Annotated in this window: 52 protein-coding genes and 1 other RNA gene (2 of these 53 cut by a window edge); 15 read left to right on the top strand and 38 right to left on the bottom strand. The window is 67.2% G+C overall.

Features of this window, described 5'->3' with window-relative positions:
- Window positions 1-1429 carry the 3' portion of a Tex family protein gene (locus tag SB771_RS09845; RefSeq protein WP_175660659.1) on the top strand. 896 nt of this gene lie to the left of the window's left edge, so only the last 1429 of its 2325 coding nucleotides appear in the window; its start codon lies off the left edge, out of view; the stop codon is at window positions 1427-1429.
- A 110-nt stretch (window positions 1430-1539) separates the two neighbouring features.
- Here the strand turns inward: SB771_RS09845 and SB771_RS09840 are convergent, their stop codons facing one another.
- From SB771_RS09840 to ndk, 17 genes are all read right to left on the bottom strand, one after another.
- On the bottom strand, window positions 1540-3453 hold the full coding sequence (locus SB771_RS09840) for a potassium transporter Kup (protein ID WP_165751507.1): 1914 nt from the start codon (window positions 3451-3453) through the stop codon (window positions 1540-1542).
- A 275-nt stretch (window positions 3454-3728) separates the two neighbouring features.
- Window positions 3729-4325: a phosphoribosyltransferase gene (locus SB771_RS09835; RefSeq protein WP_006755319.1), complete on the bottom strand. Its 597-nt coding sequence runs from the start codon at window positions 4323-4325 to the stop codon at window positions 3729-3731.
- Window positions 4326-4333: 8 nt separating this feature from the next.
- The gene (locus SB771_RS09830) at window positions 4334-5680 is read right to left on the bottom strand and encodes an adenylosuccinate synthase (protein WP_006760651.1); all 1347 of its coding nucleotides are present in this window, start codon (window positions 5678-5680) and stop codon (window positions 4334-4336) included.
- Window positions 5681-5793: 113 nt separating this feature from the next.
- On the bottom strand, window positions 5794-6942 hold the full coding sequence (locus tag SB771_RS09825; protein WP_175660658.1) for an ATP phosphoribosyltransferase regulatory subunit: 1149 nt from the start codon (window positions 6940-6942) through the stop codon (window positions 5794-5796).
- A gap of 112 nt (window positions 6943-7054) precedes the next feature.
- Window positions 7055-7246, bottom strand: a complete 192-nt coding sequence (locus SB771_RS09820; protein ID WP_006755322.1) for a DUF2065 domain-containing protein — start codon at window positions 7244-7246, stop codon at window positions 7055-7057.
- A gap of 36 nt (window positions 7247-7282) precedes the next feature.
- Window positions 7283-8182, bottom strand: coding sequence for a protease modulator HflC (gene hflC, locus SB771_RS09815; RefSeq protein WP_175660657.1), 900 nt, complete (start codon window positions 8180-8182; stop codon window positions 7283-7285).
- Window positions 8183-8196: 14 nt separating this feature from the next.
- On the bottom strand, window positions 8197-9558 hold the full coding sequence (gene hflK / locus SB771_RS09810; RefSeq protein WP_175660656.1) for an FtsH protease activity modulator HflK: 1362 nt from the start codon (window positions 9556-9558) through the stop codon (window positions 8197-8199).
- Window positions 9559-9605: 47 nt separating this feature from the next.
- Window positions 9606-10781: a GTPase HflX gene (gene hflX / locus SB771_RS09805; RefSeq protein WP_175656188.1), complete on the bottom strand. Its 1176-nt coding sequence runs from the start codon at window positions 10779-10781 to the stop codon at window positions 9606-9608.
- Between the two features lie 72 nt (window positions 10782-10853).
- Complete coding sequence (gene hfq, locus SB771_RS09800; RefSeq protein ID WP_006754897.1) at window positions 10854-11096, bottom strand: RNA chaperone Hfq; 243 nt, start codon at window positions 11094-11096, stop codon at window positions 10854-10856.
- Window positions 11097-11250: 154 nt separating this feature from the next.
- Window positions 11251-12588 carry a ribosome biogenesis GTPase Der gene (gene der / locus SB771_RS09795; RefSeq protein WP_126227979.1) on the bottom strand — a complete coding sequence of 446 codons (1338 nt, stop codon included), beginning with the start codon at window positions 12586-12588 and terminating at the stop codon, window positions 11251-11253.
- A 247-nt stretch (window positions 12589-12835) separates the two neighbouring features.
- Window positions 12836-13981 (bottom strand): outer membrane protein assembly factor BamB, encoded by a 1146-nt coding sequence (bamB, locus tag SB771_RS09790; RefSeq protein WP_011657019.1) that lies wholly within the window; start codon window positions 13979-13981, stop codon window positions 12836-12838.
- A gap of 40 nt (window positions 13982-14021) precedes the next feature.
- Complete coding sequence (locus SB771_RS09785) at window positions 14022-14651, bottom strand: tetratricopeptide repeat protein (RefSeq protein ID WP_012363993.1); 630 nt, start codon at window positions 14649-14651, stop codon at window positions 14022-14024.
- A gap of 56 nt (window positions 14652-14707) precedes the next feature.
- Entirely contained in the window at window positions 14708-16048 is a 1341-nt protein-coding gene (gene hisS / locus SB771_RS09780) for a histidine--tRNA ligase (RefSeq protein ID WP_006754903.1), read from the bottom strand.
- A gap of 16 nt (window positions 16049-16064) precedes the next feature.
- Complete coding sequence (gene ispG / locus SB771_RS09775) at window positions 16065-17369, bottom strand: flavodoxin-dependent (E)-4-hydroxy-3-methylbut-2-enyl-diphosphate synthase (RefSeq protein WP_012363994.1); 1305 nt, start codon at window positions 17367-17369, stop codon at window positions 16065-16067.
- A gap of 106 nt (window positions 17370-17475) precedes the next feature.
- Complete coding sequence (locus tag SB771_RS09770; protein WP_175660655.1) at window positions 17476-18495, bottom strand: helix-turn-helix domain-containing protein; 1020 nt, start codon at window positions 18493-18495, stop codon at window positions 17476-17478.
- A 176-nt stretch (window positions 18496-18671) separates the two neighbouring features.
- Complete coding sequence (rlmN, locus tag SB771_RS09765) at window positions 18672-19811, bottom strand: 23S rRNA (adenine(2503)-C(2))-methyltransferase RlmN (protein ID WP_011657023.1); 1140 nt, start codon at window positions 19809-19811, stop codon at window positions 18672-18674.
- A gap of 55 nt (window positions 19812-19866) precedes the next feature.
- Window positions 19867-20292, bottom strand: a complete 426-nt coding sequence (gene ndk, locus SB771_RS09760) for a nucleoside-diphosphate kinase (protein WP_006755775.1) — start codon at window positions 20290-20292, stop codon at window positions 19867-19869.
- A gap of 249 nt (window positions 20293-20541) precedes the next feature.
- Here ndk and SB771_RS09755 point away from each other — a divergent pair, with 249 nt between their 5' ends.
- Window positions 20542-21240 carry a Bax inhibitor-1/YccA family protein gene (locus SB771_RS09755; protein WP_006755774.1) on the top strand — a complete coding sequence of 233 codons (699 nt, stop codon included), beginning with the start codon at window positions 20542-20544 and terminating at the stop codon, window positions 21238-21240.
- Window positions 21241-21305: 65 nt separating this feature from the next.
- Here the strand turns inward: SB771_RS09755 and rlmD are convergent, their stop codons facing one another.
- Entirely contained in the window at window positions 21306-22760 is a 1455-nt protein-coding gene (rlmD, locus tag SB771_RS09750) for a 23S rRNA (uracil(1939)-C(5))-methyltransferase RlmD (RefSeq protein ID WP_207789416.1), read from the bottom strand.
- 146 nt (window positions 22761-22906) lie between these two features.
- Here rlmD and SB771_RS09745 point away from each other — a divergent pair, with 146 nt between their 5' ends.
- The gene (locus tag SB771_RS09745; RefSeq protein ID WP_175660654.1) at window positions 22907-23761 is read left to right on the top strand and encodes an endonuclease/exonuclease/phosphatase family protein; all 855 of its coding nucleotides are present in this window, start codon (window positions 22907-22909) and stop codon (window positions 23759-23761) included.
- Between the two features lie 27 nt (window positions 23762-23788).
- Here SB771_RS09745 and SB771_RS09740 read toward each other — a convergent pair whose 3' ends face one another.
- The 10 genes from SB771_RS09740 to ffs all read right to left on the bottom strand — a co-directional run bounded on the left by SB771_RS09740 (window position 23789) and on the right by ffs (window position 33455).
- The gene (locus SB771_RS09740) at window positions 23789-24565 is read right to left on the bottom strand and encodes a 3'-5' exonuclease (protein WP_006755578.1); all 777 of its coding nucleotides are present in this window, start codon (window positions 24563-24565) and stop codon (window positions 23789-23791) included.
- A gap of 3 nt (window positions 24566-24568) precedes the next feature.
- Window positions 24569-25654: an RNA polymerase sigma factor RpoS gene (gene rpoS / locus SB771_RS09735; protein WP_006755579.1), complete on the bottom strand. Its 1086-nt coding sequence runs from the start codon at window positions 25652-25654 to the stop codon at window positions 24569-24571.
- Between the two features lie 11 nt (window positions 25655-25665).
- Window positions 25666-26553 (bottom strand): peptidoglycan DD-metalloendopeptidase family protein, encoded by an 888-nt coding sequence (locus tag SB771_RS09730; RefSeq protein WP_175660653.1) that lies wholly within the window; start codon window positions 26551-26553, stop codon window positions 25666-25668.
- Between the two features lie 5 nt (window positions 26554-26558).
- Entirely contained in the window at window positions 26559-27506 is a 948-nt protein-coding gene (locus SB771_RS09725) for a protein-L-isoaspartate(D-aspartate) O-methyltransferase (RefSeq protein ID WP_105834144.1), read from the bottom strand.
- Entirely contained in the window at window positions 27503-28264 is a 762-nt protein-coding gene (gene surE, locus SB771_RS09720) for a 5'/3'-nucleotidase SurE (RefSeq protein ID WP_011657030.1), read from the bottom strand. Before surE ends, SB771_RS09725 begins: the two co-directional genes overlap by 4 nt.
- A gap of 211 nt (window positions 28265-28475) precedes the next feature.
- Window positions 28476-29681 (bottom strand): CaiB/BaiF CoA transferase family protein, encoded by a 1206-nt coding sequence (locus SB771_RS09715; RefSeq protein WP_105785806.1) that lies wholly within the window; start codon window positions 29679-29681, stop codon window positions 28476-28478.
- Window positions 29682-29729: 48 nt separating this feature from the next.
- Window positions 29730-30326, bottom strand: a complete 597-nt coding sequence (gene recR, locus SB771_RS09710; protein ID WP_006755697.1) for a recombination mediator RecR — start codon at window positions 30324-30326, stop codon at window positions 29730-29732.
- 40 nt (window positions 30327-30366) lie between these two features.
- Entirely contained in the window at window positions 30367-30693 is a 327-nt protein-coding gene (locus SB771_RS09705; RefSeq protein WP_006755698.1) for a YbaB/EbfC family nucleoid-associated protein, read from the bottom strand.
- A gap of 94 nt (window positions 30694-30787) precedes the next feature.
- Window positions 30788-33229 carry a DNA polymerase III subunit gamma/tau gene (locus SB771_RS09700; protein WP_175660652.1) on the bottom strand — a complete coding sequence of 814 codons (2442 nt, stop codon included), beginning with the start codon at window positions 33227-33229 and terminating at the stop codon, window positions 30788-30790.
- Between the two features lie 127 nt (window positions 33230-33356).
- An RNA gene (gene ffs / locus SB771_RS09695) (signal recognition particle sRNA small type) lies at window positions 33357-33455 on the bottom strand.
- 403 nt (window positions 33456-33858) lie between these two features.
- On the opposite strand from ffs, the gene trxA reads away from it, so the two are divergent.
- From trxA to SB771_RS09655, 8 genes are all read left to right on the top strand, one after another.
- Complete coding sequence (gene trxA / locus SB771_RS09690; protein WP_006402348.1) at window positions 33859-34185, top strand: thioredoxin TrxA; 327 nt, start codon at window positions 33859-33861, stop codon at window positions 34183-34185.
- Window positions 34186-34380: 195 nt separating this feature from the next.
- Window positions 34381-35643, top strand: coding sequence for a transcription termination factor Rho (gene rho / locus SB771_RS09685; RefSeq protein ID WP_006753675.1), 1263 nt, complete (start codon window positions 34381-34383; stop codon window positions 35641-35643).
- 129 nt (window positions 35644-35772) lie between these two features.
- Window positions 35773-36273, top strand: coding sequence for a MerR family transcriptional regulator (locus SB771_RS09680; RefSeq protein ID WP_175660651.1), 501 nt, complete (start codon window positions 35773-35775; stop codon window positions 36271-36273).
- Window positions 36270-37826 (top strand): MFS transporter, encoded by a 1557-nt coding sequence (locus SB771_RS09675; protein WP_175660650.1) that lies wholly within the window; start codon window positions 36270-36272, stop codon window positions 37824-37826. The genes SB771_RS09680 and SB771_RS09675 overlap by 4 nt, the downstream gene beginning before the upstream one ends.
- A gap of 38 nt (window positions 37827-37864) precedes the next feature.
- The gene (locus SB771_RS09670; RefSeq protein ID WP_175660649.1) at window positions 37865-38695 is read left to right on the top strand and encodes a zinc-dependent peptidase; all 831 of its coding nucleotides are present in this window, start codon (window positions 37865-37867) and stop codon (window positions 38693-38695) included.
- Window positions 38696-38853: 158 nt separating this feature from the next.
- Entirely contained in the window at window positions 38854-39117 is a 264-nt protein-coding gene (locus SB771_RS09665) for a type B 50S ribosomal protein L31 (protein WP_006761151.1), read from the top strand.
- A 216-nt stretch (window positions 39118-39333) separates the two neighbouring features.
- A complete protein-coding gene (locus SB771_RS09660; RefSeq protein WP_175660648.1) occupies window positions 39334-41091 on the top strand; it encodes an ArnT family glycosyltransferase in 1758 nt (585 codons plus the stop codon).
- Window positions 41092-41093: 2 nt separating this feature from the next.
- On the top strand, window positions 41094-42449 hold the full coding sequence (locus tag SB771_RS09655) for an MATE family efflux transporter (RefSeq protein ID WP_175660647.1): 1356 nt from the start codon (window positions 41094-41096) through the stop codon (window positions 42447-42449).
- 24 nt (window positions 42450-42473) lie between these two features.
- Here the strand turns inward: SB771_RS09655 and lipA are convergent, their stop codons facing one another.
- From lipA to SB771_RS09630, 5 genes are all read right to left on the bottom strand, one after another.
- Window positions 42474-43439, bottom strand: a complete 966-nt coding sequence (gene lipA / locus SB771_RS09650) for a lipoyl synthase (protein ID WP_175660646.1) — start codon at window positions 43437-43439, stop codon at window positions 42474-42476.
- A gap of 2 nt (window positions 43440-43441) precedes the next feature.
- Window positions 43442-44557 (bottom strand): acetoin dehydrogenase dihydrolipoyllysine-residue acetyltransferase subunit, encoded by a 1116-nt coding sequence (locus tag SB771_RS09645; protein WP_175660645.1) that lies wholly within the window; start codon window positions 44555-44557, stop codon window positions 43442-43444.
- Window positions 44558-44561: 4 nt separating this feature from the next.
- Entirely contained in the window at window positions 44562-45566 is a 1005-nt protein-coding gene (locus SB771_RS09640; protein ID WP_175660644.1) for an alpha-ketoacid dehydrogenase subunit beta, read from the bottom strand.
- Between the two features lie 68 nt (window positions 45567-45634).
- Window positions 45635-46618 (bottom strand): thiamine pyrophosphate-dependent dehydrogenase E1 component subunit alpha, encoded by a 984-nt coding sequence (locus SB771_RS09635; RefSeq protein WP_011657041.1) that lies wholly within the window; start codon window positions 46616-46618, stop codon window positions 45635-45637.
- A gap of 98 nt (window positions 46619-46716) precedes the next feature.
- The gene (locus SB771_RS09630) at window positions 46717-47775 is read right to left on the bottom strand and encodes an ATP-NAD kinase family protein (protein WP_175660643.1); all 1059 of its coding nucleotides are present in this window, start codon (window positions 47773-47775) and stop codon (window positions 46717-46719) included.
- Window positions 47776-48298: 523 nt separating this feature from the next.
- On the opposite strand from SB771_RS09630, the gene SB771_RS09625 reads away from it, so the two are divergent.
- Complete coding sequence (locus SB771_RS09625; RefSeq protein WP_175660642.1) at window positions 48299-50230, top strand: sigma-54-dependent Fis family transcriptional regulator; 1932 nt, start codon at window positions 48299-48301, stop codon at window positions 50228-50230.
- A 28-nt stretch (window positions 50231-50258) separates the two neighbouring features.
- Here the strand turns inward: SB771_RS09625 and SB771_RS09620 are convergent, their stop codons facing one another.
- Both SB771_RS09620 and SB771_RS09615 read right to left on the bottom strand, forming a co-directional pair.
- Entirely contained in the window at window positions 50259-50693 is a 435-nt protein-coding gene (locus tag SB771_RS09620; protein WP_175660641.1) for a carboxymuconolactone decarboxylase family protein, read from the bottom strand.
- A complete protein-coding gene (locus SB771_RS09615; protein ID WP_011657045.1) occupies window positions 50677-51138 on the bottom strand; it encodes a MerR family transcriptional regulator in 462 nt (153 codons plus the stop codon). Before SB771_RS09615 ends, SB771_RS09620 begins: the two co-directional genes overlap by 17 nt.
- A gap of 300 nt (window positions 51139-51438) precedes the next feature.
- On the opposite strand from SB771_RS09615, the gene SB771_RS09610 reads away from it, so the two are divergent.
- Together SB771_RS09610 and SB771_RS09605 are read left to right on the top strand one after the other, a co-directional pair.
- On the top strand, window positions 51439-52050 hold the full coding sequence (locus tag SB771_RS09610; RefSeq protein WP_175660640.1) for a ComEA family DNA-binding protein: 612 nt from the start codon (window positions 51439-51441) through the stop codon (window positions 52048-52050).
- Between the two features lie 88 nt (window positions 52051-52138).
- On the top strand, window positions 52139-52570 hold the full coding sequence (locus tag SB771_RS09605) for a YidB family protein (RefSeq protein WP_166724682.1): 432 nt from the start codon (window positions 52139-52141) through the stop codon (window positions 52568-52570).
- 128 nt (window positions 52571-52698) lie between these two features.
- On the opposite strand, the gene clpB is transcribed toward SB771_RS09605, so the two are convergent.
- Both clpB and SB771_RS09595 read right to left on the bottom strand, forming a co-directional pair.
- The gene (clpB, locus tag SB771_RS09600; RefSeq protein WP_175660639.1) at window positions 52699-55296 is read right to left on the bottom strand and encodes an ATP-dependent chaperone ClpB; all 2598 of its coding nucleotides are present in this window, start codon (window positions 55294-55296) and stop codon (window positions 52699-52701) included.
- Between the two features lie 145 nt (window positions 55297-55441).
- Window positions 55442-55960, bottom strand: a complete 519-nt coding sequence (locus SB771_RS09595) for an Rrf2 family transcriptional regulator (RefSeq protein ID WP_175660638.1) — start codon at window positions 55958-55960, stop codon at window positions 55442-55444.
- A gap of 257 nt (window positions 55961-56217) precedes the next feature.
- On the opposite strand from SB771_RS09595, the gene SB771_RS09590 reads away from it, so the two are divergent.
- Entirely contained in the window at window positions 56218-56778 is a 561-nt protein-coding gene (locus tag SB771_RS09590; RefSeq protein ID WP_175660637.1) for a group III truncated hemoglobin, read from the top strand.
- 77 nt (window positions 56779-56855) lie between these two features.
- Here the strand turns inward: SB771_RS09590 and SB771_RS09585 are convergent, their stop codons facing one another.
- Window positions 56856-56860, bottom strand: the 3' end of a protein-coding gene (locus SB771_RS09585; RefSeq protein ID WP_011657050.1) for a molybdenum cofactor biosynthesis protein MoaE. It continues 472 nt past the right edge of the window; only the last 5 of its 477 coding nucleotides appear in the window; its start codon lies beyond the right edge, outside the window; it ends in the stop codon at window positions 56856-56858.

The following is a 56860-nucleotide window of genomic DNA, read 5'->3' as shown; positions in this document are numbered from 1 at the left end:
CACGCAGCTGCGTGAAACGGCGGAAGCCGAGGCAATTCGCGTGTTCGCGCGCAACTTGAAGGACCTGCTGCTGGCCGCGCCGGCCGGCCCGAAGGCCGTGATCGGTCTCGACCCCGGCCTGCGCACGGGCGTGAAGGTCGCCGTGGTCGACCGCACCGGCAAGCTGCTCGCGACCGACACGATCTACCCGCACGAGCCGCGCCGCGACTGGGACGGCTCGCTCGCGAAGCTCGCGCGCATCGCCGCGCAGACGCAGGCCGAGCTGATCAGCATCGGCAACGGCACCGCGTCCCGTGAAACCGACAAGCTCGCGAGCGAGCTGATCTCGAAGCACCCCGAGCTGCGGCTGCAGAAGATCGTCGTGTCGGAAGCCGGCGCGTCGGTCTACTCGGCGTCCGAGCTGGCCGCGAAGGAATTCCCGGAACTCGACGTGTCGCTGCGCGGCGCCGTGTCGATCGCGCGCCGCCTGCAGGACCCGCTCGCCGAACTCGTGAAGATCGAGCCGAAGGCGATCGGCGTCGGCCAGTACCAGCACGACGTGAACCAGCGTGAACTCGCCCGCTCGCTCGACGCGGTCGTCGAGGATTGCGTGAACGCGGTCGGCGTCGACGCGAATACCGCGTCGGTCGCGCTGCTGGCACGCGTATCGGGCCTGAATGCGACGCTCGCGCGCAACATCGTCGACTATCGCGACGCGAACGGGCCGTTCCCGTCGCGCGACCATCTGCGCAAGGTGCCGCGCCTCGGCGACAAGACCTTCGAACAGGCGGCCGGCTTCCTGCGCATCAACGGCGGCGAGAATCCGCTCGACCGCTCGTCGGTCCACCCGGAGGCCTACCCGGTCGTCGAACGGATCCTCGCGAAGATCAACAAGCGCATCGACGACGTGCTCGGCAGCCGCGACGCGCTGTCCGGACTGTCGCCGACGGAATTTGTTGACGAACGTTTCGGCCTGCCGACCGTGCGCGACATTCTGTCCGAGCTTGAAAAACCGGGTCGCGACCCGCGGCCCGAATTCAAGACCGCCACGTTCCGCGACGGCGTCGAGAAGGTGTCCGATCTGATGCCCGGCATGCTCCTCGAAGGGGTCGTGACGAACGTCGCGGCCTTCGGTGCGTTTGTGGATATCGGCGTGCACCAGGACGGCCTCGTCCACGTGTCCGCGATGTCGACGAAGTTCATCAAGGATCCGCACGAAGTCGTGAAGGCCGGCCAGGTCGTCAAGGTCAAGGTGCTCGACGTCGACGTGAAGCGCCAGCGCATTGCGCTGACGATGCGCCTCGATGACGAAGCGGCCGCGCCCGGCATGGCGCCGCGCAGCAGTCAGGAGCGCGGCAATGCCGGCCGCGGCGCGGCCCGCTCGCAGCGTTCGCGCGAGCCGGAACCGGCCGGTGCGATGGCCGCCGCGTTCGCGAAGCTGAAGCGCTGAACGCGCGAAGGTTTTCGACGCACGAAAAAAAGCCCGCCGACAGGCGGGCTTTTTCATGGCGTCGGCAAGCGCACTGCCGGAGTGGGCCGCATCCGCGGCCCGCGCGTCGGTCAGATCTCGATCTTGGTGCCGAGCTCGACGACGCGGTTCGCCGGGATCGAGAAGAAGTCGGTCGGCTTCGCCGCGTTCTGATGCATCCACGCGAACACGCGCTCGCGCCAGATCGACATGCCGGGCAGATGCGTCGGCACGACCGTTTCGCGCGCGAGGAAGAATGACGTGTCCATCAGCTCGAACGTCATGTCGTGCGAGCGGCCGAATTCCTCGAGCACGGCCTTCACATCCGGCGTCTCGTTGAAGCCGTACTGGGCCTTGACGATGTACAGGCCGCCGCCCGCATCGCGCGAACTCAGGCGCGTGTCGTCGCGCACGTACGGAATGTCGCGCGTGACGAACGTCAGGAAGATGGTCCGCTCGTGTAGCACCTTGTTGTGCTTCAGGTTGTGCAGCAGGCTCACGGGCACGAGCTTGTCGTTGCCGGTCAGGTAGATCGCGGTGCCCGACACGCGGTGCGGCGGATGCGCGAGCAGCCCGTGCAGGAACGGCTCGAGCGGGATACCGTCCGCGGCCGTGCGCTCCTTGACGATGTGGCGGCCCTTGAACCAGGTCATCAGCAGGAAGAACAGCAGCGCGCCGATGCCGAGCGGCAGCCAGCCGCCCTGCGCGACCTTCAGCAGGTTCGCGCCGAAGAAGCCGAGGTCGATCGCGAGGAACACCGCGATGATCGCGCCGACGAGCAGCCGGTTCCAGTTCCACACCTTCACCATCACGACGCACGCCAGCACGGTGGTGATGACCATCGTCGCGGTCACCGCGATACCGTACGCCGCCGCCAGGTTGTCGGAGCTCTTGAAGCCGATCACGATGCAGAGGATCACGAACAGCAGCAGCCAGTTCACGACCGGCACGTAGATCTGGCCGATCGCCAGCTCGGACGTATGCAGCACCTTCATGCGCGGCACGTAGCCGAGCTGGATCGCCTGCGACGTCAGCGAATACGCGCCCGAAATCACGGCCTGCGACGCGATCACGGTCGCGACCGTCGACAGCACGACGAGCGGCAGCAATGCCCACTCGGGCGCCAGCAGGAAGAACGGGTTTTCGATCGCTTTCGGGTTCTGGATCAGCAGCGCGCCCTGGCCGAAGTAGTTCAGCACGAGCGACGGCATCACGAGCCCGTACGCGGCGAGGCGGATCGGCTTCGCGCCAAAGTGGCCCATGTCCGCGTAGAGCGCTTCCGCACCGGTCAGCACCAGCACGACCGAACCCAGCACGACGTAGGCCTGCAGCAGGTGGTCGGCCATGAACGATGCCGCGTAGTACGGATTGATCGCCGCGATGATGCCCGGCACGCGCGCGATGTGGTACACGCCGAGTGCCGCGATCACGATGAACCACACGACCATGATCGGGCCGAACAGCTTGCCGACCAGCGCGGTGCCGTGGCGCTGGATCCAGAACAGCGCGATCAGGATCACGATCGTGATCGGCAGCACGAGGTGGGACAGGTGCGGTGTCGCGATTTCGAGACCTTCGACCGCCGACATCACGGAGATCGCCGGCGTGATCACCGCGTCCCCGTAGAACATGCACGCGCCGAATATCCCGAGCGCCATCAGCGCGCCCGCGACGCGGGTTTTCGAGTCGAGCGGCCGCAGCGACAGGGCCATCAGCGCGAGCACGCCGCCCTCGCCGTTGTTGTCGGCCCGCATCACGAACAGCAGATATTTGATGCCGACCACGAGGATGATCGCCCAGAACAGCAGCGAGATCACCCCCAGGATCGAGCTTTCGGTCAGCGGGATGCCGTGTGCGGGGCTGAACGCCTCCTTCAGCGCGTACAGCGGGCTCGTGCCGATGTCGCCGAACACGACGCCGATGGCCGCTATCGCAAGCGCCCGCATCGAGTGTTGGTGCGTCGAATGCGCATGGGCTGCGTCGGTCGCCTGGATCGTGTCGTTCATATGAAGCGTAATAATCGGGTCCGGTTCGGACAAAACGAGCGCTATTCTACTCGCGCCCCCCTGAAACACCGCCCTGCCGTGTTGCCCTGACACCACGTGATCCACGCCGCGCATGCAATCCTGCGCAAGCTGTGGCAGGGCTGCCATCATAGCCGGGCCCGCGCCGTCTGCCTACCGCGAACGGCCGATCGCCGCGGCCGCCCGCCTTCCGCCCCAATGAAAAACGGCGCCGCAAGCGGCGCCGTACAAGGCTTTCGTTCGATCGGCCGGGGCGCTTACGCGCCCGAACCGTCGCGCTGCGCGCGACCACGCTTGATCCACGCCTCGAGGTTGTGCGGACGAACGGTGTCCCACTCTTCGAACGGCTGATGAATCCACGGGTTCGTGGGCAGATACTGCGTGTGATAGTCGGGCTTCACCTTCGAGCAACCCTTGTACCAGAGCACGGCCGAACGCACGGCCGTGACGGCCGGATAGCGCTCCTTGAGATGCTCCTGCACGCGCGCGAGCGTGACGCCCGAATCGACGAGATCGTCGACCAGCAGCACGTTGCCCGCGAGCTGGCCGCGCGTCATCGTGATGTACTGCGCGATGTCGAGCTCACCCTGCTCGGTGCCGGCCGCTTCGCGGTACGAACTCGTCGCGAGGATCGCGAGCGGGACGTCATAGATGCGCGAGAGCTGATCGCCGACACGCAGACCGCCGCGCGCGAGGCACAGGATCTGGTCGAACTTCCAGCCCGATGCATGCACCTGGAGCGCGAGCAGCTCGATCAGACGATGGTATTCGTCCCAGCCTACCCACAGGTTCTTGTCATCGTTGCGCGGATCGGTCATCAAGTCTGCCGCCGTCATCGTGATTTGCTGCGTCATGCTGAAAATTACACCTTGAACGGATGGCGGAGCAGGATCGTTTCGTCGCGATCCGGGCCGGTCGAAACCATGTCGACCGGCACGCCGGCCACTTCCTGGACACGGGTCAGGTAGGCCTGCGCATTCGCCGGCAGCGCGTCCCACGTCTTGATGCCGACGGTGCTTTCCTTCCAGCCGGCGAAGGTTTCGTACACGGGCTCGCAACGCGCGACATCGGCCGCACCGCGCGGCAGGATGTCCACGTCCTTGCCGTCGATCTTGTAGCCGACGCACAGCTTGACTTCATCGAGGCCGTCGAGCACGTCGAGCTTCGTCATGCAGAGGCCCGACACGCCGTTGATCTGGATCGAGCGGCGCAGTGCGGCTGCATCGAGCCAGCCGGTGCGGCGCGGACGGCCGGTGACCGAGCCGAATTCCTTGCCGACGTTCGCCAGCGTGACGCCGACCTGATCCTGACGCTGCGGGTTGTCCGCATCGTACAGCTCGCTCGGGAACGGGCCCGCGCCGACGCGCGTGCAATACGCCTTCGTGATGCCGAGGATGTAGTTCAGCTGCTGCGGACCGACGCCGGCGCCGGCCGATGCCGCACCCGCGACGCAGTTGCTCGACGTGACGAACGGATAAGTACCGTGGTCGATGTCGAGCAGCGTGCCTTGCGCGCCTTCGAACAGCAGGTTCTGACCGGCGTTGTTCGCGTCGTACAGGCGGCGCGACACGTCGGCCACCATCGGCTTCAGGCGATCGGCATAGCCGAGCATCGTGTCGAGCGTGGCCTGGAAATCGACGGCTGCGCCGCCCAGGTACTGGGTCAGCACGAAGTTGTGGAAATCGAGGTTTTCGCGCAGGCGGTCGGCGAAGGTCTTTGCGTCGAACAGGTCCTGCACGCGCAGCGCGCGGCGGCCGACCTTGTCTTCGTACGCGGGGCCGATGCCGCGGCCGGTCGTACCGATCTTGCCCGCGCCCTTGCGCGCTTCGCGCGCCTGGTCGATCGCGATGTGGTACGGCAGGATCAGCGTCGTGGCTTCGGAAATGAACAGGCGATCGCGAACGTTCACGCCGGCTTCTTCCAGCTCGCCGATTTCCTTGAACAGTGCCTCGGGGGACAGGACGACGCCGTTGCCGATGTAGCAGGCGACGCCTTCACGCATGATGCCCGACGGAATGAGGCGCAAGATGGTTTTCTTGCCGCCGATGATGAGGGTGTGGCCGGCGTTGTGACCGCCCTGGAAACGCACGACGCCCTGAGCGTGGTCCGTCAGCCAGTCGACGATCTTGCCCTTGCCTTCATCACCCCATTGCGTTCCCACGACGACGACATTGCGCCCGGGAGTCACGTTCACTGCGCTGGCAGACATGTTGATTCGTTAGCTGGTTAAAAACGTATTCTACCTAGGTTCGCGGGCGATTCCGAATTTTTCCGTTTCGCTTCAACGATATGCACGCCGAACGACGGCCCGCGAACACCTCTTTAACGGGGTTCGACCACCCATGCGCCGTCGCGCTCGACAAGCGAACGGTCGCACGCGAATTCGTCGAGTACGTGGTCGTGCCCCGGCAATGCCTGGATCACGACCTCGCCCGCATCGCGCAGCGCCGCGACGGCCGCGCCGAGCGCATCGTCCTGCGCCCACGGCGCGAGAATCGCGGTGCCGCGCGCCTCGATCGGCGAAATCCGCGCGAGCTCGCGCAGGTCGAGCGAGAAGCCCGTCGCCGGGCGGGCGCGACCGTAAGCCTGCCCCACGTGGTCATAACGGCCGCCGCGCGCGATCGCGTTCGGCACGCCGTCGATGTACGCCGTAAACATCGCGCCGCTGTGGTACGCGTAGCCGCGCAGGTCGGCCAGATCGATCGCCACCTCGACGCCCTTCGCCTGGGCCGCGAGCTGCGCGAGATCGTCGAGCGCGCGCGTGATTTCGGGCAGCACCGGCAGCCGTGCGCGCGCCTCGTCGAGCACGCTCGCGTCGCCGTACAGATGCGGCAACGCACGCAGCGCCGCGCGCGTGTCGGCGCCGAGATCGTCGGTGAGTTCGTTCAGCAGCGGCACGTCCTTGCCCGACAGCGCGTCGTACAGCGACTCGCCGCGCTCGGCAGCCTGCGCGTCGCGCGCGAGCAGCGCCGCGAGCACGCCCGCATGGCACAGGTCCAGACGGATTCGCGACAGCCCCGCGAGGTGCAGCGCGTCGAGCATCAGTTGCTGGATCTCGAGATCGGCTTCCAGCCCGGCATGCCCGTAGATTTCGGCGCCGATCTGGATCTGCTCGCGCGTCGCGTGCAGGCCGCGCGGACGCGTATGCATCACATGCCCCGCATAGCAAAGGCGCGTGACGCCCTGACGGTTCAGCAGGTGCGCGTCGATGCGCGCGACCTGCGGCGTGATGTCCGCGCGCAGGCCGAGCGTGCGGCCCGACAGCTGATCGACCAGCTTGAAGGTGCGCAGGCGCAGGTCGGCGCCGCCGCTCGTCAGCAGCGACTCGAGGTATTCGAGCAGCGGCGGCATCACCATTTCGTAGCCGTACGAACGGAAGCGGTCGAGCAGCCTGCGGCGCAGCTCCTCGATCTTGCGCGCTTCCGACGGCAGTACGTCGGCGATATTCTCGGGAAGTAACCAGGTCGACATCGGTACGGTCCTACGACGGGAAACAGGGCGCGACGCGCGCGCCACGAGATGAATCGGAAATCGGAATCGTGTGGAACGGACGGCGGATTGGCCGTCTCGTTCAGGTCTCCGTTCAGGTGGCGAGCAGCAGCAGGATGAGCCCCAGCGCCATCACGATGAGCCCGCCGATCCGGATATGATGCGGCGGCCGCTCCGCTATTCTACGAAACGTGTCGCGCCAGGCGACGGGAAACACGAAGGGAAACGCCCCCTCGATGATCAGCATCAGTGCTACCGCGAGCAACAACGAACCAGCCAGATCCATGCGAACGACGGCGCCGCTCGACGCGGCGCCCCAAGGTCAGTGTTTGCGGGGAGCAGGTGCCGCCGGTGCGGCACCGCCCGTCGGGCTGCGCATGAAACGGAAAAACTCGCTGTCGGGATCGACCACGATGATGTCGTTGCGCTTGAAGGTATTCCGGTAAGCCTGCAGGCTCGCGTAGAACTGGTAGAACTGCGGATCCTGGCCGAACGCGTCGGCGGCGATCGACGCGGCCTTCGCATCGCCCTCGCCCTTGATCGTCTGCGCGGACTTGTACGCATTCGCGAGCACCGCCTGCTGTTCGCGCTCCGCATCGGCCTTGATCTGTTCGACATCCGCAGCGCCATCCGCGCGCACCTGTGCGGCCTGCGCGCGCAGCGCGGCAATCATCCGCTGATAGACGGCGTCGGCCTGCGCGGCCGGCAAGTCGACGCGCGTCAACTGGACATCGACCACGTCCACGCCGAAGCTGGATGCCTGCGCGCGCACCGCATCGCGAGCCGCATTGGCGATGTCGCGCTGTCCGCCGAGCGCGTCGTCGAGCGCGCGCTTGCCGAATGCGTCACCGAGCGCGCCCTTCAGCGCGCCGGCCAGACGCTCGGCGGCGGTGGCCGAGTCGCCGCTCGTCGCCGTGAAATACTTCATCGGATCGCTGATCCGGTACTTGACCGCATACGTGACGAGCAGATCGTGCTTGTCTTCGGTCGCGAGTTGCAGCGGATCCGGCGATTCGAGCGATTGCAGGCGCGTGTCGATCAGCGTCGCCGTCTGCAGCGGCGGCGGCAGCTTGAAATGGATGCCGGGGCCCGCGAGTTCGGGCTGCGTGCCGTCGCGGCCCGACAGCACGGCCGTGTGGCGCGGATCGACGGTCAGCACGGTCGACGATGCCGCGAAGGCAACGATCACGATTGCGACGACGAGCGCAATGATTCGGTTCATGTTCTGCGCTCCCGTTACTTCGTATCGTCTTCGCGCGAGCGGCTGCGGAACGCTTCGCGCGACCGCAGCACGTCGCTGCCCGGTGCGGGCGCCGCCGCGGCCGAAGCCGAAGCCGCGCTCGCGGGCACGCTCGCCGCCGCGCCGGCCGGCGCAGACGCTGCGTCGGGCGCGGATGCGCCGGCGGGCGTCGCGGCATTCGTGGCGCTCGCGGCGTTTTGCCGCCCCTGCTCGACGAGCCTGTCGAGCGGCAGGTACACGACGTTGCTGCCCTTGTTGCCGACGAATACCTTCGTCGCGTTCGAATAGATTTCCTGCATCGTCTCGAGGTACATCCGCTCGCGAATCACCGCGGGCGCCTTCGAATACTGCGCATAAACCTGCTTGAAGCGGTCGGCGTCGCCTTCGGCCTCGGTGACCACGCGATCGGCATACGCCTTCGCTTCGTCGACGAGTTTCGCGGCATTGCCCTGCGCCTTCGGCAGCAGGTCGTTCGCATAGGCCTGCGCGGTACGCTTGGCGGCCTCGCGCTCGTCGCGCGCCTTCGCGACTTCGGCGTACGCGGCTTGCGTCTGCTCCGGCGCCGCGACGCTCTGCATCGTGACGGCCGTGACCTCGAGCCCCGACTGGTAGCGATCGAGATCGCGCTGGATCGCGGCGGACAGCTGCTCGCGCAGCGCGTCGCGGTCCTGGTTCAGCATGTCGGCCGCGCTGCGCGTGCCGACGATCGCGCGCACCGCGGCCTGGGCGGCCTCCGACACGCCGCGCTCGGGGTCGACGCTGCGGAACAGGTAATCGGTTGCCGAACGGATCCGGTACTGGACGACGAAGCGCACGTCGACGATGTCGGCGTCGCGCGTCAGCATCGCCGCTTCCTTCACGTTCGCGAGCCGCACGACGTTGTTGCGGCCGATCTCGATCGAACGGACCTGCGACGTGTCGACGATCTCGTGCGACGCGAACGGATACGGCGCGCGCCAGTGCACGCCCTGGCCGACCGTGCCGGACAATTTGCCGAACTGCAGCACGACGCCCGTCTGGCCGTCCTGCACGACGAACAGCCCGCTGCCCGCGTAGACCGCGAGCAGCACGCCGATCACGATGCCGACGCCGACGCGCGCGGCCCGGCCGTTGTCAGGCCGGAAGCCGTTGCCGCCCTTGCCGCCGAACAGGCCGCTCAGACGCCGGTTGAAGTTGCGCCACATCTCGTCGAGATCGGGCGGACCGTCACCGTCGCCACCGGGCGGACGCTTCGATTCGTTCGCACGCGGACGGGATGCGTCGTTGCCCTTGCCTTCGCCGCGTCCCCAGCGGGGATCGTTGATCGACAGCAAGGCGCGCATCCGCCGCCAGGTACTCCGCTCGTTGTATTCGTTCACCAGAGTTTGTTCACCAGATGGGACGTCAGCGAACCGGCCGGGGCCGGTTAGCGCCCGTGTTCGGAAATCGTGTGGTCTTCGTGTGGTTCTGCGGGAGCGCCGTCGAGCGCGCCGTTGGGTAACGTCGCGCCGGTAAGGTGTTCCGCGGAGGCGATTTCGGCGATGGCGGCACGCAACGTGTCGAGACCCTGACCGGTGCGCGCGCTCAAAAAGACGCGCGAAATATTACCATACTCGTCTCGCTCGACCGCGTCGCCGCGGGCCGCCAGCTCGGGCACGGCGTCGATCTTGTTGAACACCAGCACCTGCCGGATCGTGTCCGCGCCGATTTCGTGCAGCACGCCGTTCACCTGCTCGATCTGTTCGAGCCGCACCGCGCTCGACGCATCGACCACGTGCAGCAGCAAATCCGCATGGATCGTTTCCTCGAGGGTCGCGCGAAACGCGGCAACCAGCTGGTGAGGCAGTTCGCGGATGAACCCGACCGTATCGGACACGACGATCTGCCCGACCTCGTCGCCCAGATACACGCGCCGCGACGTCGTGTCGAGCGTGGCGAACAGCTGGTCGGCCGCATAGGCCTGCGCCTTCGTCAGCGCGTTGAACAGCGTCGACTTGCCCGCGTTCGTATAGCCGACGAGCGACACCGACATCGTGCCGCTGCGCGCGCGCTGGCGACGCTGCGTGCTGTGTTGCCGGCGCAGCCGGTCGAGCCGCGACTTCAGCATCTTGATGCGCTCGCCGATCAGCCGGCGGTCGGTTTCGAGCTGGGTTTCGCCGGGGCCGCGCAGGCCGATACCACCCTTTTGCCGCTCCAGGTGGGTCCATGCGCGAATCAGCCGGGTCGACAGGTATTGCAGCTGCGCAAGCTCGACCTGCAGCTTGCCTTCGTGGCTGCGGGCGCGCTGCGCGAAGATATCGAGGATGAGGCTCGTGCGATCGACCACCCGCCTGTTCAGCGCCTGCTCCAGGTTGCGTTGCTGGGCCGGTGCCAGTGCGTGGTTGAAGATGACGATTTCGACGTTGTGTGCGTCGCAGGCGAGCCGGAGTTCTTCGGCTTTGCCGCTGCCGATGAACATCTTGGCATCGGGACTGGCGCGACGACCGGTGAGGGTGACGGCGGGACGTGCCCCCGCACTGGAGGCGAGAAGACTGAGTTCTTCTAGACTGGCTTCGAAATCGGTCTTGCCGAAGTCGATGCCGACGAGCGCTGCGTTGATCAAATTATCGGGTGTCAAGATAAGGCGGCTGGCATCGGTCGCTCGCGGCGACCGGATGCCGGCCGCTGCGATAGGTTAGGACGTGGTCGCTTCCGCGTCCGGGTGGAAATTCACCGGGCGCGCCGGCACGACCGTCGAGATGGCGTGCTTGTAGACCATCTGGGTCACCGTATTACGGAGCAACACGACGTACTGGTCGAACGATTCGATGTTCCCTTGGAGCTTGATGCCGTTGACGAGATAGATCGAAACGGGAACGTGCTCTTTGCGCAGTGCGTTCAAAAACGGGTCTTGTAACAATTGCCCTTTGTTGCTCATGGCGTACTCCATCTTTTTTTGCAGGTTGATCTGAATTTGGCGCCGAAGAAAAAGAGATCCGGCGCCAATCGCTACACTATAGCTGATTTTGCCTGCCCCGCCCGGCAGCAGGCCATGCGGCCTGGCCCTTGCGGGACGTGCGTGGCAGGCATGTTCAGCCCTTGTCCGCGTACGGATTGTTCGACGAACGGAACTCTATGCGCAATGGAGTCCCGGTCAGGGAGAAAGTTTCGCGGAATCGGTTTTCGAGGTAGCGCTTGTACGTTTCGGTCACCGCGTCGAGCGCGTTGCCGTGGATCACGATCAGCGGCGGATTCTGTCCGCCCTGGTGCGCGTAGCGCAGCTTCGGACGCACCGGGCCGCGACGGCGCGGCTGCTGGAACTCGACGGCCTCGATCAGCGCGCGCGTGAGCTTCGGCGTCGGCAGTTTCGCCATGGCCGCCGCGTACGCGTCGTCGACCGAGCGCATCAGCGCGCCGATGCCCGTCTTCTTCGCAGCCGAAATGTAGTGCGATTTCGCGAAGTCGAGGAATTTCAGCTTGCGGGTCAAATCCGCTTTCGCGCGATCGCGCGCGTGGTCGTCGAGACCGTCCCACTTGTTGACGCCGATCACGAGCGCGCGGCCCTGTTCGACGACGAAGCCGGCGATGTGCGCGTCCTGGTCGGAAATGTCCTGCTGCGCATCCAGCAGAAGAATGACGACGTTCGCGTCGGAGATCGATTGCAGCGTCTTCACGACCGAGAATTTCTCGATCGCCTCGAACACCTTGCCGCGGCGCCGCAGGCCCGCCGTGTCGATCAGCGTGTATTTCTTGCCGTTACGCTCGAAGTCGACGTAGATCGAATCGCGCGTCGTGCCCGGCATGTCGAACGCGATCACGCGGTCCTCGCCGATCAGCGCGTTCACGAGCGTCGACTTGCCGACGTTCGGGCGGCCCACGATCGCGATCTTGATGCCGCGCGACGGATCGTCGTCGTCCGCTTCCTCGGGCTGGCCCGCGTACGCGACTTCCAGCGCCTCGTTGATCATGTCGGTCACGCCGTCGCCGTGCGCGGCCGAGATCGCGCGCGGATCGCCGAGGCCGAGCTCGTAGAAGTCCGTCGCGACCGCCGTGTACTTCATCCCCTCGGCCTTGTTGACGACCAGGAAGATCGGCCGGCCGGTCTTGCGCAGGTAGTCGGCGATCGACTTGTCCTGCGGCGCGAGCCCGTTACGGCCGTCGACGATGAACACGACGACGTCGGCTTCCTCGACGGCCTGCCGCGTCTGGCGCGCCATCTGGTGCAGGATGCCGTCCTTCGCGACGGGTTCGAAGCCGCCGGTATCGACGACCAGGTACGGCCGTTCGCCGACCCGCCCTTCGCCATAATGGCGATCGCGCGTGAGGCCCGGCAAATCGGCGACCAGCGCATCGCGCGAGCGCGTGAGCCGGTTGAACAGCGTGGATTTCCCCACATTGGGGCGCCCAACAAGGGCAATGACCGGTTTCATCTGTGTTTTCTACGGTGATGCGCAGCAGCGGGAGGCCCGCTGCTGCGGGCGGCTGCGCTGAATGAAAATATCACGAATTCGCGCCGCGCCGGATGCGCGCGCCGGGCGCGCGTTGCACGCCGTGGTCTTTCGTTTCGAACTGCCTTTCAAATACCGAGCGGCCGGGAACACCGGCCGCCTTCGTGTCGCGCGACCGCGGCGCGCGGGACGAGCCCGCCGCGCCGCGATCGCGCCTGTTGCGTGCGCCTCAGCGCGGACGGAACCCGTACAGGCCGCCGTCCTTCGTCTGCACGACGAGCGTATTGCCCGCCAGGACCGGCGCCGCGGTAATCGCGCTGCCGTCCGTCTTCATCCGCGCGATGAAGCTGCCGTCCTCGCGCGACAGGAAGTGCACGAAGCCCTTGTAGTCGCCCATCACGACCGCATGGCCAAGCAGGTAAGGCACGCCGACGTCGCGGCTCTTCAGCTTGTCGTTGCGCCAGAGCTGGTTGCCGCTCGCCGAGTCGTAGGCCGTCACGACCGACCAGTCGTCGCCGCCGGCGACGACCGAATCGTCCTGCGCAAGGCCGCTGCGGCTCGAGAACGCCTTTTCCCACAGCGGACGGCCAGAGTTCGCGTCGAAGCAGCCGATCTGCCCCTGGAACGTGACCGCACATGCTTCGGCACCCACGAGCGTCGGCGGACCGCTGACGTCGTTGATGCGCTCCACTTCGGTCACACCCTTCGGAAACGACACCGGCGTCTGCCAGAACGGCTCACCCGTCTGCAGGTTGATCGCAACCAGACCGCCGCCGGGGAAGCCCGCCAGCACGGCAGCGTCGCCCGCGAACGTCATGCCGGCCGACACGCGCAGGTTCAGCGGCACCGCGCGGTTGCGGTAGTTCCACTTCTGCTCGCCCGTCTGCGCGTTGAACGCGATCACCTGGCCGTCGATCGTGCGCACGATCACGAGGCCGTTGCCGACCAGCGGCGGCGAGAAGATCTCGCCCTGCACGCTCGTCTTCCACAGCAGCTTGCCGTCGGGACCGAGGACGAACACGCCGCCCTTGAGCGCGCCGACCGCGGTCAGGTTGCCGTCGCTGCCGACACCGGCCGACAGGTCCGAACCGACCTTCGAGCGCCACAGCGTCTGGCCCGTCTTCGCGTCGATCTTCTCGACCGAACCGTTCTCGCCCGCGGCATAGACGGCGTCGCCCACGGCTACCGGCGTGAACAGGTAGCGCCCGCCCTTGCCGACGCTCGCCTTCCAGACCTGTTGCACGTCCATGACGGGCTTGAACTCGGTGAGCGGCGTCGGCACGCGGCGCGCGTCCTTCGACGACGAGCAGGCCGCCAATGCCAGGACAGCCGCCGCGCAGGCTACGGGCACAGCGTAACGTTTCAGCAAATTCATCGGTTAGCGAAGCAGAGTTAAGAGGTTGAGGGGGCCGGAATCAGCCGCCGAGCGCGTCGAGCTTGAACTGCACGAGCTGGCGCGCGGACTGGTCGTCCTGCGGCAGGCCGTCGAGCGCGAGCTTGTACGCAGCGCGCGCGTCGTCGGTCTTGCCTTGCGCGGCCAGCAGATCGCCGCGGCGATCCGCCACGACGCCCTTGAATGCATCGACCGGCGTGCCGGACAGCAGCGCGAGGCCCGCATCGTACGCCTTCTCGTCGAGCAGCAGCGACGCGAGACGCAGCTTCGCGATCTGCTTGTACTCGTCATCCCTGGCGTGATCGACAGCCCACTGCAACTGGGCCTTCGCGCCGGCGGCGTCGCCTGCCGCATAGAGCGTCTTCGCGGCCGACAGGGCCGTCATCTGCGCATACGGCGTGCGGGCGAACTTGTCTTCCATGTCGGCGGCCGCGCGGGCCATCGTCGCCTTGTCGTTCGCGGCGGCGGCCTTCTGGACCTGCTCGTACAACCCGGAAGCCTCGGCGGCCTGACGGCGCTGCCAGTAATTCCAGCCGTTGAAACCGGCCGCGACGACCAGCGCCGCGAGCACGATCCACGTGGTGAGGTTGCCCCAGCGGGCCCACCACGCCTTGACACTTTCAATCGATTCTTGTTCGTCGTGATAACTCATCGGCGAGCGATTCCTTCCTGTTCAGGCTTTTTCTTGTCGAGCGAATGCGAGCGCGATCAGTCGTCGCCGTCTTCGGCGGATGCAACCATCGCATTGATTAGGAATTCGGTCAAGCTTTCGACCGGTACGGTCTGCTGAACGTTCTTTTCCCCTTCCTCGCCCGCACCGCGCAGCGCTTTCACGCCCACCGTGCCGTTCGCGACCTCTTCTTCGCCGAAGATCACCGCGAACGCGGCACCGCTTGCATCGGCCCGCTTCATCTGCGACTTGAAGCTTGCCGGCGCGCCGTCGGCGCTGCAGTGGAAAATCACGTCGAGGCCCGTGTCGCGCAGACGCTCGGCCGCGATGAACGCCTGTTCGCGCGCCGTCTCGCCCTGGTGCACCACGTACACGTCGACACCTTCCTGCTCGGGCGCGAGATCCTCTTCCTTCAGCAGTTCGAGAATGCGCTCGATGCCCATCGCCCAGCCGCATGCGGCGGTCGGCTTGCCGCCGAGCTGCTCGATCAGCGGATCGTAGCGGCCGCCGGCCGCGACGGTGCCCTGCGCGCCGAGCTTGTCGGTCACCCACTCGAACACGGTCAGGTTGTAGTAGTCGAGGCCGCGCACGAGACGCGGGTTGATCTTGAACGGAATGTTGTTCGCGAGCAGCAGGCGCTGCAGCCCTTCGAAGTGTGCGCGCGATTCGTCGCCGAGGAAGTCGATCAGCTTCGGCGCGTTCTGCGCGATTTCCTGCAGCGCGGGATTCTTCGTGTCGAGCACGCGCAGCGGGTTCGTATACAGGCGGCGCTTCGCGTCCTCGTCCAGCACGTCGGCGAACTGCTCGAGGTACTTGATCAGTTCGACACGGTGCGCGGCCCGCTCTTCCGCGAGGCCGAGCGAGTTGATCTCGAGCTTGATGCCGGTCAGCCCGAGGTCGTCCCACAGGCGCTGGCACATCATGATGATCTCGGCGTCTGCATCCGGGCCCGCGAAGCCGAGCGCCTCGACGCCGACCTGGTGGAACTGGCGGTAGCGGCCGCGCTGCGGACGCTCGTGACGGAACATCGGGCCGATGTACCACAGGCGCTTCGGGCCGTCGTACAGCATGTTGTGCTCGATCGACGCGCGCACGACGGCCGCGGTGTTCTCCGGGCGCATCGTCAGGTTCTCGCCGTTCAGCGCGTCGGTGAAGCTGTACATTTCCTTCTCGACGATGTCCGTGACTTCGCCGATGCCGCGCGTGAAGAGCTGCGTGTGTTCGACGATCGGCGTACGGATGTTCTGGTAGCCGTACGCGCGCAGCAACGATTTCACGGTGGCTTCGAAGAACTCCCACAGGCCGGCATCCTGCGGAAGGATGTCGTTCATGCCTTTGACGCCGGTGAGCTTCTCGATCTTGCGTTTCTGTTCAGTCATCGTGTGTGTGGACGAATTAATTCAGGGCCTCGGTGCGGCCGTAGTTGCGTGCGACGTAGTCGCTGACGATCTGCTGGAATTCCTCGGCGATCCGCTCGCCGCGCAGCGTCTTGACCTTCTCGCCGTCGATGAAGACGGGCGCGGCCGGGTTCTCGCCCGAACCCGGCAGGCTGATGCCGATGTTCGCGTGCTTCGATTCGCCCGGGCCGTTGACGATGCAGCCCATCACCGCGACGTTCATCTTCTCGACGCCCGGATATTCCTTGCGCCATACGGGCATCTGCTCGCGCAGGTAGGTCTGGATCTGCATCGCGAGCTCCTGGAACAGCGTGCTCGTCGTGCGGCCGCAGCCCGGGCACGCGATCACCATCGGCGCGAACGAGCGCAGGCCCATCGTCTGCAGGATTTCCTGGCCGACGATCACCTCGCCCGTGCGCGGCGCGCCCGGCTCCGGCGTCAGCGAGATACGGATCGTGTCGCCGATCCCTTCCTGCAGCAGCACGCCGAGCGCGGCCGTCGACGCGACGATGCCCTTCGAGCCCATGCCGGCCTCGGTCAGACCGAGGTGCAGCGCGAAGCCGCAGCGGCGGCCGAGTTCCCGGTACACGGCGATCAGGTCCTGCACGCCGCTGACCTTGCACGACAGCACGATGCGATCACGGCCGAGACCGAGTTCGACCGCACGCTCGGCCGAGCCGATCGCCGACTGGATCAGCGCCTCGTACATCACGCTTTGCGCGCCCCACGGCTGCGCACGCGCGCCGTTCTCGTCCATCATGCGCGCGAGCAGGTCCTGGTCGAGGCTGCCCCAGTTCACGCCGATCCGCACCGCCTTGTCGTACTTGGCCGCGGCTTCGATCATCAGCGCGAACTGCGTGTCGCGCTTCGCGCCCTGACCGACGTTGCCGGGATTGATCCGGTACTTCGACAGCGCCTCCGCGCAGCCCGGGTAGTCGCGCAGCAGCAGGTGGCCGTTGTAGTGGAAATCGCCGACGAGCGGCACGGTCACGCCCATCCGGTCGAGCTGCTCGCGGATCGCCGGCACGGCGGCCGCGGCCTCCGGCGTGTTCACGGTGATGCGGACCAGTTCGGAGCCCGCGTTCGCGAGTTCCTTGATCTGGATCGCCGTGCCGATCGCATCGGCCGTGTCGGTATTCGTCATCGACTGGACGCGCACCGGCGCATCGCCGCCGATCGTCACGAGCTGCCCGCCCCAACGAACATCCACCGCATGCGACACGCGACGCGGCTGATGCCCGCCGAACACCGGCTCGGTTGAACAAATCTGACTGCTGCGTGGGGATTGAGCTTCGGATTGCATCGATAGATCCATTTACGCGGAATGCGCCGCGAAGCGGCGCATGAATTGAAAAAGCGCCGTGCCCTCGCGGCCTGTGCTGAACAGGCCCGCGCCACGGCGCTTGACATCAGGGCAACGTGAACCGCGCCACGTTACCCCGCGCTGCCGAATATTTTGCCGGATCGACAGGTTTTCCGTCGAACGCAACCGCGTCCATGCCTGCCTTGTTGCCGATCGTGACCTTGAACGGCCCGTCGCCGGCGACCTGCTTCGTCTCGCCGGCCCGCACCAGCGCCGAGAACAGCTCCTTGCCGTTCTTGTCGCGCACGCTGAACCAGCAATCCTGCTTGACCTTCAGTTCGATCATCGACTGCCCTGCCGCCACCACGACGCTCGCGGGCTGGGCCGGCACGGCCGCGCCGCTCGCCGCGGCCGTCACGACCGGTTGCGACGCGGGCGCCGCGACCGCTGGGGCCGGCGCCGGTGCTGCCGGTGCCGCCGATGCAACGACCTGCGGCGCCACGGCGGACGCCGCGACCTGCGCCGGCGCATCACTGCCGGCTGCCGCCGACGCGCCGCCCGCGGCGGCCCCTTCGACCGAAGACGCCGCCGGCGCGCTGGCCGCCGACGCATGGTCGGTGTCGCCGCCCTTGAAACGCGCGAGCCAGCTCGACGAATCGCCGCCAGTGTGCCACATGAGCACCGCGACCACCGCGACGACGACGATCGCCGTCCCCCACAGCCACGGATGGTGGTGCGACGAGCCGCCGAGCGGAATCGACACGCGGCCGCGCGGCAGATCTGTCCCCGACGACGCGGGCATCGACAAATCGACTTCCGGCACGCCGCGCTCGCGGCGCAACGCCTGCGCAAACGGCTCCGGATCGACGCCGAGCATCTTCGCGTAGCTGCGCACGACGCCGAGCGCGAACGTCACGCCGGGCAGATGGCTGATGTCGCCTGCCTCGAGCGCACGCAGCTTCGGCGGGGCGACCTTGAGCCGCGCCGACACGTCGTCGACCGTCCAGCCCTTCGCCTCCCGGAGCTGCGCCAGCCGGCTGCCGACAGCCGCCAGCGTTTCCAACCCCGCCGGTGCCGGCTTCGCGGCATCCGTCTCTGCGCCGTTTGTCGGCTGCGGCTCACTCATCCTTGTCCTCGCGTCGATTCTTCTTCACTGGCGAGTGCCGCCGGCTCGAGCCGGCCGGCACCCGCAACTGTCCATATCATGCGCGGCGCCGAGGCGCCGCGACCGATCGCTATTCGCGTGTTGTACCGCCAAGAGGCTCGGGCATCCGGGCCAGGCCGCCCCGACCTGGCACCCCGTCAAATTGCCCGAACTTCGATGATTTTTGCTGCCGCGCCCGTTCGCTCCGCCAGGCGGGTGCGGTCCTTCACGGCGCCGGCCAGCTGGCCGCATGCGGCGTCGATGTCGTCGCCGCGCGTCTTGCGCACGGTCGTGACGACACCCGCGTCGATGAGGACCTGTGCAAAACGTTTGATCTGCTCCGGCTTCGAGCGGATGAGGCCCGATTCCGGAAACGGATTGAACGGGATCAGATTGAACTTGCACGGAACGTCACGCGTGACGGCCAGCAGTTCGCGCGCATGCGCTTCGGTGTCGTTGACGCCGTCGAGCATGCAGTATTCGAAAGTAATGAAGTCGCGCGGCGCGACTTTCAGATAACGCTGGCACGCGGCCATGAGCTCGCGAAGCGGATGCTTCTTGTTGAGCGGCACCAGCTCGTCGCGCAGCGCATCGTTCGGCGCGTGCAGCGAAACGGCGAGCGCGACCGGCAATTCGGCGCCGAGGCGGTCCATCATCGGCACCACGCCGGACGTCGACAGCGTGACGCGGCGGCGCGACAGGCCGTACGCGTTGTCGTCGAGCATCAGCCGCATCGCGGGCACGACCGCGTTGTAGTTCAGCAGCGGCTCGCCCATGCCCATCATCACCACGTTGGTGACGACCCGTTCGGCCTTGCCGTTCGGACCGGGCGCGCGACCGAGCGACGCACGCAGCGCAAATTCGGCCATCCGGAGCTGACCGATGATTTCGGCTGTCGACAGGTTGCGGGAGAAGCCCTGCTTGCCCGTCGAGCAGAAGCGGCAGTTGACCGCGCACCCGGCCTGCGACGACACGCACAGCGTGCCGCGCGTCTCTTCCGGGATGAACACGGTTTCGACCGCATTGCCGTTTCCGACGTCGATCAGCCACTTGCGCGTGCCGTCGGTGGAAACGTGATCGCTGGCGATCTCGGGCATCACGATCGACGCACGGCCCTTGAGCTTTTCTCTCAGGGACTTCGCGAGATCGGTCATGCCGTCGAAATCGCCGGCGTTGTACTGGTGGATCCAGCGCTGCAACTGCTTGGCGCGGAACGGCTTCTCGCCAAGGCTGCCGCAGTACGCGACAAGACCCTCGGCATCGAAGTCGAGAAGATTGACGGAAGTTTCGCTCGTCATGATGTGCTGCCTTGCCGCTTGCGCTGAATCCTGCCTACTTGTTGCCAGCCAGGGCTTAGCGCGAGTAGACGTTCATTTCCGGGAAGAAGAACGCGATTTCGACCGCGGCCGTTTCGGCAGCGTCCGAGCCGTGCACGGCGTTCGCGTCGATGCTGTCGGCGAAGTCGGCGCGGATCGTGCCCTTTTCCGCCTTCTTCGGATCCGTCGCACCCATCAGGTCGCGGTTCTTCAGGATCGCGCCTTCACCTTCCAGAACCTGGATCATCACCGGGCCCGAGATCATGAAATCGACGAGGTCCTTGAAGAACGGACGTGCTGCGTGAACCGCATAGAACTTCTCTGCGTCGCCACGCGACAGGTGAGCCATGCGCGATGCGACGATCTTCAGGCCGGCGCCTTCGAAACGGCTGTAGATCTGACCGATCACGTTCTTTGCCACCGCATCCGGCTTGATGATCGACAGGGTGCGCTCGATTGCCATAAAAACTCCAAAAAATTAAGAAGTTACAGGTTCAAATGAATCCGCTATTGTAGCACGATCCCGTGTATCATTGCGATTGAACCCTTACACGAATGAAAGGTTTCGAATCCATATGTTTTTTGCACCGCCCGCATTGAAACCTGGCGGCGCGGAACGTATCTTAGCCATAGCTGCCCCGGTTTGCTGCGCCGCACATCGCGCGCGCCGAACCGGCCCCGGACGCCCACGCGTTCAATGTTAGGAGAAACCATGAACGACTATCCGTACAATTTCGGCCGCGGCGGTTCCGTCAGCACCGCCGAAGTTCGTAACCGCGTGCTGCGGAACACGTACTGGCTGCTCGCGCTGTCGATGGTGCCGACCGTGCTGGGCGCCTGGGTCGGCGTCGCGACGGGCTTCTCGCTGTTCGCGGCCACGAGCCCGATGATGAGCCTGCTCGCGTTCTTCGCGATCGCGTTCGGCTTCATGTTCGCGATCGAGCGGACCAAAAACAGCGCGGCCGGCGTGTTCGTGCTGCTCGGCTTCACGTTCTTCATGGGCCTGATGCTGTCGCGGCTGCTCAGCTTCATCCTCGGCTTCTCGAACGGCCCGTCGCTGATCATGCTCGCGTTCGGCGGCACCGGCATCATCTTCGCCTCGATGGCGACGATCGCCACCGTCAGCAAGCGCGACTTCTCGGGGCTCGGCAAGTGGCTGTTCATGGGCGTGATCGTGATCCTGCTGGCGTCGGTCGCGAATATCTTCCTGCAGCTGCCGGCGCTGATGCTCACCGTCTCGGTGCTCGCGATCGCGATCTTCTCGGCCTACATGCTGTTCGACGTCCAGCGCGTCGTGAACGGCGGCGAGACGAACTACATCTCGGCCACGCTCGCGATCTACCTCGACCTGTACAACGTGTTCACGAACCTGCTCGCGCTGCTCGGCATCTTCGGCGGCAACCGCAACTGACGTTCGCACCACCCCATGAAAAACCGGCCCGCGGGCCGGTTTTTTTACGTCCGACGCCCGCCCGCTCAGTCGCGCTCGAACAGCGCGATCGATTCGACGTGCGACGTATTCGGGAACATGTTCACGACCCCGGCGCCCTTCAGGCGGTAACCCGCCTCGTGCACGAGCAGGCCCGCGTCACGCGCGAGCGTCGACGGGTTGCACGACACGTAGACGATCCGCTTCGGCAGCGGGCCTTCGCCGCTCTGCGCGATTTCGGCCAGCGCCTTCGACACCGCGAGCGCGCCTTCGCGCGGCGGGTCGATCAGGAACTTGTCGAACGCGCCGAGCGCACGGAGGTCGTCGCCCGTCACTTCGAACAGGTTCCGGCACGCGAACGTCGTGTGGCCGTCGACGCCGTTTTCGCGCGCATTCGCCAGCGCGCGCGTCGTCAGCGTGTCGCTGCCTTCGATGCCCATCACCTCGCGCGACAGGCGCGCGAGCGGCAGCGTGAAGTTGCCGATCCCGCAGAACAGGTCGAGCACGCGATCGTCGCGCGACGGCGCGAGCAGGCGCAGCGCACGGCCCACCAGCACGCGGTTGATCTGATGGTTGACCTGCGTGAAGTCGGTCGGCTTGAACGGCATGCGGATGCCGAACTCCGGCAGCGTGTAGTCGAGCGGCACGTCGAGCGGATAGAACGGCGTCACCGTGTCCGGGCCCTTCGGCTGCAGCCAGAACTGCACCTTGTGCTCGTCCGCGAACGCGCGCAGCAGCGCTTCGTCGTCCGCATTGATCGGCTCCAGCACGCGCAGCACCAGCGCCGTGACTTGCGAACCGACCGCGAGTTCGATCTGCGGCATCCGGTCGCGAATCGACAGCCCCTCGACCAGCCGGCGCAACGGCACCAGCATTGCCGACACGTGCGGCGGCAGCACTTCGCAGCTCGTCATGTCGGCGACATAGCTGCTCTTCTTTTCGTGGAAGCCGACCAGCACGCCGCCCTTCTTCGCGACGTTGCGCACGGTCAGGCGCGCACGGTAGCGGTAGCCCCACGACGGGCCATGGATCGGCGCGAACACCGTCTCGGCGCGCAGCTTCGCCAGGTGCCACAGGTTGTCCTCGAGCACGCGCTGCTTGATCGCCACTTGCGCGCGCATGTCGAGATGCTGCATCGAGCAGCCGCCGCAGGTGCCGAAGAACGCGCATTTCGGCTGCGTGCGCAGCACGCTCGGGCGCAGGATGTCGACCACGGTCGCCTGCTCGTAGCTCGGCTTGCGACGGTAGCTCGAATAGGTCACGCGCTCGCCGGGCAGCGCGCCTTCGACGAAGATGACCTTGCCCGGCGTGCCGTCCTCGGTCACCGTGCGGCCGACACCGCGCGCTTCCATGTCGAGCGATTCGATCTCGAGAACCGGGGCAGGCCCGGGCGCGACGGGCGCATTTTTCGATTTGCGCGCAGAAGTGGGGACGGCTTCGGACACCAGCTTTTCCTGACAAACGTTGAAGAAGGCGAGATTGTAGACGACGCCAGCCCGCATCGTCCGCTTTCATCGCGCATGTGCCCATACGGATGCATCCACGGGCCACGTAATGCACAAGGGCCCGCAGGCGCAGTGTCTTGCCGACCCACCGGCGGCACAAGTTCTGCTCGCAGGTTGGCTCTCTGCTCGCAGGAGAATCGACCATGCGACTGATCGACTGGAACGTTCAATGGGGTCGGGACGCGGACGGCGTCGTCGACCTCGCGCGCACCATCGCCGCCGCCCGCCGCCTCGGCGACTTCGACGTGCTGTGCATGCAGGAAGTCACGCGCGGCTTCGGCGCGCTGCCCGGCCAGCCGGGCCCTGATCAGTTCACCGAACTGGCGGCGTTGCTGCCCGGCTATACGATCTTCGAGGCGATCGGCGCCGACCTGCCGCCGCTCGAACCCGACGCGGCGCGCCGGCAGTTCGGCAATGCGATCGCGACCCGGCTGCCGGTCGGACGCGTGCTGCGCCAGTTGCTGCCGTGGCCGGCCGACGCCAGCGGGCCGTCGATGCCGCGCGTCGCGCTGGAGGTCGAGTTGACGACGTCGTCCGGCGCGCTGCGTATCATCACGACACACCTCGAATTCTATTCCGCGCGCCAGCGACTCGCACAGGTGGATGCGATGCGCGCCCGGCACCGCGAAGCGTGCGCCCACGCCGATCAGCCTGCCCCGGCGGAGAACGCCACGGGACCGTTCACCGCGACCGGTCAGGCGCGCGACGCGATCATCTGCGGCGATTTCAACAGCGCGTTCGACAGCGATGCGTACCGGCGCCTGCTGGAGCCGATCGCGGACGCGCCATCGTTCGTCGATGCGTGGGTTGCCCGGCACCCGGGCCATACGCCGCCGCCGACCGCCGGCGTCTACGACACCGCGCAATGGTCGGACGGGCCGCTCGCGTGCGATTTCGTGTTCGTGACCGATACGCTGCTGCCGCGCGTCACGCGCTGCGAGATCGACGGCGACGTGCGCGCGTCGGATCACCAGCCGGTCGTGCTCGAGGTCGATTGATCGCGGCCGCGACGCGGGCCGCCCGCGTCACGCGTCGAAGCCGGCCAGGTATTCGGCCCAATGCGACGCAGGCTCCTGCGCCAGCGAATTCTTCACGAGCAGGATCTCGTCCGCATATTCGCTCGGCGTGAGGCCGCCGCGCATCAGCTGGAACCGGCAATACAGCAGGTAGGTGTTGACGACGTCGGTTTCGCAGTAGTTGCGGATTTCCTCGATCCGCCCGTCCTGGAACGCCGGCCACACCTGGCTGCCGTCCATCCCGAGCTTGCCCGGAAAGCCGCACAGCTTCGCGAGCGCGTCGAGCGGCGCGTTCGCGCGCGCCTGATACATCGCGAGCACGTCCATCAGATCGGTATGCCGCGAGTGATAGCGCGCGATGTAGTTGTTCCACTTGAATTCGCGGTCGTCCTCGCCCAGATCCCAGTAGCGCGTCGCGGGAATCCCGTGCACGAGCGCACGGTAATGGAGCACCGGCAGGTCGAAGCCGCCGCCGTTCCACGACACGAGCTGCGGCGTGTATTTCTCGATCACGCGGTAGAACGACTGGATCAGCGTCGCCTCGTTGTCCTGGGGCGTGCCCAGCGAGCGCACACGGAAACCGTTGTTGTCGCGGAACACGCAGGAAATCGCCGCGATGCGCTGCAGGTGATGCGGCAGGAAATCGCCGCCGGTCTTCTCGCGGCGCGCGGCGAACGCATGTTCGGCCACCGCGGCGTCGTCGAGCGTCGCGGGCAGATCTTCCAGACGGCGAATGCCGTCGACATCGGGAATGGTCTCGATGTCAAAAACGAGAATCGGAGTCATCAGTTACAGAACGGCGTCCTTGCGTACGCCATTGGAGGCAAAGAACCGCTTGAGGCGCACCAGCGCTTCCTGCTGGATCTGCCGCACGCGCTCGCGCGTGAGCCCCATCTCGTCGGCCAGCTCCTCGAGCGTGGCCGGTTCGATGTGGTTCAGGCCGAAGCGGCGCTCGATCACGTGGCGGTGCTTGTCGGACAGCCGTGACAGCCACGCGCGCGTGAGCGTCTCGAGCTCGCGGTGCTGCACCTCGGCGTCGGGCGACTGGCTCTGGTCGTCGGGCAGCAGATCGAGCAGGCTGCTCGCGGGATCGAGGTCGAGCGGTGCGTCGAGCGATGCGGTGTGCTCGTTGAGCGCGAGGATGTCGGTGACTTCCTCGGCGGTCTTGCCGGTGAGATAGGCGATGTCGTCGATGCTGGCTTCGCGGCGCTCGGCCGCCTCGCCCGTCGACATCGAATTCTTTTCGAGGTGGCGCTTCGCGCGCAGCACCTGGTTCAGCTCGCGGATCACGTGCACGGGCAGGCGCACGGTGCGCGCCTGGTTCATGATCGCCCGCTCGATGCTCTGGCGGATCCACCACGTCGCATAGGTCGAGAAGCGAAAGCCGCGCGTCGGGTCGAATTTCTCGATCGCGTGCATCAGGCCGAGGTTGCCTTCCTCGATCAGGTCGAGCAGCGGCACGCCGCGGTTCAGGTAACCCTTCGCGATACTGACGACGAGACGCAGGTTGCGCTCGATCATCACCTGCCGCGCCTCGAATTCGCCGGCCTTCGCGAGACGCGAATAGCGCTGCTCCTCCTCGACGGTCAGGAGCGGCTTCACGCTGATGCGGTTCAGGTAATGCTGGATCGTGTCGGCCGTGAGCTCGGCCTGCAGCAATGCGCGGAAATCGTCGACGTCGGGAGCCGCTTCCGGACGGCCTTCGCGCTCGCCGTCGCCGTCCGCTTCGGCGTCGCTTGCCTCGATATCACGTTCGTTTTCCGCGACGTCGTCTTCGTCGTCCTTCGAAGCGCCAGCTCGCCCCACCGATGCTTGCGTGGCACGACTGATCTTCTCAGACTCGGCTTGCGGCTCGTGGCGCTTCGATTTCGGCATGGTCGTCTCGGTTATTGAGGCGGCAAATACTTCAGCGGATCGACAGGTTTACCCTGCCGGCGAACCTCGAAATGCAGCATCACGCGGTCGGCATCGCTGTTACCCATCTCGGCGATCTTCTGCCCCTTCGTCACCGCGTCCCCCTCTTTTACCATCAAAGCGCGATTATGTGCATACGCCGTGAGGTAAGTTGCATCGTGTTTGATGATAATGAGGTTGCCGTAGCCACGCAGGCCATTGCCCGAGTAGACGACGCGGCCATCGGCCGCCGCCTTCACGGGTTCACCCGACGTGCCGCCGATATTGACACCCTTGTTCTTCGCGTCGTCGAAACCGTTCAGCAGCGGGCCGCGCACGGGCCATGCAAACGTCACGGGGCCGCTCGGCACTGCTGCCGTATCGCTCGATGCGGAGGCGGCAGCCGGCGGCGTGATCGCGGACGACGACGAGCCTGCGGCCGGCGTCGCGGGACCGCTGCTGAGCGGCGCGGTCGCGACGGCAGCGCCGCCGATCGGCGCGGCAACCTGCGAGCCGGCAACCGCGGCGCCGCCCGGCGGCGCGACGCGCAGCAGTTGGTCGACTTCGATCTGGTTCGGGTTGGTCAGGTTGTTCCACGCGGCGATGTCGCGATAGTTCTGGCCGTTCTCGAGTGCGATCCGGTACAGCGTGTCACCCGGTTTCACACGGTAGAAGCCGGGCGGCGGCGGGCCGAGCGGCACCGCCGGCTGCGCGGCAGCGGTCGTGCCGAGCGTTCCGGAGCGGTCGACGACGGGCGCGTTGTCGAGGCGCGTCGCACAGGCGGCCAGTAGCGTGGAGAATGCAGCCACACAGATCGCGCGCTGGGCGAACGTGAGCGGTTCCCTGGTTCGGTTGTTTTGCATCGCGCGCAACATACTCATCGGTTTCAAATCACTCCGGATTTTAAAGGGACAAAGAAAACGCGATCAAGCCGGGACTCTCGCCATTGCGCGGGCGCGACGCGCTCGACCAGCGTGAGCACCTGGTGCTGCCCGCTCTGCGCGCCGACCGGCGCGACGAGCCGCCCGCCGATCGCGAGCTGCTCGAGCAGCGCCTGCGGCACGTCGAGCCCCGCCGCCGCGATCACGATCGCGTCGAACGGCGCCGCGGACGGCAGGCCGACACGCCCGTCGCCATAATGCAAACGGATGTTCGGCACGCGCAGCGGCCGCAGGTTCAGCTTCGCGCGCTCGTAGAGCGGCTTGATGCGTTCAATCGAATACACGTCGCGCGCCACGTGACTCAGCACCGCGGCCTGGTAGCCGCAACCGGTGCCGATCTCGAGCACGCGCTCGAGTGTGCGGCCGGCCATCGCGAGCTCGATCATGCGCGCGACGACCGACGGCTTTGAGATCGTTTGCTGGTGGCCGATCGGCAACGCGGCATCCTCGTAGGCCTGCGTCGCGAGCCCCGGATCCACGAACATGTGGCGTGGCACCGCGGCCATCGCATCCAGCACGCGCGCGTCGGTCACGCCGTTCGCGCGCAGGCGTTCGACCATGCGCTCGCGCACACGTTCCGAGGTCAGCGCGAACGCGCCGGCCGGCGCGCTGCTCGGCGCGGCCAGCTTCGGCGCGGCCGGCTTCGGCATCGCGGGCTTCAGCACGGTCGGCTTCGGCGCGGTCGCGGGCTTCGCGGCGGCCGTGCCGGGCAGCGCGCGAGCGGCGCCCGTCTTCGCCACCGGCTTGAGCACGGCGGCGGGCTTGTCGGCGGCCTTCGGCACCGCGCTCGCCGCATGGCGTTCGCCGGACCCGGACCGGACTTCCGATTTGCGTGGCGCTCGCTTGAGATCTTCGAGCGCGAGCGGGAACCGCTTCGCGCGCTCGCCGCTCATGAAGCCCGCCCGCCTGCGCGCGCCCATTCGCGCGTTGCAGGCAGCATTTGCGTATGCGTGAGATCGAGCTGCAGCGGCGTGATCGACACGAAACCGTTTGCGACGGCGTGGAAATCGGTACCTTCGCTCGCGTCCAGCGCGGCACCCGCCGCACCGATCCAGTAGACCGGCTCGCCGCGCGGGTCGGTCTGGCGAATCACCGGCTGCGACGGGTGACGCTTGCCGAGGCGCGTGACCTTCCAGCCCCTCAGCTCGTCGTACGGCAGATTCGGAATATTGACGTTCAGCAACGGCTGACCGGGCAGCGGATGCGCGAGGTAATGCTCGACGATTTCCGCGGCGACGCGCGCGGCGTCGGCCAGATGCGCCCAGCCCTTGTCGGCCAGCGAAAACGCGATGGCCGGCACGCCGAACATGATGCCTTCGGTGGCGGCCGCAACTGTCCCTGAATAGAGGGTGTCTTCGCCCATGTTCTGGCCGTTGTTGATCCCCGACACGACGAGGTCCGGACGCTCGTCGGCCATCCCCGTCAACGCGACGTGCACCGAGTCGGTGGGCGTGCCGTTCACGTAGAAGAAACCCGTATTCGTCGCGCGCTGCACCGACAGCGGCCGCGACAGCGTGAGGGAATTCGACGCGCCGCTGCAGTTCTGCTCGGGTGCGATCACGGTGAGGTCGGCCAACGGCCGCAGCGCGTCGCTGAGCGCGGCGAGACCGGGGGCGAGATAGCCGTCGTCGTTGCTGAGTAGGATTCGCATCCGGCGATTGTAACCGAGGAAAGATGGCGCGAGAGCGACAGTCCGGCGGCGTCTGACGGGCCCGCGCGCAGCTCGCGCATGCGGTGCGCCGCCACACTGCGCGGCGGCGTTCCACCCACTCGGGAAAACACTCGGCTGCCCGCAGTCATCGACCCGGAAGGAAGTACCGTCCGGGAAACCCCGCGCGCTTCGCCGGCGCTGGGGACGACGCTCAGATCGCGCCGGCCTCGCGCAGCGCGGCGATCGCCTGCGCGTCGTAGCCGAGGCCGCGCAGCACCTCGTCCGTGTGCTCGCCGAGTTCGGGCCCGAGCCAGCGCGTTTCGCCCGGCGTGCCGGACAGCTTCGGCGTGATGTTCGGCAGCGGAATGTCGGTGCCGTCGGCGAGCTTGAAACGCTGGATCATCTGTCGCGCGACGAACTGCGGATCGGTGAACATGTCGGCGGCGCTATAGATGCGCCCGGCCGGCACGTCGGCCGCGTTGAGCACGGCCAGCGCGTCGTCGATCGTGCGCGGCGCGAGCCACGCGGCAATCGCGTCGTCGATTTCCTGCGTGCGCGGCACGCGTCCGTCGTTGCGTGCGAGTGCGGGATCGTCCGCGAGGTCGTCGCGCTCGATCGCCTTCATCAGCCGCTTGAAGATCGGGTCGCTGTTGCCGCCGATCACGATGCTGCCGTCGCGACACGCGTAGGTGTTCGACGGCACGATGCCCGGCAGCGACGCGCCGGTGCGCTCGCGCACCATCCCGTACACGCCGTATTCGGGCACCACGCTTTCCATCATGTTGAACACCGCTTCATACAGCGCAACGTCGACCACCTGCCCCGCGCCGCCATTCACGTTGCGGTGGTGGAGCGCCATCAGCGCCCCGATCACGCCGTGCAGCGCGGCAATGGAGTCGCCGATCGAGATGCCGATGCGCGGCGGCGGCAGATCCGGATAGCCGGTGATGTGACGCAATCCGCCCATCGATTCGGCGATCGCGCCGAAGCCGGGCCGGTCGCGGTACGGGCCCGTCTGCCCGTAGCCGGACAGGCGCACCATCACGAGACCGGGGTTGTCGGCCGACAGGATGTCGTAGCCGAGGCCGAGCTTCTCGAGCAGGCCCGGGCGAAAGTTTTCGACCACGATGTCGGCCTCGCGCGCGAGCTGCCGCGCGATCGCCTTGCCGGCATCGGATTTCAGATTGAGCGTGACCGATTTCTTGTTGCGCGCCTGGACCGACCACCACAGCGACGTGCCGCCCTGCTCCGGATGCAGCTTGCGCCACTTGCGCAGCGGGTCGCCGCCGTTCGGATCCTCGATCTTGATCACTTCCGCGCCGAATTCGGCCAAGAGGCGCGACGCGAACGGCCCCGCGATCAGCGTCCCGAATTCGAGCACTTTGACGCCCGCGAGCGGGCCCTGACTGGTGCTCATGTGTCTCCCTGGCATGAGGAACGGCGCCGCTCGCCGGCGGCGCCCGGCTTACATCGTGCGGCGGTCGAGCATCGCGCGGGCGATGGTGCCCGCGTCGACGTATTCGAGCTCGCCGCCGACCGGCACGCCGCGCGCGAGGCGCGTGACCGCGAGCCCGCGCGCCTTCAGCGTCTGGCCGAGGTAGTGCGCGGTGGCTTCGCCCTCGTTCGTGAAGTTGGTCGCGAGCACGACCTCCTTGACGACGCCGTCGGACGCGCGCCGCACGAGGCGGTCGAAATGGATTTCCTTCGGGCCGATCCCGTCGAGCGGGCTCAGCCGCCCCATCAGCACGAAATACAGCCCGCGGTACGTCATCGTCTGCTCGAGCATGATCTGGTCGGCCGGCGTCTCGACGACGCACAGCAGCGTCGGATCACGCTCGTCGTCGCTGCACACCTCGCAGATCTGCGCTTCCGTGAACGTGTTGCACTTCTCGCAGTGCTGCAGGTGCTCGGTCGCGAACAGCAGCGAGCGGCCGAGCCGCTCCGCGCCCTCCCGATCGTGCTGCATCAGGTGGTACGCCATGCGCTGCGCGGATTTCGGCCCGACGCCGGGCAGGACACGCAACGCCTCGACGAGCGCGGACAGGGCGGACGGCTGTTTCATACGGCGGCTGGAGGCTGAACGGGCTGAACGGACGCTGCGCTCAGAACGGCAGCTTGAAACCCGGGGGCAGCGGCAGGCCCGACGTCATGCCGCTCATCTTCTCCTGCGACGTCGCTTCGGCCTTGCGGACGGCATCGTTGAACGCGGCCGCGACCAGATCCTCGAGCATGTCCTTGTCGTCCGCGAGCAGGCTCGGGTCGATCGCCACGCGACGCACTTCGTTGCGGCACGTCATCGTCACCTTGACGAGGCCGGCACCCGACTGCCCTTCGACTTCGATCTGCGCAAGCTGCTCCTGCATCTTCTTCATGTTTTCCTGCATTTGCTGCGCTTGCTTCATCAGTCCGGCGAGGTTGCCTTTCAACATGGGAATACTCCTTCTTGATCGTGTGAAAACCGGCACGCGGCGCATGCCGGCCAATGTGTGCGGGCGTGATTGTGCCTGTCGCGGTGCGATTCGTTCAATGCAGCGTGGGCGGCGCGCCGTCCGGCGCCGAATCGGCGAGCGGCCGCACCGAGCCTTCGACGATACGCGCGCCGAAATCACGCACGAGCTGCTGGACGAACGGATCGCCGTGGATCTCCTGCTCGGCCTCGCGCTGGCGTGCCGCACGCGCGGCCGCATCGAGCGCCGCCGCGGTGCGCCGCGCTGGCCCGACCTCGACCGCGACCTCGACCGGCTTGCCGAGCGCGTCGGCCAGCGCAGCCTTCAGCTTCGCGACCTGGGCGGCGTCCGCATACTGCGGCACCGGCACGGACAGTTTCAACGTCGTCGCGTCGACGGCCGTCAGCTCGCTGTTGAACGCAAGCTGATACGCGACGCCCTTCAGCGGCAACCGTGCAGCCAGCGCCGGCCATTCGCCGTCGAAGCCGATCGGATCGAGCGCGATCGCGGGCGGCAGCGGACGCGTGTCGACCGGTGCGGACGGACGGGCCTCCGCCGGCTTCGGCGCAATACGCACGTCGTCGGGGCCGCTGTCGAATACCGGGACGAAGCCGTCGTCGGCCCCACCGCCGAACATCTCGTCGGCGCTGAGCGGCACGTATTCGTCCGGCGGGATGTCTTCCCACGGCGGCGGCGCCTGACGCGTGTCGGCAGCCTGCGGCGCGCGAGCTGCCGGACGCGGCGTCGGCACCTGCACGGCGGGACGCGACGGCGCCGGTTTGTCGGCGGCCGGCTGGGCCGCGGCCGATTTCGGCGCGGCGTCCGCTCGCGAGCGGTCGGATGACACGCGCATGCCGGCATTGCGCAGCACGTCGAGTGCGGCGGCTGCGCCACCGCGGGCCGACGGGCGCGCGGCAGGTGCGGCCGGCGCTGCCGGCGCGGCACGCGGCGTCGGTTCGGCAGGTGCTGCAGGTTCCGCGACGCGCTTGGCGACAGCAGGCGCCGCAGGTTCGTCGACGCGCTTGGCGACAGCCGGCGGTTCAGGTTCGTTGCGCACGGCCGGCGGCGCATCGCTCGCCGGTGCCGCCTGAGGTGCCGGGTTCGCTGCCGGCTGCGGTGCGGCCGGCGCTTCCGTCGCAGCCGCTGCCGGTGTCGCCACAGGTTTCACGGCCGACGAAGTCGCCGCATCGCCGGACTGGACCGGCGACGGACGCGCGGCGGGCGCGACCGGAGCGGCAGCCTGCGGGCGTACGGCCTCCGCGGCGGCGGCCGGTGCGGCTGCCGCTGGCGGCTTGGGTGCCGATATCGATGGCGACTTGGGCGCCGCAGCCGACGCAGCGGCAGCGGCAGCGGCAGCAGCGGTCGCACGCGGCGCGGGCGCGGGGACGGCACGCGGCACGGCCGGCTGGCCACCCGGCGCACTGCCGGCGCCGACGGCCGGCTCGAACGCGAGCATCCGCAGCAGCGTCATCGTGAAGCCGGCGTATTCGTCCGGCGCAAGGCCGAGCTCCGCGCGCCCGACCGTCGCGATCTGATAGAACAGCTGAACCTGCTCGGGGCTCAGCGCGTCCGCGAAGCGACGCAAGTCGGCCGCTTCCGGCCATTCGTCGAGCACCGAGCCCGGCGCGAACTGCGCCCATGCGATCCGGTGCAGCAGGCTCGCGAGATCCTGCAGCGCGGTGGAAAACGACAGGCTGCGCAGCGACATCTCGTCGGCGATCGCGAGGATCTCCGGGCCGTTGCCGGCCGCGAGCGCATCGAGCAGCCGCACCATGTAGGTCTGGTCGAGTGCGCCGAGCATGCCGGACACCGCCGCTTCGGTCACTTCGTTCGCCGAATAGGCGATCGCCTGGTCGGTCAACGACAGCGCATCGCGCATGCTGCCCTGCGCGGCGCGCGCGAGCAGACGTAGCGCCTGCTGCTCGAACGAAATCTGCTCTTCGCCGAGGATCCGTTCGAGATGCGACACGATGTGCCCGGCCGGCATCTGCTTCAGGTTGAACTGCAGGCAGCGCGACAGCACGGTGACGGGAATCTTCTGCGGGTCGGTCGTCGCGAGAATGAACTTGACGTGCGGCGGCGGCTCCTCGAGCGTCTTCAGCATCGCGTTGAACGCGTGGTTCGTCAGCATGTGCACTTCGTCGATCATGTAGACCTTGAAGCGCGCATCGACGGGCGCGTACACCGCGCGCTCGAGCAGCGCGGCCATCTCGTCGACGCCGCGGTTGCTCGCCGCGTCCATCTCGACGTAATCGACGAAGCGGCCTTCGTCGATCTCGCGGCACGCGCGGCACACGCCGCACGGCTGCGACGTGACGCCGGTTTCACAGTTGAGCGCCTTCGCGAAGATCCGCGACAGCGTCGTCTTGCCGACGCCGCGGGTTCCGGTAAACAGATAGGCGTGATGGAGACGCCCGCCGTCGAGCGCGTGCGTGAGCGCCCTGACGACGTGCTCCTGGCCGACGAGCGAAGCGAAATCCTTCGGACGCCACTTGCGTGCGAGAACTTGATAGGTCATCGGGAAATTGTATCAGTAACGCTGCGTCCCGCCGACACGCGAAACGGTGCGGAGAACGGGCAAGGCGCAGGAAAAACGGAGAATGACGCAGAAATAAAAAACGCCCAACGAACGGGGCGAGAGGAAAGGTGACGAGCCCAACCCTCGGCACTGGCAGAAAACGATTGTGGCTGCTTCGTTCCCGACCTGACCAGGTTCACCGCCCCACCATGCGAGGAGGCCCGTCACGGCATATTCTATCACCGCTTCCGGTCGAATGCGACCGTTTGTTCGCAACAATGCGAGGGATCGAGCAAACCGGCGCGCGCATGGGCGCATGAAGCCAGGGCGAGCACGCAGTGAATGACCGAGGCTCTTGTATTTTGCATGCGGGCCTCCACCTTCAGAACACAACGGTCGAACGGCGCGTCGTACCCCTACTCGCGTAGCGGCTACTATCGCCGCCCGCAGCAGATAGCAATTTAGGCTAATATGACGCCCGAACGACCCGCGAGCCGCGCCATGCAGCGCCTGCGCCCTTCCTTCCGGAGAGCGGAGTGACCTGCCGCAGCGGCCGGTAGCCGAAAGGCCGCCGGAGCGCCGCAACGCGCCAAGCAGGCAGTCCCCGAACCGTAAGAGGTATTGACCCAATGAGCGAACAGATCAAACACATCAGCGACGCATCGTTCGAACAGGACGTCGTCAAATCCGACAAGCCCGTGCTCGTCGACTTCTGGGCCGAATGGTGCGGCCCGTGCAAGATGATCGCCCCGATCCTCGACGAAGTCGCGAAGGATTACGGCGACAAGCTGCAGATCGCGAAGATCAACGTCGACGACAACCAGGCGACGCCCGCGAAGTTCGGCGTGCGCGGCATCCCGACGCTGATCCTGTTCAAGAACGGCGCGGCCGCCGCGCAGAAGGTCGGCGCGCTGTCGAAGTCGCAGCTCACCGCATTCCTGGACAGCCACCTGTAATACGGGCCGTTCCTCGGACGTGTTGTCAACCGACAACACGTCCGCCGCCAAGCCGCCGATCGGCCGCTCAGGCACGAATCAGCGTATGCTAGAATCAAAAAACGTCTACAAGACGCATTAAGTCTCAGAGCGCCTCCGCTCGCCCCTCCTCCCTTATTTCTTTTCGTCGCTTCTCCTCCCTGGCGGGTTCTCCGTATGCATTTATCCGAGCTCAAGTCTCTGCACGTGTCCGAACTGATCGAAATGGCCAATGGCCTGGAGATCGAAAACGCGAACCGCCTGCGCAAGCAGGAGCTGATGTTCGCCATTCTTAAAAAGCGCGCCAAGACGGGAGAGACGATCTTCGGCGACGGCACGCTCGAAGTACTCCCGGACGGCTTCGGCTTCCTGCGCTCGCCGGAAATGTCGTACCTCGCGAGTACCGACGACATCTATATCAGCCCGTCGCAGATTCGCCGCTTCAATCTGCACACCGGCGACACGATCGAAGGTGAAGTCCGCACGCCGAAGGACGGCGAGCGCTACTTCGCGCTGGTGAAGGTCGACAAAGTCAACGGGCAGCCGCCCGAGGCCTCGAAACACAAGATCATGTTCGAGAACCTCACGCCGCTGCACCCGAACAAGCCGCTGGCGCTCGAACGCGAGATGCGCGGCGAAGAGAACGTCACGGGCCGCATCATCGACATGATCGCGCCGATCGGCAAGGGCCAGCGCGGCCTGCTGGTCGCGTCGCCGAAGTCGGGCAAGACCGTGATGCTCCAGCACATCGCACACGCGATCAAGCAGAACCACCCGGACGTCGTCCTGTTCGTGCTGCTGATCGACGAGCGCCCCGAAGAAGTGACCGAAATGCAGCGCTCGGTCGCCGGCGAAGTCATCGCGTCGACGTTCGACGAACCGGCCACGCGTCACGTCCAGGTCGCCGAAATGGTGATCGAGAAGGCCAAGCGCCTCGTCGAAATGAAGCACGACGTCGTGATTCTGCTCGACTCGATCACGCGTCTCGCACGCGCTTACAACACCGTAATCCCGGCGTCGGGCAAGGTGCTGACGGGCGGTGTCGACGCGAACGCACTGCAGCGCCCGAAGCGCTTCTTCGGCGCGGCGCGCAACATCGAGGAAGGCGGCTCGCTGACGATCATCGGCACCGCGCTGATCGAAACCGGCAGCCGCATGGACGACGTGATCTACGAAGAGTTCAAGGGCACCGGCAACATGGAAGTGCACCTCGAGCGCCGCCTCGCGGAAAAGCGCGTCTATCCGTCGATCAACCTGAACAAGTCGGGCACGCGTCGCGAAGAAATGCTGATCAAGCCCGAGATCCTTCAAAAGATCTGGGTGTTGCGCAAGTTCATCCACGACATGGACGAAGTCGAGGCCATGGAATTCCTGCTCGACAAGATCCGCCAAACGAAGAGCAACTCCGAGTTCTTCGACCTGATGCGCCGCGGCGGCTAATCGCCCTCGCCCGCACGAACGGCCGCCCGCGCTTTTGCCCGGCGGCCGTTTTTTCGACCCAACCTGCACGTGAACGTACAGGTTGATCTATAATCGCGCCATCGCACCGACCGCAGCCCGCCCCTCCCCATGCCGAACGACGCCTCCGCCCCGCTGCTGACCGTGAGCGACGCCGCGTCGCGGCTCGGCGTCACGCCGCGCACGCTGAAGTATTACGAGGAGCGCGGACTCGTCACGCCGTCGCGCAGCGGCGGCCGCTATCGCCTTTACGATGAAGCCGATCTCGAACGCTTCGGCCGCATCCTGCGGTTGCGTGCACTCGGCTTTTCGCTGCACGGCATCACCGAGATGCTCAAGCGCCCGCTCGAAGAAACGGGCGACGGCCGGCGCCGCTATTCGGACGCGTCGCTGCGCGACATCCGCACGGGCCTCGCCGAGCAGATCGACACGCTCGACCAGCGGATCGCGGCCGTCCAGCGCGAACTGAAGGAAGCCGTCGCGCTGCGCAAGGAACTGCAGCACGACATCGACTACATCGAGCGGCGGCTCGCGGGCGAAAATCCCGACGCGCTGATCGCGCAGCGGCAGGCCGAAGCCCGCACGCGCCGCGCGCGCAAGGACCGGGAATGAACGTCGCGCGCGGTCGCTCGCCGCTGTGGAGCCGCGCGAACCTGCGCGCGGACCTCTTCCCGTGGGCGCTCGCACTCGTCACCGGCATCGACTACTTCGACAACGCAGTCTTCTCGTTCTTCGCGAGCTACATCGCAGGCGGCATCAACGCGTCGCCCGACGAACTCGTGTGGTCGTCCAGCGCCTATGCGGTCACGGCGGTGCTCGGCATCCTGCAGCAGCAATGGTGGGTCGACCGGCTCGGACATCGCCGCTACGTCGCCGGCTGCATGCTGATGTTCTCGTGCGGCGCGATCGCGGCGGCATTCGCCGACACGTCGCTCGAGCTCGCGTTCGCGCGCGGCTTCCAGGGCTACTTCATCGGCCCGATGATGGGTGCGTGCCGGATCCTGATCCAGATCAGCTTCAAGCCGCAGGCGCGGCCGCCCGCCACGCGCGCGTTCCTGATCATGATCCTGCTCGGCAGCGCGCTCGCGCCGATCGTCGGCGGGCTGCTCGTCGCGCATTCGACGTGGCGCGCGCTGTTCGCGTGCACGGCGCCTGCCGGGATCGCGTTCGCGATCCTCGCCCTCCTCACGCTGCCCGATTCGGGCAGGACGCCCGACGACGTGCGCGGCTCCGGACATTTCTGGCCGTACATCGTGTTCGCGCTCGCGCAAGGCGCGCTGCAGATCGTGCTGCAGCAGGTGCACTACCAGCTCTACAGCGGCTCGCCGATGCTGATCATGCTGACGTTCGTCGGCGTGGCCGCGCTCGCGTGGTTCGCCTATCACCAGTGGCACCATCCGACGCCCCTCGTGCGGCTGCATGCGTTTCGCGAGCGCACGTTCCGGGTCGGCTTGCTGCTGTACATGTTCTATTACTACGAGTCGACCGGCTTCAGCTACCTGACTTCCCGCCTGCTCGAAGGCGGGCTCGGCTATCCGGTCGAGAACGCCGGGCGCCTGGTCGGCACGATGTCCCTGATCTCGGCGACCGCGCTGTTCGCGTACCTGCGCTATGCGAAGCACGTCACGCACAAGAAATGGTTCGTGGTGCCGGGTTTCGCGATCGCGATCGCCGCCGCGCTGTGGATGACGCGGATGACGCCGCAGGTCGGCGAGGCCGCGCTGATCGGCCCGCTGCTGTTGCGCGGGTTGCTGCTGCTGTTCATCGTGCTGCCGGTCGCGAACCTGACGTTCCGTATCTTCGCGATCGACGAATACACGCACGGCTACCGGCTGAAGAACATCGTGCGGCAACTGACGATCTCGTTCGCGACGTCGTCGGTGATCATCGTCGAGCAGCACCGGCTGGCCGTGCATCAGACGCGGCTCGTCGAGCGCGCGAACGTGTTCGATCCACTGTTCCAGCAGACCGTCGACGCGCTCACGCGCAGCTATGCGGCAGCCGGCCATGCGCTGAACGACGCGCACGCCCTTGCGATCGCGTCGATCGCGCGGATGGTCGCGCAACAGGCGTCGTTCCTCGCGTCGCTCGACGGTTTCTATTTCCTCGCGGGCGTCGCGCTCGTCGGCGGCCTCTTCGCGGCATGGCAAAAAGAGATCGATTGAGTTAAAAGACAGGCTTTGGATCTTCCCGCGCTGCCTCCATGCTTTCGAAACTGACCCGCTGGTTCGACGACCGCCGCCGCGACCGCGCGCTGCGCAGCCATCCGATTGCCGATGCGTTGTGGCAGGACACCGTGGCGCGCCTGCCGTTTCTCGACGCGCTGCCGCCCGGCGACCTCAGCCGGTTGCGCGAACTCACGAGCCTGTTCATCGCGAAGAAGTCGTTTTCGACCGCGCACGGGCTCGAGCTGACCGACGAGATGATCGTCGCGATCGCCGCGCAGGCGTGCCTGCCCGTGCTGAATCTGGATTTGTCGCTGTATGACGGCTGGGTCGGCGTCGTCGTGTATCCGGGCGAATTCGTGATCCGCAAGACCGTGCAGGACGAGGACGGCGTCGTGCATGAAGTCGAGCAGGACGCGAGCGGCGAGGCGTGGGAAGGCGGCCCGGTGATCCTGTCATGGGAAGACGCGCAGATGACGGACGGCCGCGACGCGTACAACGTCGTGATCCACGAGTTCGCGCACAAGATCGACATGGTCAACGGCGAGGCCGACGGCTATCCGCCCCTTTTTCGCCGCTGGCACGCGCCGCACCTCGACGCGCAGGCCTGGGCCGACGTGTTCGAGCATGCGTACGACCAGTTCTGCGCACGCGTCGACGCGGTGCCGGACCGTGCGTGGGCGCGCTTCGAGCGGGAATCGCTGATCGATCCGTATGCGGCCGACCACCCGTCGGAATTCTTCGCGGTGTGCAGCGAGGCGCTGTTCGTGCGGCCGCGGGCGTTCGAGTCCGAATTTCCGGAGCTGTACCGGCTGCTCGCGCGCTACTACCGGCAGGATCCGGCCCGCACGGGCGCCCTCGGCGCGTGATGAAAATTATTCGTCAACCATCTGATTTTCTGGCATAATCGCCGTTTTTCGACCTTAGGCAAGTGGCTCGCGCCGGGCTTGGCGTCGTCTGGCAGCGCAATTTTGCGCTCCGATACGGCAAGCGGCGGGTTGGCTACCGCTCTCACCAAGGAAAGACCATGAAAGAAGGCATCCACCCGAACTACCGCGAAGTCGTCTTCCAAGACATGTCGAACGGCTTCAAGTTCATCACGCGCTCGACGATCCAGACGCGTGAAAACATCGAACTCGACGGCAAGACCTACCCGCTCGCCAAGATCGAAGTGTCGTCGGAATCGCACTCGTTCTACACCGGCCAGCAAAAGATCATGGACACGGCAGGCCGTGTCGAGAAGTTCAAGAACAAGTTCGGCGCACGCGCCAGCGGCAAACTCGCGAAGTAAGCTTCGCGCCGCATCCGGTGGTTGCAACGCACCGGTATCGCACAAAAGGGCAGCCCAGGCTGCCCTTTTTTGTCTCTGCTCGCCCGGCAACGGCCGGCCGGCGCCCCGAGGAACCCCCTGACGCGCAACACCCGGCACGTCTACAATGCCGGATGCTAGAAACCGGCTCGACCGCGCGCGCCCGCGCCGGCCGCCCATAACAAAACGCTGATCTGCATGAAGCCTGTCGTCCGTCTCACCGCCTCCGCCACGCGTGCGCTGCCGCGCTGGCTGCTGCTTACGCTCTGCCTCGTCTACGCGGCGTTCGGCCTGTTCGGCCGGGACCCGTGGAAGAACGAAGACGCGGCGGGCTTCGGCGTGATGTGGACGATGGCCACCGGCAGCTGGCACGACTGGCTGCTGCCGAATCTCGTCGGCAAGTTCATCACGACCGACGGGCCGCTCGGCTACTGGCTCGGCGCGCTGTCGATCCGCGCGCTGGCGCCGTGGGTCGACGCGAGCAACGCGTCGCGCGTCGACACGGGCGTGCTGTTCTGCGTCGCGTGCGCGTTCGTCTGGTACGCCGCCTACCTGCTCGGCCGGCGCGCCGAGGTCCAGCCGTTCAAGTATGCATTCGGCGGCGAGCCGGAGCCGCGCGACTACGGCCGCACGCTCGCCGACGGCGCGCTGCTGATCCTCGTCGCATGCTTCGGGCTCGCGGAGCGCGGCCACGAAACGACGCCGCAGCTCGCGCAGTTCGCGTGGATCGCGATGCTCGTGTACGGCATCGTGCGCGGCATCGACAAGCCGATGCAGGGCGCGCTGTGGTGGGGCGTCGCGATGGGCCTCGTCGGCCTGTCCGGCAACCCGGTGCTCGTGGTCGCGCTGCTCGCCGGCACGGCCGCGCTGTGGCTCATCACGCCGGAGATGCGCAACCTGCGCCTGCCGCTGATCGGCGTGCCGCTCGCGGCCGCGATCTCCGCGCTGTGGCCGCTCGCCGCCTTCAACGCGGCGCCCGACGACGCCGCGTGGTTCTTCAACCAGTGGATCCACGGCAGCCTGATGCGCTTCTCGGGCCCGCCGACCGCGGTGCTCGGCTATGCGGCGAAGAACCTGCCGCTCTTCACGTGGCCCGCGTGGCCGCTCGCGATCTGGGCGTGGTGGAGCTGGGCCGGCATGCGCCGCCGCGCGCACATCGCGATTCCGCTGTCGGTCGTCGTGCCGCTCGTCGCGCTCGTGATCCTGCAGAGCCAGCAGTCCAACCGCATGTACATGCTGCTGCTGCCGCCGCTCGCCGTGCTCGCCACCTTCGCGCTGCCCACGCTCAAACGCGGCGCGATCAACGCGATCGACTGGTTCGCGGTGCTCAGCTTCACGATCCTCGGCACCTTCGTGTGGCTCGTATGGCTCGCGTCGCTCACCGGCTTCCCGCATCCGCTCGCGCGCAACCTCGCGCGCCTCGTGCCGGGCTACGAGCCGCACTTCAAGATCCTGTCGTTCATCTGCGCGGTGATCGTCACCGTGTGCTGGTGCCTGCTCGCGCGCTGGCGCATCTCGCGCCAGCCGAAGGTGCTGTGGCGCAGCGTCGTGCTGTCGAGCGCGGGCACCACGCTGATGTGGGTGCTGCTGATGACGCTGTGGCTGCCGATCGTCAACTACGGCCGGACCTACAGCGACGTCGCGCAGCAGATCGCGTCGCATCTGCCGAAGGACTACGCGTGCATCTCGCCGGTGCGGCTCGGTGATGCGCAGATCGCGACCTTCGCGTACTTCGGCGACATGCACTTCGAATTCTCGGGCGAGTGCGACGTGATCCTGCGCCAGGACCGCGCGGACTTCGGCGAGCCGAGCGCGATGTCGCAATACGTGTGGCGTCTCGTGTGGGAAGGCCGCCGTGTTGCCGACCGTGACGAGCGCTTCCGTCTGTACGAACGCATCGAGCGGCCGACGACGCCCGTCAAGCGCCGTGGCCCGCGCCGCCGGACGGTCGATTGACGATGTTCGCCGACATCCGCCGGATCGTCGGTCTCGCATGGCCGGTGCTCGTCGGCCAGCTCGCGATCATCGCGTTCGGCGTGATCGACACGGCGATGGTCGGCCGCTACTCGGCCATCGACTTGGCCGCGCTCGGGCTCGGTTCGTCGATCTACGTGTCGATCTACATCGGGATGACGGGCATCCTGTCCGCGCTGCAGCCGATCACCGGGCAGCTGTACGGCGCCCGGCGCTACGCCGAGATCGGCGAGGAAGTCCGCCAGGCGCTGTGGCTCGCGCTGATGCTCGCGGTGCCCGGCTTCCTGCTGCTGCATTTTCCCGAACCGCTGCTGCACATCGCCCACGCGCCGCCCGCGCTGCACGAGCGCACTGTCGATTACCTGCGCATCCTGTCTTACGGGCTGCCGGCCAGCCTCGTGTTCCGGATCTACAACGCGCTGACCAACGCGGCCGGCAAGCCGCGCCTCGCGATGATCCTGCAGATCGGCGCGCTGCTGCTCAAGTTTCCGCTCAACGTGTGGTTCATCTTCGGCGGGTTCGGCATGCCGGCGCTCGGCGGCCCCGGTTGCGGGCTCGCCAGCACGCTGATTAACTGGGCGCTCGCGCTGATCGGCTTCACGCTGCTCGCGAAGCTCGACGTGTTCACGCCGCTCGCGATCTTCTCGCGCTTTTGCTGGCCCGTCTGGGTGCGCCAGAAGGCGATTCTCAAGCTCGGCGTGCCGATGGGCCTGTCGTACCTGATCGAGGTCACGTCGTTCACGTGCATGGCGCTCTTCATCGCACAGTTCGGCACGACGACGCTCGCCGGCCACCAGATCGCCGGCAACATCAGCGCGGTGCTGTACATGACGCCGCTGTCGATCGGCGTCGCGGCATCGACGCTCGTCGCGCGCGCGCTCGGTGCCGGCCGTCCGGACGAGGCGCGCCTGCTCGGCCGGCACAGCGTGATGCTCGCGTGCGGGATCGCGGCCGCGTATGGCGTACTCGTGTTCACGCTGCGCCCGCTGATCGTCAGCGGCTACACGCCGAACCCGGCCGTGGTGGCCGCCGCGCTGCCGCTGGTCGCGATCGTCACCTGCTATCACTTCTTCGATGCGCTGCAGATCACGTCGGCATTCGTGCTGCGCGCGTACAAGGTCGCGGTCGTGCCCACCGTGATCTACGCGGTCGCGCTGTGGGGCGTCGGGCTCGGCGGTGGCTACGTGCTCGGCTTCGACATCGGCGGCATCGCGCCGGCATGGCTGACCGGTGCGCGCGGCTTCTGGTTCGCGAACACGATCAGCCTGATGCTCGCCGGGGCGGGACTCGCCCTCTACCTGCGCCGCGTCAGCCGCGCGGCGCTGTCCGTCGGCGCCTGACCCGCTGCTCGCGACCTACGCGGCCTACGCGTCCTCCAGCACGTCGGCCGCGTGATACGACGACCGCACGAGCGGGCCGGCCACGACTTCCCTGAAACCGAGCGCCAGCCCCTCGACGCGCCATGCGGCGAACGCATCGGGGCTCACGTAGCGCCGCACCGGCAGATGGTGTGCGGACGGTGCGAGATACTGGCCGAGCGTCAATACGTCGACCTCGTGCGCGCGCAGGTCGCGCAGCGTGTCGCGCACCTCGTCGTCGTGCTCGCCGAGCCCGAGCATCAATCCCGATTTCGTCATGAGCGTCGGCCGCGCGGCCTTCGCCCGCGCGAGCAGTTCGAGCGAGCCGCGATAGTCGGCGCCGGGCCGCGCCGCCCGGTACAGCGACGGCACCGTCTCGATGTTGTGATTGAACACGTCCGGCCACGCCGACGACAACGCGTCGAGCGCACGGGGAACGCGGCCCCGGAAATCGGGCGTCAGCACCTCGACGCCGATGCCCGGCACGCTCGCGCGCACCGCCGCGATGCAGGCCGCAAAATGCGCGGCGCCGCCGTCGCGCAGATCGTCGCGATCAACCGACGTGATCACGACGTAGCGCAGCCCGAGCGCCGCGACCGCGGCCGCGAGTCGCGCGGGCTCGCCGGGATCGAGCGGTTCGGGACGGCCGTGCGCGACATCGCAGAACGGGCAGCGCCGCGTGCACAGCCCGCCCATGATCATGAAGGTCGCGGTGCGCTGCGCGAAGCATTCGCCGATGTTCGGGCACATCGCCTCCTCGCAGACGGAATGCAGCCGGTGATCGCGCAGCACGGCCGCCATGTCGGCGACCGCCCCGCTCATCATCGGCCGCGCCCGCAGCCACGGCGGCTTCGGCAGCGCCGCGCCGGCCGCGGGCTCGACGCGCACCGGAATGCGCGCGAGCTTGTCGCGGCTCCTCGCGCCCGGCTGGCCGAGCGCGGTGAGGCTGGGTCGTTCGAGCGCGGCGGTCATCGTCAGTCTCCGAGAAACGCGACGATCAGGCGGTTCACGTCGGCAGCCGCCTCCATCTGCACCATGTGGCCGCTGCCCGCGATCACCTCGGCCCGCACGCCGTCCGGCAAGCCCTGCGCATGCTGCGCGGGAATCACCTCGTCGCGCTCGCCCCAGATCACGAGCGTGCGCGGCGCGAGCGACGCGACGCGATCGCGGAACACGCGCCGCTGGGCCGCGCCGTCGAACGCAGCGTTCGCGATCTTCTCCAGCGCGGCCTGCACGCCTTCGAGGCGCTTGTACTTGACGAGGTCCTCGACCAGTTGCCGCGTGACGAGCGCGTGGTCCGCGAACAGCGCACCGAGGTGCGGCTTCAGCGTATTGCGGCTGTTGCCGGCGACGAAGCCGTCGATGTAGCCGCGGTTGATGTCGGCGCCGAGCCCGGCGCTCGCGATCAGCGTCAGCGACGCCACGCGTTGCGGCGCACGCTCGGCCGCCGCCATCGCGACCGCGCCGCCCATCGAATGGCCGATCAGGTGCGCGCGGTCGATATGCTGCGCGTCGAGCAGCGCGAGCACCGCATCGGCCAGTTCGTCGAGGCTGCCGGTGTCGACCGCCTTGGCCGTTTCGCCGTGCCCGGGCAGATCGAGCGCCCACACGGGCCGGTGCGCGGCGAGTTCCGCATGGTTGAACAGCCAGTTGTTCAGGTCACCGCCGAAGCCGTGGATCAGCACCGCGGGCGTGCCCGTGCCGTCGCCCAGCTTCAGGAACCGGATCGTGCGTCCGCCGATCTGCGCCTTCTCGGGCTGCGGGCCGCCGGCGTCGTCAGCGGCCGCGCTCGGCGTGAAATCGCGCTGAAATTCGGCGATCGCCGCATCGATGTCGGCATCGCTCGCGTCGGCCGCCGCCACCACGCCGAGCAGTGCACCGACCGGCAGCGTCTCGCCTTCCTGCGCGACCTGCCGGCGCAGCGTGCCGTCGAACGCGCACTCGACGCCCGACGAGATCTTGTCGGTCTCGACGTCGAGCACTTCGTCGCCCTTCGTCACGCGCTCGCCGATTGACTTCAGCCAGCCGTTGACCTGCCCCTGCTCCATCGACAGCCCCCACTTGGGCATCGTGATCATGTGAATCGACATCGTGTCAGCTCCTCGTCTTCAGTACCGCCTGCGCGATCGCATCGGCGGACGGGATATACAGGTCTTCCAGCACGCCGGCGAACGGCGTGGGCGTGTGCGGCGCGGTCACGAGCTCGATCGGCGCCTTGAGCGTCCGGAACGCGCGCTGCGCGACGAGCGCGGCGATGTCGGTCGCGATCGAGCAGCGCGGGTTTGCCTCGTCGACGACCACCACGTGGCCGGTGCGCGCCGCGCTTTCGAGGATCGTTTCCTCGTCGAGCGGCGACGTCGTGCGCAGGTCGATCACGTCGACGTGGATGCCGTCTTTCGCCAGCTTCGCGGCCGCGTCGGTCGCGAGATGCACCATCCGGCCGTACGTGACGATCGTCGCGTCGTCGCCTTCGCGTACGACGTTCGCCTCGCCGAACGGAATCGCATAGGATTCCTCAGGTACGTCGCCTTCCCGCGTGTAGAGCAGCTTGTGTTCGAGGAAGATCACGGGATCGTCGTCGCGGATCGCCTGGATCAGCAGCCCCTTCGCGTCATACGGCGTCGACGGGCACACGACCTTCAGCCCCGGGATGTGCGTAAACAGCGACGTGAGCATCTGCGAATGCTGCGCGGCCGCGCGCAGGCCGGCGCCGTACATCGCGCGGATCACGACCGGCGTCACGGCCTTGCCGCCGAACATGTAGCGGAATTTCGCGGCCTGGTTGAAGATCTGGTCGAAGCACACGCCCATGAAATCGATGAACATCAACTCCGCGACGGGCCGCATCCCGCATGCGGCCGCACCGACCGCCGTGCCGATGTAGCCGCCCTCCGACAGCGGCGTGTCGAGCACGCGGCCCGGAAACTTGTGGAACAGCCCCTTCGTCACGCCGAGCACGCCGCCCCACGCGTCGTCCTCGCCCGGCGCGCCCGCGCCGCCTGCATTGTCCTCGCCCATCACGATCACGCTGTCGTCGCGCGCCATTTCCTGCGCGAGCGCCTCGTTGATCGCCTGCGAATAAGTAATCTTCCTTGCCATGTCTGTCTCCTGGGATATTCGGTTCGCCGTGCCGGCCGCCAGCCGAGGGCTGCCGTGTCACATCGCATTCACGGGTACGACACGTACACGTCGGCCAGCAGGTCGGCCGCGTCCGGCAGCGGCGCGGCCTTCGCCTGCGCGACCGCGTCGTCGATCAGCGTCTTCACCTGCGCATCGACGGCACGCAGCTCGTCGGTCGTCAGCGCTTCGGCGCGCACGACGCGCGTTTCGAAATGCTTCAGGCAGTCCTTCTCGTCGCGCAGCTTCTGCACTTCGCCCGGCGCGCGATAGGTCTGCGCATCGCCTTCGAAGTGGCCGAAGTAGCGTGTGAACTTCACCTCGACGAGCGTCGGGCCGCCGCCGCTGCGCGCGCGTGCGACCGCTTCGCCGAGCGCCTCGTGCACCGCGAAGAAGTCGAAGCCGTCGACGATCACGCCGGGCATGCCGAAGCCGTTCGCGCGATCGGCGATGTTGTCGGTCGCGACCGACCAGCTCGACGCCGTCGCTTCCGCGTAGCCGTTGTTTTCGGCCACGAAGATCGCCGGCAGCCGCCACACCGACGCGAGGTTCATCGATTCGAAGATCACGCCCTGGTTCGACGCGCCATCGCCGAAGAAGCACACGCCGACCCCGCCGGTCTTCTTGTGCTTGGCCGCGAGCGCCGCGCCGCACACGAGCGGGCCGCCCGCGCCGACGATCCCGTTCGCGCCGAGCATCCCCATCGACAGGTCGGCGATGTGCATCGAGCCGCCCTTGCCGCGGCAGACGCCCGTCTTCTTGCCGTAGATCTCGGCCATCATCCCGTGCACGTCGACGCCTTTCGCGATGCAGTGGCCGTGCCCGCGGTGCGTGGTCGCGACGTAGTCCTCGAGACCGAGGTGCAGCATCGTGCCGACCGCGGATGCCTCCTCGCCCGCATACAGGTGGACGAACCCCGGGATTTCGCCGGTCGCGAACTCGACGTGCAGACGTTCCTCGAATTCGCGGATCGTGCGCATCAGCCGGTAGGCGTCCAGCAGCTTGTCCCTGCTGAGCTGTGTCGAAACGGTCATGTGTGTCTCCTGGTAGGTCTGACTGCGAATGCCGCCGCGGCAACGCCCCGGCGACGGATTGCACGGCCTGCGGCCGTCGGTGAAACGTGAAACTGCCGTCAGTCGCGCCACGCGCCGGCGGCGCGCAATACCTGACGCGACGACGCGTAGCGCAGCGTGCGGCCCACATCGACGGTGAGCGGCCCGCGCCAGTCGAGCGCGATCTCGTAGCGATCGCCGCGCGCGACCTCGATCTCGCGCTCGCCGTCGAACGCGAGCGTGCCGCGCTCGAACGGGATCGTCTGCCACGCACCCTGTTCGAGCCGCTCGCAGCTGCGCATCACGACGCGATCGACGCGCCCGGGTGCGATCGGCGCGACGAGCGGCGTGCCGGCCGCGTTGCCGTCGGCGGCGAAGCGCATCGCGAGCCCGTGCGGCGCGCTGCGCTCGAGCGGCGCCCACGCGCCGCCGAGCGCGGACAGGCCGATGCCGTCCGGTTCCGCGAAGGTCAGGTACAGGGTGTCGATGTCGTCGGGCCCCGAGATCGCCCGCGCGCCGATGAAGCGCTGGCGTGCGGCGCACACGTCGACGAGCGCGATCTCCTCGCGCCCCGCGTTCGCGCCCGCCACGCCGCGCACGACGAGCCGCTTGTTGCGCACGAACGCGATCTCGGCCGGCACGGCGCCGGTCGCGGCGAGTCCTGCCGCGATGCCCGCGACGGTCGCCTCGCGATGTTCGGGAAACGCGTTGTTGGTGCCGGTGGACAGCGCGACGAGCGGTGTCGCGCCGCAGTGCGCGGCGACCGCGCGATGAGTGCCGTCGCCGCCGAGCACGACGATCAGCGCGACTTCCCTCCGGCGCATGTAGGCCGCGCCGGCGTGCGTGTCGGCAACCGTGTCGGAGATCGGCAGGTCGACGAATTCGACGTCGGGCCAGCGTTCGTGCGGCGCGAGCGCACGATGCGTGTCGAGCGCCCGCATCAGCAGCGTCGCGATGCCCGTCTTGTCGCGCAGGGTCAGCACGCGCTCGACGCCCATCGCGCCGAGGCCGGCAAGCAGGCGCACGACCATGTTGGCTTTTTCCGCGGTCGGGAACACGGATGCATGCGTCGTCAGACGGCGAATGTCGCGCCCCGATGCGGGGTTCGCGATCACGCCGACGGTCACGGGCGTCGTCACGGGCTTGTCTCCATCCAGTGGACCGGCGCTCGCGCACCGGCCTTCATGTGTCGTCCGCCGTCATCGAGGGCGGCGGATCGTCGTCGCCGACGCGATCGCGCCGGTGTTGCCCGTCCTATCTGCAAGCGGCGTGCCATCGCGTGTGCAATGTCCCCGAAACCCTTGTGGAGACTGGCTCCGCGGGGCGCGCACGTCACCGGCACCTGCGGCCGGCCGGCGCGAAGCGGAGCGAAACAGGCCGTGCGTCTCACGTGGTCTATCTGTCGACACGGCGACTTCGGCACCGTGATCGTCATTGCCGTTGGGCCGGCAAGCCACGCACATCGCGGCGTGGCACGCATCGCCGTACTCCTACCCACCCCGTTGCCGGGTGCGTCTGCCCGTCTCAACTGCGCGAGACGGGCTGAGATGCCGGTGAGACGAACGTCTCATGCCGCACGCGTGCTGCGATGCAATGTGATCCGCCGCCGCGGATGTGCTACAAGAGCATCGAAATCCCCGCCGTACGGAACCGGAGCCGACCATGCCCTATGCCGTCCCCCAGGCCCAGCACGCCGACCGTGTGCTCGGCGCGCTCGCCGGGCGCCTGCCCGCGCCGGCCGATTCCGCGCGTCTCGTGTCGTCGTGGCAGCGCTCGCTCGAGCGCTACGCGCTGGACCCCGCTTCGTCGATCGGCCCGCGCGTGCTGACCGCGGCCGAGTTGCGCGAGGTGCGCGACAAGGAGGAGGCGTTCCTGCGCGCCTCGGGCCAGTGCCTGACGCGCCTGCACGAGATGATTCGGGTCGCCGACTATTGCGTGATGCTGACCGACGCGCATGGCGTGACGATCGACTACCGGATCGACCGCGAGCGCCGCAACGACTTCCGCCATGCGGGGCTGCACATCGGCTCGTGCTGGTCGGAAAGCGAGGAAGGCACGTGCGGCGTCGCGAGCGTGCTGACCGATCTCGCGCCGATCACCGTGCACAAGACCGACCACTTCCGCGCGGCGTTCACCACGCTCACCTGCAGCGCAGCGCCGATCTTCTCGCCGGGCGGCGAACTGATCGGCGTGCTCGACGCGTCGGCCGTCCAGTCGCCCGACGGCCGTGACAGCCAGCGTCTCGTGTACCAGCTCGTGCGGCAGAGCGCGGCGCTGATCGAGGACGGCTATTTCGTGCACAGCACCGCGCAGCACTGGATATTGTTCGGGCATCCGAACCGTCACTACGTCGAGGCGCAGCCTGAATGGCTGATCGCGTTCGACGAATGCGGCAATATCGTCGCCGCGAACCGGCACGCGCGCGACGCGCTGCCGGCGCTGCGCGAACCGCGCCATATCGACGAGATCTTCGATGCCACCGAGATGCCGCTGCGCGACGCCGCGCGGCTCGATGCGATCGTCGCGCTGCGGCTGCGCGCGACCGGCGCGCCGCTCTATGCGCGACTGCGTGCGCCGTTACGGCGTGCGGGCCGCGAAACCGGCGCGGCACGGGCCGCCCCGACCTCGCGCCGACCCGGCACCGCGCAGCGCCACGTCGGCGCGCTGACGCCATTCCTGCACAGCAGCGACGCGCGCGTCGCGCAGCAGGCCGAACTCGCGCTGCGGGTCGCGAGCAAGCGGCTGCCGATCCTCGTGCTGGGCGAAACCGGCGCGGGAAAGGAAGTGTTCGCCCGCGCGATCCACGACGCCGGCGCGCGGCGTACGCGGCCGTTCGTCGCGGTCAACTGCGGCGCGCTGCCCGAGGCACTGATCGAAAGCGAGCTGTTCGGCTATGCGGCCGGTGCGTTCACCGGCGCGCGCAAGCACGGCGCGCGCGGCAAGATCGCGCTCGCCGACGGCGGCACGCTGTTCCTCGACGAAATCGGCGACATGCCGCTCACGCTGCAGACGCGCCTGTTGCGCGTGCTCGCCGACGGCGAGGTCGTGCCGCTCGGCAGCGACACGCCCGTGCGCGTCGATCTCGACGTGATCTGCGCGACCCACCGCGATCTCGCGCGGATGGTGGCCGACGGCACGTTCCGCGAGGACCTGTATTACCGGTTGAGCGGCGCGACGTTCGAGCTGCCGCCGCTGCGCGAGCGCGCGGACGTGGGCGACGTGATCGCCACGGTGTTCGCCGAAGAGGCGCAAGCGACCGGCCACGTGCTCACGCTCGACCCGACGCTCGCCGCGCAGCTCGCCGCGTATCCGTGGCCCGGTAACGTGCGCCAGCTGCGCAACGTGCTGCGCTATGCGTGCGCGGTATGCGACGCCGCATGCGTGACGCGGCGCGACCTGCCGGCCGATCTCGCCGCGCAGCTCGGCGCCGGTCCGGCTGGCGCACTGCCGGACGACGAACGCGGCCGCATCGTCGCGGCACTCACCGCGCATCGCTGGCGGCCCGATGCGGCCGCGAAGGCGCTCGGCATCTCGCGCGCGACGCTGTACCGGCGAATCGCCAAGCACCGGATCGTCGCGCCGCACCGCATCTGATGCCTGCGACGCATCGGCACGCTTTGCATCACGCCGTGTGCGCGGCCGCTTCGGTTTCGACGCCGTCCTCGCCGAGCGCTTCATCGTGCCGCGTGAACACCTCGTGCGCGGCGAACAACGCGTTCAGCGCGGCCGGGAACCCCGCGTAGACGGCCATCTGCATGAACACCTCGACGATCTCTTCGCGCGTGCAGCCGACGTTCAGCGCGGCCTCGATATGCACCTTCAGTTGCGGCTGCGCATTGCCGAGCGCGGCCAGTGCGGCGATCGTCGCTATCTCGCGCGCTTTCAGGTCGAGCTGCGGCCGGCTGTAGATGTCGCCGAAGCCGAACTCGACGATCAGCCGCCCGAAGTCGGGCGCGATGGGCGCGAGCGCCGCGATCACGCGTTCGCCCGCTTCGCCGTCGATTTCCTTCAGCTTGTTCCAGCCACGCGTATAGCGGTCTTCAACGAGTCGTTCCATGGTGTCCGTCCTGTTCAGAGAGTGAATGAGTAGGTTTCGCCCGTCGTTCCGTCTCGCGTTCCTGCGTCTCGTAGTACGCGATCTTGTCGCCGATCGCGTCGAGGCTCGCCTGCAGCTCCGCGATATGCGCGCGCACCGCATCGCGATGCGCGGACAGCAACCGCCGCCGCTCACCGAACGTCGACTCGCCTTGGGCCCGCAACGCCGCGAACTGCTGCATCTGCGCGATCGGCATGCCGGTCGCCTTCAGGCGCATCACGAAGGCGAGCCAGTCAAGGTCGGCCGGTGCATAGAGCCGGTGCCCGGCCGCCGTGCGCGAAATCGCGCGCAGCAGGCCGGCCTGCTCGTAATACCGCAACGTGTGCGTCGACACGCCGGTCAGTTCGGCGACTTGCCCGATCGTCAGCGGACCGGCGGCGGAAGGTTTGGATACGGTTTTCGACATGGCAGGAACAAGGTTAGGAGTTAGAGTTCACTCTAAGTCAAGCATCGTCGCACGGCCATATCAAATAATTTGCAGTCCGCGCCGCGGAGCGCATCGCGGACACCGTAAAGAATGGTCAAAACCGCGGCCCGGTGCAGCTTTCTGTCTTTACAGCGGCGCAAGCCTTCAGCAAGATTCGGTCATAGCCTGTCTTAAAAAGGGCACGCATTTGTCCTATGCTTAACGGCGACGCCCGGCCGGGCCTCGTCCAGTCGTCCGTTGCAACGCCCATTCATCCGTCAGAACCAGGGAGCCCTTGCCATGCTGAAAAAGCTGCTGATGCTGTTCGTCGCGCTGTCGCTGTCGCTTGCCGCCGGCCTCGCCGCGGCCGTGGAAGTCAACACGGCCGATCAGGCCGCGCTCGAAGCGGTGAAGGGTCTCGGGCCCGTGAAGTCGAAGGCGATCATCGACGAACGCACCAAGAACGGCCCGTTCAAGGACGCGGACGATCTCGCGAACCGCGTGAAGGGTCTCGGCACGAAATCGGTCGGGCATCTCGAGGAGAACGGCCTGACGATCGGCGGCTCGTCGACGCCGCCGAAGGGCGTGAAGCTGTCGAAGCCGGCCGCGACGACGTCGGCAACCACGTCGGCCACGACGTCGGCAGGCACCGCATCGACGCCGACGACCACGCCGACCGGCACGACGGCGACCGCACCGGCCGCCAGCGCGCCGGAAGCGGCGGCCAAGCCGGCCAAGAGCAAGCGCGCATCGAAGAAGGAGAAGGCGGCCGCAGCCGCGGCGGCATCCGCCGATGCAGGCGCGGGCGCGAGCGCGCCGGCCGCTGCGTCGTCCACGAAGGCGACCAAGGGTTCGAAGAAGAAGAGCAAGAAGGACAAGGCAGCCTCCGCCGCCGCGGCGTCGGGCGCCTGATGTGCGCCGCGCGCGCGACGGCGTGCGCGCGGCATTCGATCAACGGGCGCCGTTGCTGCGGCGCCCTTTTCAGTGAAGGTGAAGAACCATGGGTCTCCTCGACATCGTTGGCGGTCTGATCGGCGGCCAGGCCGGCGGCAACTCGCAAAGCGCGCTCATCACGACCGCGCTCGAATTCATCAACAACCAGCCGGGCGGCCTGAACGGCCTGATCGAGAAGTTCAAGGCCGGCGGCGCCGGCGACATCATCGGCTCGTGGGTCGGCACCGGCGAAAACCAGCCGATCTCGGGCGACACGCTGCAGAACGTGCTCGGCTCCGACGTCGTCGGCGCGCTCGCGACCAAGGTCGGCATCGATCCGTCGCAGGCCTCGTCGATCCTCGCGCAGGTGCTGCCGCACGTCGTCAACGGCGCGACGCCGAACGGTGAAGTGCCGGCCGGCGGCCAGGTCGATACGTCGAACGTGCTCGGCACGCTCACGCAGCTCGCCGGCATGTTCGGCGGCAACAAGCAGGCCTGAGCCCGCACCGCACCGGCTGACGGCCCGGGCAGCAGTTCCGGCCGCTCCATACGCAAACACCCCGCCTGAGCGGGGTGTTTGTTTTTGCGCGCCCGGCGTGAACCGGGCGGGCGGCCGATCAGCGGCGATCAGTGCACGACGCGGTCGAATACGAACTCGCCGTCGTTGACGTCGACCGGGATCACGTCCTTCGGGCCGAAGCGGCCCGCGAGGATCAGCTTCGCGACCGGGTTCTCGATCTCCTGCTGGATCGCGCGCTTCAGCGGCCGCGCGCCGAACACCGGATCGTAGCCGACCTTCGCGATCTGTTCGAGCGCCGCCGGCGACACGTCGAGCGCCATGTCGAGCTTCGCGAGCCGGTCGTGCAGGCGTGCGAGCTGGATCTTCGCGATCGATTCGATGTTGCTGCGATCGAGCGCATGGAACACGACGACGTCGTCGATCCGGTTCAGGAACTCCGGACGGAAGTGCTGTTTCACCTCGATCCACACGGCGTCCTTGATCTCTTCCTGCGGCGCACCCGTCATCGCCTGGATCACCTGCGAGCCGAGGTTCGACGTCATCACGATCACCGTGTTCTTGAAGTCGACCGTACGCCCCTGCCCGTCGGTCATGCGACCGTCGTCGAGCACCTGCAGCAGCACGTTGAACACGTCCGGATGCGCCTTCTCGATCTCGTCGAGCAGGATCACGCTGTACGGCTTGCGGCGCACGGCTTCCGTCAGGTAGCCGCCTTCCTCGTAGCCGACATAGCCCGGCGGCGCGCCGATCAGCCGCGCGACGCTGTGCTTCTCCATGAACTCGCTCATGTCGATGCGGATCAGGTGCTCTTCCGAATCGAACAGGAACGACGCCAGCGCCTTGCACAGCTCGGTCTTGCCGACACCCGTCGGGCCGAGGAACAGGAACGAGCCGTACGGACGGTTCGGATCGGCGAGACCCGCACGCGAACGACGGATCGCATCCGCGACCGCGCTGATCGCCTCGTGCTGGCCGACCACGCGCTCGTGCAGCTTTTCCTCGATGTGCAGCAGCTTCTCGCGTTCGCCCTGCATCATCCGCGACACCGGAATCCCGGTTGCGCGCGACACGACTTCCGCGATTTCTTCCGCGCCGACCTGCGTGCGCAGCAGACGCGGACGCGTCGGGTTGTGCTGCTCCTGCTCTTCGGCCTGCGTGACCTGCTTCAGTTGCGACTCGAGTTGCGGCAGCTTGCCGTACTGCAGTTCGGCGACCTTCTCCAGCTTGCCTTCACGCTGCAGGCGCACGATGTCGGCCCGCACCTTCTCGATCTCTTCCTTGAGCTGCGCGCTGCCCTGCACCGCGGCCTTCTCGGCGGTCCAGATCTCCTCGAGGTCCGCATATTCGCGGCCGAGACGGTCGATCTCTTCCTCGATCAGCTGCAGGCGCTTCTGCGACGCTTCGTCCTGCTCCTTCTTCACGGCCTCGCGCTCGATCTTCAGCTGGATCAGACGACGGTCGAGCTTGTCCATCTCTTCGGGCTTCGAATCGATTTCCATCTTGATCTTCGACGCAGCCTCGTCGATCAGGTCGATCGCCTTGTCCGGCAGGAAACGGTCGGTGATGTAGCGGTGCGACAGCTCGGCCGCGGCGACGATCGCCGGATCGGTGATGTCGACGCCGTGGTGCAGTTCGTACTTCTCCTGCAGCCCGCGCAGGATCGCGATCGTCGCCTCGACGCTCGGCTCGTCGACGAGCACCTTCTGGAAGCGGCGCTCGAGCGCGGCGTCCTTCTCGATGTACTTACGGTATTCGTCGAGCGTGGTCGCGCCGATGCAGTGCAGCTCGCCGCGCGACAGCGCCGGCTTCAGCATGTTGCCCGCGTCCATCGCGCCTTCGGCCTTGCCGGCGCCGACCATCGTGTGGATCTCGTCGATGAACACGATCGTCTGGCCTTCGTCCTTCGCGATGTCGTTGAGCACGGCCTTCAGGCGCTCCTCGAACTCGCCGCGATACTTCGCGCCGGCGAGCAGCGCGGCCATGTCGAGCGACAGCACGCGCTTGCCCTTCAGCGTCTCGGGCACTTCGCCGTTGACGATCCGCTGCGCGAGCCCTTCGACGATCGCGGTCTTGCCCACGCCCGGCTCGCCGATCAGCACCGGGTTGTTCTTGGTGCGGCGCTGCAGGATCTGGATCGAGCGGCGGATTTCGTCGTCGCGGCCGATCACCGGGTCGAGCTTGCCCGCACGGGCGCGCTCGGTCAGGTCGACCGTGTATTTCTTCAGCGCCTCGCGCTGGCTTTCGGCGTCCTGGCTGTGCACCTGCGAGCCGCCGCGCACCGCGGCGATCGCGGCTTCGAGCGATTTGCGCGACAGGCCGTGCTGGCGCGCGAGCTTGCCAGCTTCGCCCTTGTCGTCGGACACCGCGAGCAGGAACATCTCGCTTGCGATGAACGTGTCGTTGAGCTTCTGCGCTTCCTTGTCGGCCTGGTTCAGCAGCCCGGCCAACTCACGGCCGATCTGGATGTCGCCGCCCGTGCCCGTCACTTGCGGCAGGCGCGAAATGGCCTCGTTCAGCGCGCCTTGCAGCGCCTGCACGTGAATGCCGGCGCGCGACATCAGCGAGCGGGCGGAGCCGTCGTGCTGCGCGACCAGCGCGGCCAGCACGTGAACGGGTTCGATGTATTGATTGTCGCGGCCTGCCGCGAGGCTTTGCGCGTCTGCCAGTGCTTCCTGGAACTTGGTGGTGAGCTTGTCGATTCTCATTTAGTCGAGACCTCCAATTTTCGATTAACACCAAGATGAGGATGGTTATGCGGGTTTCAAGCGAAATTCGGGTTGATTCAGCGCAAAAAACACACGCAGCGATCGGTGGGCACAGGGCAGCGGGATGCGGGGTAACGCCGGCGTGTCAGCCGGCCTTCGACGGCGCTGCCGTGGAGGCCAGCGCGTGATCCCCGGACGGCTCGGCACGCACCAGCGCGATCGGACGAATGCCCAGCAGAGTGGCGAGCGGCGACGCGGGTTCGGCCAGTTCGCCGAGCATGTGGCCGTCGAGTTCGGCGAAGAACGCATCGCGCGCGGCCGCCAGCACGCCCTTGAGGCGGCACTGCGGCTCGATCACGCAACCGCGCGACTCGCCGCCGTCGGCGGAAAAGCAGCCGACCAGCGCGAAATCGTTCTCGGTCGCGCGCACCACCTGCCCGACCGTCAGCTTCAGCGAGTCGGGGAACAGTCGCAGCCCGCCGTTGCGGCCGCGGACGGTATCGACCCAGCCGAGCTCGCCGAGCTGCTGGACGACCTTCATCAGATGGTTCTTGGAGATGCCGTAGGCGTCCGAGATCTCCTGGATCGTCGCGAGCCCCTCGCCACGCACGGCGAGATACAGCATGACGCGCAGCGAGTAGTCGGTGTAGTCGGTGAGTCTCATGAGCGGATACGGAAAATGATCGATCGTGCCCCGATCATGCGGAACGGGTCGATCGGCGCGCGCCGGCCGGCGGGCGCGCCTGAAGGCGCCGGGTTGCCGGGATGGCCTGCGCGCAATAAGATGCATGGAATCCACGCATTTTTCAGGCAATGGTCGACGCTATTTTGCGTCAAAATCCGCCCGGCGTCCTGCGCATTCCCTGCGCTGCCGCGCCGCCGGGCTCCGCCAACGCCCCGATTTTTCCGGCCCTTTTTGCGATGACTGCCCTGCCCGCCTCGCCCGATACCGCGCCGGCCCGCCCCCGCGACGCCGAACCGACCGAAGACAATATCCGCGACCTCGTGTACGCATTCTACGACCGCGTGCGCGCCGATCCGCTGCTCGGACCCGTGTTCGACGCGAAGCTGGAGGGCCGCTGGGACGACCATCTGCCGAAGATGGTCAGCTTCTGGTCGAGCCTCGTGCTCGGCACCAAAGGCTATCGCGGCAACGTGCAGCAGGCGCACCAGCCGCTCGACGGGATCGAGCCCGCGCATTTCAGCCGCTGGCTGTCGCTGTTCCTGAAGACCGTCGAGGGGCGCTACACGCCGCCCGCGGCGATCCGCTTCATGGAACCCGCGCTGCGGATCGCGCAGAGCCTGCAGCTGAGCCGCTTCGGCTGGGACTATCAGATTCCGCCCGAGCAGCAGGCGCTGCTCGATGCGGTCGCGCCGCGCCGCCGCGACGCGGGCGATGAGCCTGACGCGCTACCGTCGCGCGCCCGCGGCGAGCCGTTTCCGACGAAGATCATCGGGCGCGGCGTCGATCCGGACGCCTGACACGGCGATTCGCGGCGCTTGAACGTCGGAGCGCTGGAGCGCCCGCGACACAATGCCGCACGCCGCGAATGCCGCGCTCAGC

It is taken from the genome of Burkholderia sp. SIMBA_051 (assembly GCF_046534915.1).
Lineage (GTDB): Bacteria > Pseudomonadota > Gammaproteobacteria > Burkholderiales > Burkholderiaceae > Burkholderia > Burkholderia ambifaria.
The sequence above is the reverse complement of the archived record's forward strand: the minus strand, read 5'-3'. Positions and strand labels throughout refer to the sequence as shown.

Excerpts from the sequence above, each read along its gene's own strand:
- SB771_RS09840 (WP_165751507.1), bottom strand. The coding sequence starts at position 3,453 with ATGAACGACACGATCCAGGCGACCGACGCAGCCCATGCGCATTCGACG.
- SB771_RS09835 (WP_006755319.1), bottom strand. The coding sequence starts at position 4,325 with ATGACGCAGCAAATCACGATGACGGCGGCAGACTTGATGACCGATCCG.
- SB771_RS09830 (WP_006760651.1), bottom strand. The coding sequence starts at position 5,680 with ATGTCTGCCAGCGCAGTGAACGTGACTCCCGGGCGCAATGTCGTCGTC.
- SB771_RS09825 (WP_175660658.1), bottom strand. The coding sequence starts at position 6,942 with ATGTCGACCTGGTTACTTCCCGAGAATATCGCCGACGTACTGCCGTCG.
- SB771_RS09820 (WP_006755322.1), bottom strand. The coding sequence starts at position 7,246 with ATGGATCTGGCTGGTTCGTTGTTGCTCGCGGTAGCACTGATGCTGATC.
- hflC (WP_175660657.1), bottom strand. The coding sequence starts at position 8,182 with ATGAACCGAATCATTGCGCTCGTCGTCGCAATCGTGATCGTTGCCTTC.
- hfq (WP_006754897.1), bottom strand. The coding sequence starts at position 11,096 with ATGAGCAACAAAGGGCAATTGTTACAAGACCCGTTTTTGAACGCACTG.
- der (WP_126227979.1), bottom strand. The coding sequence starts at position 12,588 with ATGAAACCGGTCATTGCCCTTGTTGGGCGCCCCAATGTGGGGAAATCC.
- bamB (WP_011657019.1), bottom strand. The coding sequence starts at position 13,981 with ATGAATTTGCTGAAACGTTACGCTGTGCCCGTAGCCTGCGCGGCGGCT.
- SB771_RS09785 (WP_012363993.1), bottom strand. The coding sequence starts at position 14,651 with ATGAGTTATCACGACGAACAAGAATCGATTGAAAGTGTCAAGGCGTGG.
- hisS (WP_006754903.1), bottom strand. The coding sequence starts at position 16,048 with ATGACTGAACAGAAACGCAAGATCGAGAAGCTCACCGGCGTCAAAGGC.
- ispG (WP_012363994.1), bottom strand. The coding sequence starts at position 17,369 with ATGCAATCCGAAGCTCAATCCCCACGCAGCAGTCAGATTTGTTCAACC.
- SB771_RS09770 (WP_175660655.1), bottom strand. The coding sequence starts at position 18,495 with ATGAGTGAGCCGCAGCCGACAAACGGCGCAGAGACGGATGCCGCGAAG.
- rlmN (WP_011657023.1), bottom strand. The coding sequence starts at position 19,811 with ATGACGAGCGAAACTTCCGTCAATCTTCTCGACTTCGATGCCGAGGGT.
- ndk (WP_006755775.1), bottom strand. The coding sequence starts at position 20,292 with ATGGCAATCGAGCGCACCCTGTCGATCATCAAGCCGGATGCGGTGGCA.
- SB771_RS09755 (WP_006755774.1), top strand. The coding sequence starts at position 20,542 with ATGAACGACTATCCGTACAATTTCGGCCGCGGCGGTTCCGTCAGCACC.
- rlmD (WP_207789416.1), bottom strand. The coding sequence starts at position 22,760 with ATGCGGGCTGGCGTCGTCTACAATCTCGCCTTCTTCAACGTTTGTCAG.
- SB771_RS09745 (WP_175660654.1), top strand. The coding sequence starts at position 22,907 with ATGCGACTGATCGACTGGAACGTTCAATGGGGTCGGGACGCGGACGGC.
- SB771_RS09740 (WP_006755578.1), bottom strand. The coding sequence starts at position 24,565 with ATGACTCCGATTCTCGTTTTTGACATCGAGACCATTCCCGATGTCGAC.
- rpoS (WP_006755579.1), bottom strand. The coding sequence starts at position 25,654 with ATGCCGAAATCGAAGCGCCACGAGCCGCAAGCCGAGTCTGAGAAGATC.
- SB771_RS09730 (WP_175660653.1), bottom strand. The coding sequence starts at position 26,553 with ATGAGTATGTTGCGCGCGATGCAAAACAACCGAACCAGGGAACCGCTC.
- SB771_RS09725 (WP_105834144.1), bottom strand. The coding sequence starts at position 27,506 with ATGAGCGGCGAGCGCGCGAAGCGGTTCCCGCTCGCGCTCGAAGATCTC.
- surE (WP_011657030.1), bottom strand. The coding sequence starts at position 28,264 with ATGCGAATCCTACTCAGCAACGACGACGGCTATCTCGCCCCCGGTCTC.
- SB771_RS09715 (WP_105785806.1), bottom strand. The coding sequence starts at position 29,681 with ATGAGCACCAGTCAGGGCCCGCTCGCGGGCGTCAAAGTGCTCGAATTC.
- recR (WP_006755697.1), bottom strand. The coding sequence starts at position 30,326 with ATGAAACAGCCGTCCGCCCTGTCCGCGCTCGTCGAGGCGTTGCGTGTC.
- SB771_RS09705 (WP_006755698.1), bottom strand. The coding sequence starts at position 30,693 with ATGTTGAAAGGCAACCTCGCCGGACTGATGAAGCAAGCGCAGCAAATG.
- SB771_RS09700 (WP_175660652.1), bottom strand. The coding sequence starts at position 33,229 with ATGACCTATCAAGTTCTCGCACGCAAGTGGCGTCCGAAGGATTTCGCT.
- trxA (WP_006402348.1), top strand. The coding sequence starts at position 33,859 with ATGAGCGAACAGATCAAACACATCAGCGACGCATCGTTCGAACAGGAC.
- rho (WP_006753675.1), top strand. The coding sequence starts at position 34,381 with ATGCATTTATCCGAGCTCAAGTCTCTGCACGTGTCCGAACTGATCGAA.
- SB771_RS09680 (WP_175660651.1), top strand. The coding sequence starts at position 35,773 with ATGCCGAACGACGCCTCCGCCCCGCTGCTGACCGTGAGCGACGCCGCG.
- SB771_RS09675 (WP_175660650.1), top strand. The coding sequence starts at position 36,270 with ATGAACGTCGCGCGCGGTCGCTCGCCGCTGTGGAGCCGCGCGAACCTG.
- SB771_RS09670 (WP_175660649.1), top strand. The coding sequence starts at position 37,865 with ATGCTTTCGAAACTGACCCGCTGGTTCGACGACCGCCGCCGCGACCGC.
- SB771_RS09665 (WP_006761151.1), top strand. The coding sequence starts at position 38,854 with ATGAAAGAAGGCATCCACCCGAACTACCGCGAAGTCGTCTTCCAAGAC.
- SB771_RS09660 (WP_175660648.1), top strand. The coding sequence starts at position 39,334 with ATGAAGCCTGTCGTCCGTCTCACCGCCTCCGCCACGCGTGCGCTGCCG.
- SB771_RS09655 (WP_175660647.1), top strand. The coding sequence starts at position 41,094 with ATGTTCGCCGACATCCGCCGGATCGTCGGTCTCGCATGGCCGGTGCTC.
- lipA (WP_175660646.1), bottom strand. The coding sequence starts at position 43,439 with ATGACCGCCGCGCTCGAACGACCCAGCCTCACCGCGCTCGGCCAGCCG.
- SB771_RS09645 (WP_175660645.1), bottom strand. The coding sequence starts at position 44,557 with ATGTCGATTCACATGATCACGATGCCCAAGTGGGGGCTGTCGATGGAG.
- SB771_RS09640 (WP_175660644.1), bottom strand. The coding sequence starts at position 45,566 with ATGGCAAGGAAGATTACTTATTCGCAGGCGATCAACGAGGCGCTCGCG.
- SB771_RS09635 (WP_011657041.1), bottom strand. The coding sequence starts at position 46,618 with ATGACCGTTTCGACACAGCTCAGCAGGGACAAGCTGCTGGACGCCTAC.
- SB771_RS09625 (WP_175660642.1), top strand. The coding sequence starts at position 48,299 with ATGCCCTATGCCGTCCCCCAGGCCCAGCACGCCGACCGTGTGCTCGGC.
- SB771_RS09620 (WP_175660641.1), bottom strand. The coding sequence starts at position 50,693 with ATGGAACGACTCGTTGAAGACCGCTATACGCGTGGCTGGAACAAGCTG.
- SB771_RS09615 (WP_011657045.1), bottom strand. The coding sequence starts at position 51,138 with ATGTCGAAAACCGTATCCAAACCTTCCGCCGCCGGTCCGCTGACGATC.
- SB771_RS09610 (WP_175660640.1), top strand. The coding sequence starts at position 51,439 with ATGCTGAAAAAGCTGCTGATGCTGTTCGTCGCGCTGTCGCTGTCGCTT.
- SB771_RS09605 (WP_166724682.1), top strand. The coding sequence starts at position 52,139 with ATGGGTCTCCTCGACATCGTTGGCGGTCTGATCGGCGGCCAGGCCGGC.
- clpB (WP_175660639.1), bottom strand. The coding sequence starts at position 55,296 with ATGAGAATCGACAAGCTCACCACCAAGTTCCAGGAAGCACTGGCAGAC.
- SB771_RS09595 (WP_175660638.1), bottom strand. The coding sequence starts at position 55,960 with ATGAGACTCACCGACTACACCGACTACTCGCTGCGCGTCATGCTGTAT.
- SB771_RS09590 (WP_175660637.1), top strand. The coding sequence starts at position 56,218 with ATGACTGCCCTGCCCGCCTCGCCCGATACCGCGCCGGCCCGCCCCCGC.